This window comes from Spirillospora sp. NPDC127506 (assembly GCF_040302145.1).
In the GTDB taxonomy this organism is placed as follows: Bacteria; Actinomycetota; Actinomycetes; order Streptosporangiales; family Streptosporangiaceae; genus Spirillospora.
In genome coordinates this window covers 1-57671 of sequence record NZ_JBEORG010000018.1, presented here as the reverse complement: position 1 = coordinate 57671, position 57671 = coordinate 1, and the positions used below count along the sequence as shown (strand labels likewise).

General features: G+C 71.0%; 44 protein-coding genes, 1 tRNA gene and 1 pseudogene (1 of these 46 running past the window's edge). 28 read left to right on the top strand and 18 right to left on the bottom strand.

The window, feature by feature from the left end; genetic code table 11:
• Positions 1–756, bottom strand: the 5' end (the start) of a protein-coding gene (locus tag ABTW95_RS18620; protein ID WP_500226900.1) for a transglycosylase domain-containing protein. 1836 nt of this gene lie to the left of the window's left edge; the window shows 756 of its 2592 coding nt (coding positions 1–756); the start codon lies at positions 754–756; its stop codon lies beyond the left edge, outside the window.
• A gap of 287 nt (positions 757–1043) precedes the next feature.
• On the bottom strand, positions 1044–3572 hold the full coding sequence (locus ABTW95_RS18615; protein WP_500226899.1) for a transglycosylase domain-containing protein: 2529 nt from the start codon (positions 3570–3572) through the stop codon (positions 1044–1046).
• Positions 3573–5036: 1464 nt separating this feature from the next.
• Here ABTW95_RS18615 and ABTW95_RS18610 point away from each other — a divergent pair.
• The 4 genes from ABTW95_RS18610 to ABTW95_RS18595 all read left to right on the top strand — a co-directional run bounded on the left by ABTW95_RS18610 (position 5037) and on the right by ABTW95_RS18595 (position 10077).
• Positions 5037–5660 (top strand): PadR family transcriptional regulator, encoded by a 624-nt coding sequence (locus ABTW95_RS18610; RefSeq protein ID WP_500226898.1) that lies wholly within the window; start codon positions 5037–5039, stop codon positions 5658–5660.
• 68 nt (positions 5661–5728) lie between these two features.
• Positions 5729–6808 carry an inositol-3-phosphate synthase gene (locus ABTW95_RS18605; protein WP_396451643.1) on the top strand — a complete coding sequence of 360 codons (1080 nt, stop codon included), beginning with the start codon at positions 5729–5731 and terminating at the stop codon, positions 6806–6808.
• Between the two features lie 187 nt (positions 6809–6995).
• Entirely contained in the window at positions 6996–8771 is a 1776-nt protein-coding gene (locus ABTW95_RS18600) for an ABC transporter substrate-binding protein (RefSeq protein WP_500226897.1), read from the top strand.
• Between the two features lie 19 nt (positions 8772–8790).
• Positions 8791–10077: an MFS transporter gene (locus ABTW95_RS18595; RefSeq protein ID WP_500226896.1), complete on the top strand. Its 1287-nt coding sequence runs from the start codon at positions 8791–8793 to the stop codon at positions 10075–10077.
• 15 nt (positions 10078–10092) lie between these two features.
• Here ABTW95_RS18595 and bioA read toward each other — a convergent pair whose 3' ends face one another.
• Positions 10093–11382 (bottom strand): adenosylmethionine--8-amino-7-oxononanoate transaminase, encoded by a 1290-nt coding sequence (bioA, locus tag ABTW95_RS18590; protein ID WP_500226895.1) that lies wholly within the window; start codon positions 11380–11382, stop codon positions 10093–10095.
• Positions 11383–11696: 314 nt separating this feature from the next.
• Positions 11697–13136 (bottom strand): annotated as a pseudogene (locus tag ABTW95_RS18585) (CCA tRNA nucleotidyltransferase); the annotation flags it as partial.
• Between the two features lie 378 nt (positions 13137–13514).
• Between ABTW95_RS18585 and ABTW95_RS18580 the strand changes: the two are divergent.
• The 6 genes from ABTW95_RS18580 (at position 13515) to ABTW95_RS18555 (ending at position 21830) form a co-directional block, all read left to right on the top strand.
• Entirely contained in the window at positions 13515–14063 is a 549-nt protein-coding gene (locus ABTW95_RS18580; RefSeq protein ID WP_500226894.1) for an aminoacyl-tRNA deacylase, read from the top strand.
• Between the two features lie 116 nt (positions 14064–14179).
• A complete protein-coding gene (locus ABTW95_RS18575) occupies positions 14180–16732 on the top strand; it encodes a DUF6049 family protein (protein ID WP_500226893.1) in 2553 nt (850 codons plus the stop codon).
• 22 nt (positions 16733–16754) lie between these two features.
• Complete coding sequence (gene murJ / locus ABTW95_RS18570; RefSeq protein ID WP_500226892.1) at positions 16755–18464, top strand: murein biosynthesis integral membrane protein MurJ; 1710 nt, start codon at positions 16755–16757, stop codon at positions 18462–18464.
• Between the two features lie 211 nt (positions 18465–18675).
• Complete coding sequence (locus tag ABTW95_RS18565) at positions 18676–20274, top strand: protein kinase family protein (protein WP_500226891.1); 1599 nt, start codon at positions 18676–18678, stop codon at positions 20272–20274.
• 168 nt (positions 20275–20442) lie between these two features.
• Positions 20443–21066, top strand: coding sequence for an RNA polymerase sigma factor SigM (gene sigM / locus ABTW95_RS18560; protein ID WP_396452468.1), 624 nt, complete (start codon positions 20443–20445; stop codon positions 21064–21066).
• Positions 21063–21830, top strand: a complete 768-nt coding sequence (locus ABTW95_RS18555; protein ID WP_396452470.1) for an anti-sigma factor family protein — start codon at positions 21063–21065, stop codon at positions 21828–21830. Before sigM ends, ABTW95_RS18555 begins: the two co-directional genes overlap by 4 nt.
• 455 nt (positions 21831–22285) lie before the next feature.
• On the opposite strand, the gene ABTW95_RS18550 is transcribed toward ABTW95_RS18555, so the two are convergent.
• Entirely contained in the window at positions 22286–22858 is a 573-nt protein-coding gene (locus ABTW95_RS18550) for a dienelactone hydrolase family protein (RefSeq protein ID WP_396452471.1), read from the bottom strand.
• 140 nt (positions 22859–22998) lie between these two features.
• Here ABTW95_RS18550 and trxB point away from each other — a divergent pair, with 140 nt between their 5' ends.
• Positions 22999–23952 carry a thioredoxin-disulfide reductase gene (gene trxB / locus ABTW95_RS18545; RefSeq protein ID WP_396452473.1) on the top strand — a complete coding sequence of 318 codons (954 nt, stop codon included), beginning with the start codon at positions 22999–23001 and terminating at the stop codon, positions 23950–23952.
• A 378-nt stretch (positions 23953–24330) separates the two neighbouring features.
• Positions 24331–24645 carry a thioredoxin gene (gene trxA, locus ABTW95_RS18540; protein ID WP_396452475.1) on the top strand — a complete coding sequence of 105 codons (315 nt, stop codon included), beginning with the start codon at positions 24331–24333 and terminating at the stop codon, positions 24643–24645.
• Positions 24646–24736: 91 nt separating this feature from the next.
• Here the strand turns inward: trxA and ABTW95_RS18535 are convergent, their stop codons facing one another.
• A complete protein-coding gene (locus ABTW95_RS18535; RefSeq protein WP_131943541.1) occupies positions 24737–25354 on the bottom strand; it encodes a GNAT family N-acetyltransferase in 618 nt (205 codons plus the stop codon).
• A gap of 261 nt (positions 25355–25615) precedes the next feature.
• Between ABTW95_RS18535 and ABTW95_RS18530 the strand changes: the two genes are divergently transcribed.
• Entirely contained in the window at positions 25616–26848 is a 1233-nt protein-coding gene (locus ABTW95_RS18530) for an aminotransferase-like domain-containing protein (protein WP_396455019.1), read from the top strand.
• Positions 26849–26922: 74 nt separating this feature from the next.
• Positions 26923–27864, top strand: a complete 942-nt coding sequence (locus ABTW95_RS18525) for a D-alanine--D-alanine ligase family protein (RefSeq protein WP_500226890.1) — start codon at positions 26923–26925, stop codon at positions 27862–27864.
• Positions 27865–28816: 952 nt separating this feature from the next.
• Here the strand turns inward: ABTW95_RS18525 and ABTW95_RS18520 are convergent.
• From ABTW95_RS18520 to rsmG, 4 genes are all read right to left on the bottom strand, one after another.
• Positions 28817–29554, bottom strand: coding sequence for a maleylpyruvate isomerase family mycothiol-dependent enzyme (locus ABTW95_RS18520; protein WP_396455018.1), 738 nt, complete (start codon positions 29552–29554; stop codon positions 28817–28819).
• Positions 29555–31075: 1521 nt separating this feature from the next.
• Positions 31076–32065: a ParB/RepB/Spo0J family partition protein gene (locus ABTW95_RS18515; RefSeq protein WP_396450262.1), complete on the bottom strand. Its 990-nt coding sequence runs from the start codon at positions 32063–32065 to the stop codon at positions 31076–31078.
• Positions 32062–32940, bottom strand: a complete 879-nt coding sequence (locus ABTW95_RS18510; RefSeq protein ID WP_396454564.1) for a ParA family protein — start codon at positions 32938–32940, stop codon at positions 32062–32064. The genes ABTW95_RS18515 and ABTW95_RS18510 overlap by 4 nt, the downstream gene beginning before the upstream one ends.
• Before the next feature lie 275 nt (positions 32941–33215).
• On the bottom strand, positions 33216–33932 hold the full coding sequence (rsmG, locus tag ABTW95_RS18505) for a 16S rRNA (guanine(527)-N(7))-methyltransferase RsmG (protein ID WP_500226889.1): 717 nt from the start codon (positions 33930–33932) through the stop codon (positions 33216–33218).
• 146 nt (positions 33933–34078) lie between these two features.
• On the opposite strand from rsmG, the gene ABTW95_RS18500 reads away from it, so the two are divergent.
• On the top strand, positions 34079–34543 hold the full coding sequence (locus ABTW95_RS18500) for a DUF6458 family protein (RefSeq protein WP_396450258.1): 465 nt from the start codon (positions 34079–34081) through the stop codon (positions 34541–34543).
• Between the two features lie 401 nt (positions 34544–34944).
• Here the strand turns inward: ABTW95_RS18500 and ABTW95_RS18495 are convergent, their stop codons facing one another.
• From ABTW95_RS18495 to rpmH, 5 genes are read right to left on the bottom strand one after another with little or no spacing between them, the layout of a single operon-like run.
• A complete protein-coding gene (locus ABTW95_RS18495; protein WP_089327667.1) occupies positions 34945–35430 on the bottom strand; it encodes a Jag family protein in 486 nt (161 codons plus the stop codon).
• Between the two features lie 37 nt (positions 35431–35467).
• Positions 35468–36511 carry a membrane protein insertase YidC gene (gene yidC, locus ABTW95_RS18490; RefSeq protein WP_500226888.1) on the bottom strand — a complete coding sequence of 348 codons (1044 nt, stop codon included), beginning with the start codon at positions 36509–36511 and terminating at the stop codon, positions 35468–35470.
• Entirely contained in the window at positions 36504–37022 is a 519-nt protein-coding gene (yidD, locus tag ABTW95_RS18485) for a membrane protein insertion efficiency factor YidD (RefSeq protein WP_500226887.1), read from the bottom strand. The genes yidC and yidD overlap by 8 nt, the downstream gene beginning before the upstream one ends.
• Positions 37019–37387: a ribonuclease P protein component gene (rnpA, locus tag ABTW95_RS18480; RefSeq protein ID WP_396450255.1), complete on the bottom strand. Its 369-nt coding sequence runs from the start codon at positions 37385–37387 to the stop codon at positions 37019–37021. Before rnpA ends, yidD begins: the two co-directional genes overlap by 4 nt.
• A gap of 11 nt (positions 37388–37398) precedes the next feature.
• A complete protein-coding gene (gene rpmH / locus ABTW95_RS18475) occupies positions 37399–37536 on the bottom strand; it encodes a 50S ribosomal protein L34 (RefSeq protein ID WP_396450253.1) in 138 nt (45 codons plus the stop codon).
• Between the two features lie 629 nt (positions 37537–38165).
• On the opposite strand from rpmH, the gene dnaA reads away from it, so the two are divergent.
• The 9 genes from dnaA to ABTW95_RS18430 all read left to right on the top strand — a co-directional run bounded on the left by dnaA (position 38166) and on the right by ABTW95_RS18430 (position 50990).
• Positions 38166–40175 carry a chromosomal replication initiator protein DnaA gene (dnaA, locus tag ABTW95_RS18470; RefSeq protein ID WP_500226886.1) on the top strand — a complete coding sequence of 670 codons (2010 nt, stop codon included), beginning with the start codon at positions 38166–38168 and terminating at the stop codon, positions 40173–40175.
• A 664-nt stretch (positions 40176–40839) separates the two neighbouring features.
• Positions 40840–41982: a DNA polymerase III subunit beta gene (gene dnaN, locus ABTW95_RS18465; protein WP_396450250.1), complete on the top strand. Its 1143-nt coding sequence runs from the start codon at positions 40840–40842 to the stop codon at positions 41980–41982.
• Between the two features lie 106 nt (positions 41983–42088).
• A complete protein-coding gene (gene gnd / locus ABTW95_RS18460) occupies positions 42089–43009 on the top strand; it encodes a phosphogluconate dehydrogenase (NAD(+)-dependent, decarboxylating) (protein WP_396450248.1) in 921 nt (306 codons plus the stop codon).
• Positions 43010–43134: 125 nt separating this feature from the next.
• Positions 43135–44259, top strand: a complete 1125-nt coding sequence (recF, locus tag ABTW95_RS18455) for a DNA replication/repair protein RecF (protein WP_396450246.1) — start codon at positions 43135–43137, stop codon at positions 44257–44259.
• 84 nt (positions 44260–44343) lie between these two features.
• Positions 44344–44919 (top strand): DciA family protein, encoded by a 576-nt coding sequence (locus ABTW95_RS18450; RefSeq protein WP_396454561.1) that lies wholly within the window; start codon positions 44344–44346, stop codon positions 44917–44919.
• 360 nt (positions 44920–45279) lie between these two features.
• Positions 45280–47217 carry a DNA topoisomerase (ATP-hydrolyzing) subunit B gene (gene gyrB, locus ABTW95_RS18445; protein WP_396450242.1) on the top strand — a complete coding sequence of 646 codons (1938 nt, stop codon included), beginning with the start codon at positions 45280–45282 and terminating at the stop codon, positions 47215–47217.
• Between the two features lie 121 nt (positions 47218–47338).
• The gene (gene gyrA, locus ABTW95_RS18440) at positions 47339–49843 is read left to right on the top strand and encodes a DNA gyrase subunit A (protein WP_396450240.1); all 2505 of its coding nucleotides are present in this window, start codon (positions 47339–47341) and stop codon (positions 49841–49843) included.
• A 45-nt stretch (positions 49844–49888) separates the two neighbouring features.
• Positions 49889–50824 carry a DUF3566 domain-containing protein gene (locus ABTW95_RS18435; RefSeq protein ID WP_396450238.1) on the top strand — a complete coding sequence of 312 codons (936 nt, stop codon included), beginning with the start codon at positions 49889–49891 and terminating at the stop codon, positions 50822–50824.
• Between the two features lie 92 nt (positions 50825–50916).
• Positions 50917–50990, top strand: a tRNA-Ile gene (locus ABTW95_RS18430).
• An 841-nt stretch (positions 50991–51831) separates the two neighbouring features.
• Here ABTW95_RS18430 and ABTW95_RS18425 read toward each other — a convergent pair.
• Positions 51832–52692: a dioxygenase family protein gene (locus tag ABTW95_RS18425; protein ID WP_500226885.1), complete on the bottom strand. Its 861-nt coding sequence runs from the start codon at positions 52690–52692 to the stop codon at positions 51832–51834.
• A gap of 138 nt (positions 52693–52830) precedes the next feature.
• Between ABTW95_RS18425 and ABTW95_RS18420 the strand changes: the two genes are divergently transcribed.
• A complete protein-coding gene (locus ABTW95_RS18420; RefSeq protein WP_500226884.1) occupies positions 52831–53019 on the top strand; it encodes a DUF8817 family protein in 189 nt (62 codons plus the stop codon).
• A 466-nt stretch (positions 53020–53485) separates the two neighbouring features.
• Here ABTW95_RS18420 and ABTW95_RS18415 read toward each other — a convergent pair whose 3' ends face one another.
• Complete coding sequence (locus tag ABTW95_RS18415; protein ID WP_396450235.1) at positions 53486–53836, bottom strand: VOC family protein; 351 nt, start codon at positions 53834–53836, stop codon at positions 53486–53488.
• 280 nt (positions 53837–54116) lie between these two features.
• Here ABTW95_RS18415 and ABTW95_RS18410 point away from each other — a divergent pair, with 280 nt between their 5' ends.
• The 3 genes from ABTW95_RS18410 (at position 54117) to ABTW95_RS18400 (ending at position 56486) form a co-directional block, all read left to right on the top strand.
• Positions 54117–54350: a hypothetical protein gene (locus ABTW95_RS18410; RefSeq protein WP_396450233.1), complete on the top strand. Its 234-nt coding sequence runs from the start codon at positions 54117–54119 to the stop codon at positions 54348–54350.
• Positions 54307–55239, top strand: a complete 933-nt coding sequence (locus ABTW95_RS18405; protein ID WP_396450232.1) for a helix-turn-helix transcriptional regulator — start codon at positions 54307–54309, stop codon at positions 55237–55239. Before ABTW95_RS18410 ends, ABTW95_RS18405 begins: the two co-directional genes overlap by 44 nt.
• A gap of 308 nt (positions 55240–55547) precedes the next feature.
• Positions 55548–56486: a DMT family transporter gene (locus ABTW95_RS18400; protein WP_500226883.1), complete on the top strand. Its 939-nt coding sequence runs from the start codon at positions 55548–55550 to the stop codon at positions 56484–56486.
• A gap of 237 nt (positions 56487–56723) precedes the next feature.
• Here the strand turns inward: ABTW95_RS18400 and ABTW95_RS18395 are convergent, their stop codons facing one another.
• Complete coding sequence (locus tag ABTW95_RS18395; RefSeq protein ID WP_500226882.1) at positions 56724–57530, bottom strand: hypothetical protein; 807 nt, start codon at positions 57528–57530, stop codon at positions 56724–56726.
• Positions 57531–57671 lie beyond the last annotated feature (141 nt).

Sequence of the window (57671 nt, the reverse complement as noted above, 5' to 3'; positions counted from 1 at the left end):
GTAGTTGCGGGCCAGCTGCTGGGTGATCGTCGAGGCGCCGGCGACGTCGCCGCCGGTCGCGGCCCGGTAGATCGCGCCCGCGATGCCGGTCGGCGAGATGCCCGGCTCGGTCCAGAAGTTGCGGTCCTCGGCGGCGAGCACCGCGTCCTGCACGAACTTCGGCACCTTGTCGAGCGCGATGTCCTCGCGGTGGGTGCCGACGCGGGCGAGCGTCGTCTTGCCGTCCGCGTAGGTGATCACCGATTCCTGGCGCAGCGCGTCCTGCTGCTTCTTGGTCGGCAGCGGGGTGTTGGCGTAGGCCACGACGACGAGGACGGCCATGCCGAGGATCATCACGCTGACGATCGCGACCGAGACCTTCCAGGACGGGATGTAGCGCCGCCAGCCGGTCTTCTGGTTCGGGTCGTCGGCGCGCCTCTCGCGCCGCCTGCGGCCCTCGTCGCCCCAGAAGCCGTCGTCGCCCCCGCCGCCCGAGCCGCCGGGGCCGCGCCCGCCGGGACCCCCGGGACCGCCGGGGCCTCCCGGACCGCCCGGACCGCCGGGACGGCCGCCCGGGGCGCGGCGCGGCGGAGGTCCGCCCGGCCCCGACCGCGAGGCCGCGGGCGTTCCGCGGCGCCGCCCGCCGCCGGGGGCGCCCATCCGCGCGGGCCCGCCGGCCCGTCCGCCCGCCCTGCCCGCGCTCCGGCCGCCGGGCCGCGGCGCCCTGCCCGGCGTCGGCGAGCCGGACGGCCCGCCGCGCTGCCCCCCGGACGGCATGCCCGCGGAACCGGGGCGGGGGGAGCCCCGGCGGCCAGCACTCTCTCCGTTGTCCGGTCCGTATCGGCTTGGGTTACTCACGCGGCCTCATCAACTGGGGGACGGCTGTGCGTCGTCCGAGCGTACTGTGCCCCTGATGCGGAGGAGGCCGATGAGCCGGCGCCGCCCGCCCGCGGGCCGGACGGGAGGGCCCGCTCGGGGCCGCTGGCGTGCGGCAATTCGCGGACATGCTTCATGTCACACCCCCAACTTTCAGAGGACGGTTCGGGTGACGGTGGTCCACCGGTTCACTCCGGTGGCCTGGCCAGGGGAAGGAGCGGCACCAGACTCCGCGTCTGGACGCTGCGGCCGCCCTTCCGGTTGCGGCAGGCCGGGTCGCCCTGGTGGATCTGGCACCACCACCGGGGCGGCGGGTTGCTCGGCGGCTTGTTCGGGTCGCAGTTGCCGTCCGAGAACGGCGACTGGCACGGCGGGAGGTTCCCGTTGCCGTTCCCGGGGCCGCCGTCGTCCTGGCAGCGCGGGTCCTGCCGGCCGATCGGCAGCCTGCACCACGGCGGCCGGTGGTCGTCCTTCTTCTTGGGCGGCTTCGCCCACCGCTGCACGATCCCGCCCCATGCGGGCGGCGGGAACGGCTTCGCCTCCACGCCCTGCAGCGCGTGCGACATGTAGGACCGCCAGATGCGGGCGGGGATCGTGCCGCCCTCGACCGTGCCGATCCCCGGCAGGACCACCGACTTCTTCTTGCCGTCCGGGCCGTTCGCGTCGTTGAAGATGGTCACCGCCGTCGACACCTGCGGGACGTAGCCGACGAACCACGACGAGACGTTCCGGTCGGTGGTACCGGTCTTGCCGGCGGCCTGGCGCCCGTCCGGCAGCGCCGCGGCCGTGGCGGTACCGGCCTTGATGACCTGCTGCATCGCGTAGGTGGCGTCCGCCGCGACCTTCGGGCCGAACACCCGGTGCGTCTCGACCTTCGGCTTCAGCCGGACCCTCTTGTTGTCGCTGTACCTGACCACCCGGATCACGTGCGGCTGGTGGTAGACGCCGCCGCTGGCGAACACCGCGTAGCCCGCGGCCTGCTCGATCGGGCGGATGTTGTTGACGCCCAGCGCCAGGTTCAGGCAGCACTTGTGCGGTTCGAGCAGGTCGGACGCGATGCCCGCGTCCTCCTCGGTCTTGATGACCTCCTCGATGCCGACCTTGCCCATCAGCTGGATGAACGCGGTGTTCACCGAGTCCTGCGTGGCGGTGATCAGGTTGATCGCCGGGCCCACGTCATGGCTGTTCGGGACGATCGTGGCCCGCGGGTCGTCCTTCGACGTCACGCTGCCGTCCGGCGCGATCGGCGTCTTCGACCGCCCCTCGACCGTGCTCTTCAGGCTGTAGTTCTGCTTCAGCGCCGTCGCCAGCACGTACGGCTTCATCGCCGAACCGGCCTGCGCCGAGCCCTGCCACACGTTGTTGAACGACTGGTCCAGGTAGTCGGGCCCGCCGTAGAACGCCACGACCTCGCCGTTCGCGGTGTTCACCGACACCAGCCCGACGCGGATCTTCTTCTTCGCGAGCTTCTTCGGGTTCACCTGCGGGACGGTCTTCTCGGCCGCCCGCTTGGCCATCGCCATCCGCTTGCGGTCGAACGTCGTGTAGACGCGCAGGCCCTCGGTCGTCAGCTCCTTGCGGTCGAGGCCCTGCCGGCGCAGCTCCTCCATCGCGCGCGTCAGCATGTAGCCGCGCTGGCCGCCGTACAGCTGCTTGTCGCTGCCCGGCTTGCTGATCTTGGGCAGCCGCTTCATGTACTTGGCGGCGTCGGCCTCGCTCATCTTGCCCATCGAGACCATGCCCTTGAGCGTGTACTGGTAGCGCGCGGTCACCCACGCGCGGTTGTCCTTGTCGCCCGGGTCCCGGTTGGGGTTCTGGATGATGCCGCCGAGGACGGCCGCCTGGTCGGGCTTCAGCTCCCACACGTCCTTGCCGAAGTACTCGCGGGACGCCGCCTGGATGCCGTAGGTGTCGCGGCCGAAGTAGATCGTGTTCAGGTAGAGCTTGAGGATCTCGTCCTTGGTGTACTTGTCCTCCAGCTTCAAGGAGATGAACAGCTCCTTGAACTTCCGGCTCACCGTCCGGTTGTTGGGGTCGGAGTAGTAGTTCTTCGCGAGCTGCTGCGTGATCGTGGAACCGCCGCCCGACCCGCCGGTCAGGTTGTCCCACACCGCCCGCGTCGTGCCCTTGATCGAGAACCCGGGGTCGGTGCGGAAGCTGCGGTTCTCCGCCGCGAGCACCGCGTCCTGGACGAACGGCGGGACCTGCTTCAGCTCGACGCTCTGCCGCTTCTTGCCGATCCGGCCGATCTCGGTGCCGTCGGTGTAGTAGAAGATCGACGCCTGGTCCTCGACGCCCGCGACCGTCGGCTCGGCGGGCGTCGGCGTGTTCGCGTAGGCGACCCAGATCAGCGTGACGAACGCCGCGATGCCGAGACCGCAGACGCCGGCCACCACCTTCCAGGACGGGATGAAGCGCCGCCATCCCGTCTCCCGGGACCGCAGGTGCCCGAGCATCCCCTTCTTCTTGGGCGGCATCCCCGGGCCGCCGGGACCACCGGGACCGCCCGGCCCACCCGGCCCACCCGGGCCGCCGGGGCCGCGCGGTCGTCCGGGACCGCCCGGACCGGACCGGTTCGCCACCCGCGTCCCCTTGCTGCGGAACGTGGAGGTCAGCTTCGCCCCGAGCTCCTGCCCGGCCTTGCCCAGCTCCTGGAGCTTGTCGCGGACACCGGGCTTCGGCGCCGCCCGGAAACCGGCGGCACCCGCGGCACCCATGCCCGCCGCCGCACCCATGCCCGCCGCCGCACCCATGCCCGCCGCCGCGCCCATTCCGGGGCCACCCATTCCGGGGCCACCCATTCCGGGGCCACCCATGCCGGGTGCGCCCATACCGGGGGCGCCGGGGCCGTTCAGCGCGGGCGGCCCACCGGGGGCCCCGCCCATACCGGACGCACTGGGCACGCCGCCGGGAGGAGGCCCGGCTCCAGGCTCGCCGTTGCCGCCGAAGCCCCCCGGCCTCGCGCCACCGGGAGCACCCGGCGTCCCCTGCCCGGCGGCACCGGGAGAGCCGCCCGGCATGCCCGGACCGCCGGGCCCGCTCCGAGCGCCGGGCCCGCCCGGTATGGCAGGACCGACCGAAGTCGACGCCGCGGACCCCGGCACGGCATGCCCGCCGGCACCCGGACTCCCGGCACCGCCGGCGCCGCCGAAAGCGCCCGGACCACCGGGCGCCCCCTGCCCCGCACCGCCGGCCGGGCCGCCCGGCATGCCAGGCGCCGTCTGCCCCGCGGAGGGGGCTGGGCCGCCCGGCGTGCCCTGTCCGGCGGCCGGGATCGGGCCGTTCGGCGCGGGCGACGCGCCCGGCCGGCCGAGCGGCGCGCCCGGCGAGGCTGGCTCGGGGGCGGCGTGGCGTCCGGCCCGGGGCGGCTGGGGCGCCGGCGGGACCGCGGGAGTCGGGGCGGTCGGGGCCGCGCCTCCCGGGCTTCCCGGGCTTCCTGCGCCGCCGGGGCCGCCCGGGGCGGCATGGCCGCCCATGAAACCGGCGTCCGATGTCCCCTGGACGTCAGGGTTCTGTGGCTCCCCGGGCATGCCGAAGGCATCCGGGCGTCCGGTGCCGCCGGCTCGGGGGGTCTGCTGCCCGCCCGGCCGCTGCGACCCGGGTTCCGGTCGGGGCTGGCTTGGATTACTCACGCGACCTCATCAACAGGGGACAACGGTTGCTGCCAGGGGCCGAGAGGCGGCCTCCGGCCCTTGTTGCGACTCGTGCGCCGTCCGAAGAGTACTGTGCGGGCTGGTGAGCGGGGGGAGCGTGTGCACGTCGAAGGCCCGTCCCGGCTGGTCAGCGTCCCGCCCATGAGAACGGCCGGGTGGTTCCTCCTTCGTCGTCCGCCGTCCGGGGCCCTGCTCCCCGGGATGGAGGACGCTCGACATGACCGGGTGGTTCCACGCGCAACTTTGGCACACTTCGGCCACATACACCCTGGATTCGCCGTATTCGGTGTCCTACCTCGGCGATGATCCTTTGCGCGCGAGCGAAGATCGTCCGGACGCGGGACGGGACGGGCGGCGGCGGTCATGCCGTCCAGTACGCTCCTCGGCCCGCCGGGGCTCGATCCGGACGTTCCGGACGGCCCACTTGCCAGACCGGGACCGCGTACGTATCTTGTCGATGTATCGAGTGAATGTATCGACTCGATACATCGGATCGAGACATCGGCTTCTGCGGAAGAGGGAACCGGGATGGCGGCCAGGAAGGGCGCGGGCGTGCTGGAGCTCGCCGTGCTCGGCCTGCTGCACGAGGCCCCGATGCACGGCTACGAGCTGCGCAAGCGGCTCAACGCGCTGCTGGGCATGTTCCGGGCGTTCTCCTACGGGTCCCTCTACCCGTGCCTGAAGCAGCTCCTCGCGGACGGGATGATCACCGAGGACCGCTCCGCCGAGGAGAACACGCCGCTGGCACTGCAGAGCCGCCGGTCGAAGATCGTTTACAAGCTCACCGCCGACGGCAAGGAGCGACTCCAGCAGCTCCTCACCGAGGCCGGCCCGGCGGCGTGGGAGGACGAGGGGTTCGGCGTGCACTTCGCCTTCTTCTCGCACACCCGCGCCGACGTCCGGCTGCGGATCCTCGAAGGCCGGCGCAGCCGACTGGAGGAGCGGCTGGAGAGCGTCCGGGCCGCGCTCGCCCGGACCCGCGAGCGGGTCGACTCCTACACCCTGGAGCTGCAGAACCACGGGCTGGAGTCGGTCGAACGCGAGGTCAGGTGGCTCAACGAGCTCATCGGGCGGGAGCGGGCCGAGCAGGAACAGCAAGCACAGTCAGCTAAGCGAATTGACCAGGACATGCCTCGGGACGAGGGCCGCTGAGCGGCGGCCCGGCGCCCTCGGGGGCGGGTGAAACACCACATGTTCCGCAAGAGAGAAGGAGCAACCGGATGGGTTCGGTGCGCGTAGCCATCGTGGGTGTGGGCAACTGCGCCTCTTCACTCGTCCAAGGTGTCGAGTTCTACAAGGACGCGGCCCCCGACACGAGGGTCCCCGGCCTGATGCACGTCCAGTTCGGCGATTACCACGTGGGCGATGTGGAGTTCGTCGCGGCGTTCGACGTGGACGCCAAGAAGGTCGGGATGGACCTGTCCGAGGCCATCCACGCCAGCGAGAACAACACCATCAAGTTCGCCGACGTCCCGCCGCTCGGCGTGACGGTGCAGCGCGGCCACACCCTCGACGGCCTGGGCGAGTACTACCTGGACATGGTCGAGGAGTCCGACGCCGAGCCGGTGGACGTGGTGCAGACGCTGAAGGACGCCGAGGTCGACGTCCTGGTGTCGTACCTGCCGGTGGGCTCGGAGGAGGCCGACCGCTTCTACGCCCAGTGCGCCATCGACGCCAAGGTCGCGTTCGTGAACGCGCTGCCGGTGTTCATCGCCAGCGACCCCGAGTGGGCGCAGAAGTTCACCGACGCGGGCGTCCCGATCGTCGGCGACGACATCAAGTCGCAGGTCGGCGCGACCATCACGCACCGCGTCATGGCCCGCCTGTTCGAGGACCGCGGGGTCGAGCTGCTGCGCACGTACCAGCTCAACTTCGGCGGCAACATGGACTTCATGAACATGCTGGAGCGCAAGCGCCTCCAGTCGAAGAAGATCTCCAAGACGCAGTCGGTCACCTCGCAGATCCCGCACGAGATGGCGAAGGCGGACGTGCACATCGGCCCGTCCGACCACGTGCCGTGGCTGGACGACCGCAAGTGGGCCTACGTCCGGCTGGAGGGCAAGTCGTTCGGCGACACGCCGCTCAACCTGGAGTACAAGCTGGAGGTCTGGGACTCCCCGAACTCCGCCGGCGTGATCATCGACGCCGTCCGCGCGGCGAAGATCGCCAAGGACCGCGGCATCGGCGGCCCGATCCTGTCGGCGTCCTCCTACTTCATGAAGTCCCCGCCGGAGCAGTACAACGACGACCAGGCGCACGACGCGGTGGAGAAGTTCATCCGCGGCGAGGTCGACCGCTGAGCCCGAACGCTCGCTGAGAGTCTGATCACAAACTCTCCAAAGGACGCCCTGACAGTGGACATCCGCTGTCAGGGCGTCCTTACTTCTGGAGAGAAAACGGTGATGTACCGGCCCTTTGTCACTCTGTGGCCCTACTGTGACACCGCCGGTGACTGCGCGCCAAGGTCTGAGTGTTCGAGGTGAGAACGTGACGGCACGCGAGATGTTCAAGGTGACGGTGGGGCTGACGGGGCTGCTGGTCGGCCTCGCCGGATGCGCTGGGGGAGGTGACGACGCCTCCGCGGGGCAGGGCCGCGACGGGGGGACGCTGCAGATCATCGGGTCGTCCGACGTCGAGCACCTCGACCCGGCGTCGGTGGCCAGCGTCGGGGCGTACGGGCTCGTCCGCACGTTCGCCAGGACGCTGTTCGGGACGCGCGCGTCCAACGACTTCCAGGAGACGGTGCCCGTCCGGCCGGACGTGGCGGAGCGCATCCCGACCCGCGAGAACGGCGGCGTCGGCAAGGACCGCCGCACGTACACGGTGCGGCTGCGCGACGGCGTCCAGTGGAACACGAAGCCGCCCCGCCCGGTGACGGCGCACGACTTCGTCCGGGGGTTCGAGCGGCTGTGCAACCCGGCGTCGCCGTCCGCCGGCAAGCAGTACTTCATCTCCACGCTCAAGGGCATGGACGAGTTCTGCCGCGGCTACGCCGCCGTCGACGGCAAGGACCCGGCGGCCATGGCCGCCTACCAGCGCGACCACGGGTTCGAGGGCGTCCAGGCCAAGGACGACCGCACGCTCGTGTTCAAGCTGCGGCGTCCCGCCGGCGACTTCCTCAACCTGCTGACGCTGCCGTACACGGCCGCCGCGCCCAAGGAATACGACGCCTACGTTCCGGACGGCCCGGAACTCCGGCAGCACACGATTTCGGACGGGCCGTACCAGATCACCGAGTACCGGCCCGGCATGTCGTACGTGCTCGCGCACAACCCGGCGTGGCGGGCCGGCGCCGACCCGCTGCGCGAGCGGCACGTCGCCGAAATCCGCATCACCCTCGGGCAGGACTCGCCGGAGGCCGTCCAGCAGCAGATCGAGCAGGGCACCGCCGACCTCGCCTGGGACCAGCCCGTCCCGACGTCGGCGATCCCCCGGCTCCGCGACGACCCGCGCTTCGCGATCAGGGAGACGCCGAACAACAGCCCGTACCTGGTGTTCAACACGCGCAGCCCGAACAACGGCGGCGCGCTCGGCGAGCGCCAGGTCAGGCAGGCGCTGGAGTACGCGATCGACCGCAGCGCGCTGATCAAGATCGTCGGCGGGCCGTCGGTGGCGCGGCCGCTGCACACCGTGATCCCGCCCGGCAACTCCGGCTACGCGCCCCTCGACCACTACCCCACGCCCGGCGAGACGGGCGACCCCGCCAAATGCCGCGAACTGCTCAGCCAGGCCGGGAGCGGCAAGCTCACGCTGAAGTTCCCCTACCGGACGAACAGCGTCCACAAGCTCATCGCCCAGTCGATCGCGGACAACCTCGACGCCTGCGGGGTCGAGACGGAGCTCATCGCCGACTCCAGCGGCTCCTTCTACGCCGGCACCCTCGGCACGCCCGCGCGCGCCGAGGCCGGCGACTGGGACATCGCCGCCCCCGGCTGGGTGCCCGACTGGTACGGCAACAACGGCCGCTCGATCATCCAGCCGCTGTTCGACGGCCGCACCTACGGCCAGAACTCCACCAACTACGGCGGCTACGACAACCCGCAGGTGAACGCCCTGATCGACGCGGCCCTCACCGCCCCCGACGCCGAGCACGCCGCCGGCTACTGGCAGCAGGCCGACCAGAAGATCATGGAGGACGCGGCCATCGTCCCGCTCCTCGACCGCGCCCAGACGCTCTTCCACTCGTCCCGCGTCCACGGCGCCCTCTACCTCCCGACCACCGCCGGCTACGACTACACGCGCCTCTGGCTGAGCGGCGGCTGACAGCACGTATGGTGAGCGCGTGAAAACGGGACAGTTGCGGGGGATTCTGCGCGGGCGGGATTTCCGGCGGCTGTACGGGACGCGGCTCGCCTCCCAGCTCAGCGACGGCGTGTTCCAGGTCGCGCTGGCCGGCTACGTGTTCTTCTCGCCGGAGCGGCAGGCGACGGCGGGCAAGGCCGCCGCCGCGTTCGCGGTGACGCTGCTGCCGTACTCGGTGCTCGGCCCGTTCGCCGGGGTGTTCATCGACCGGTGGCGGCGCCGGCAGATCCTCGTGTGGACACCGGTGCTGCGCGCCGCGCTGGTGCTGCTCGTCGCGGGCCTCGTGGCCGCCGGGCAGGACGGCGCGGGCTTCTTCCTCGGCGTCCTCGTCGTGCTGGGCGTCAACCGGTTCTTCCTCGCGGCGCTGTCGGCGGCGCTGCCCCACGTGGTGCGGCGCGGCGAACTGGTGACGGCGAACGCGTTCACGGTCACGTCCGGGACGGTCATCGCGTTCGCCGGCGGCGGCGCCGGCTACCTGCTGCGCCTGGTGTTCGGCGCGGGGCACGAGGGGACGGCGCTGATCCTGGTGTCGGCGGCGGCGCTGTACCTGCTCGCGGGCCTGGTCGCGACGACGCTGCCGAAGGGGCTGCTCGGGCCGGACGCGCCGGACACGTCCCGCGTCCGCGACACGCTCGGCGGCGTCGTGTCCGGCCTCGCGGACGGCGCGCGCCATCTCGCGCACCGGCCGCAGGCGGCGCTGGCGCTCGGCGCGATCTCCTTCCACCGGTTCCTGTACGGCGTCGTCCTGATCATGACTCTGCTGCTGTGCCGCAACCACTTCGCGGACGACCCCGACCGCGGCCTGGAGACGTTCGCGCTCATGCTCGGGGTGTCCGGCGCCGGCTACTTCGCGGCGGCGCTGATCACCCCCGCGGTGGTGCGGCGGATCAGCAAGCAGGCGTGGACGGCGTGGCTGCTCGCCGCGGCGGCACTGGGCCTGCTCCTCTTCGGGACGCCGTTCGCGGAGCGTCCCTGGGCGGTCGGCGCCTTCCTGCTGGGCGTCGTGTCGCAGGGCGTGAAGCTGTGCGTCGACACGACGCTCCAGGAGGTCGTCGACGACGCCTACCGGGGGCGGGTGTTCGCCGTCTACGACATGCTGTTCAACGCGACGTTCGCCGCCGCCGCGGCGGCCGCCGCGACATGGCTCCCCTCCGACGGCCGCGCCGCCCCGACGCTCCTCGTCGTCGTCGCCGCCTACGCCGCCGGCGCGGCCGCCTACCGGACGGCCGCCTCCCGCCTGCGCCGCCCCGCGCCCGCCCTCCGCTGACCGAGCGGCGCCGGGTCAGAGGGACTCGGCGGCGGCGTGCAGCGCGGCGGCGATGTGGAGGACCTCGTCCTCCGTGCAGACGTACGGGGGCATCGTGTAGATCAGCTTGCCGAAGGGGCGCAGCCAGACGCCGTGCGCCATCGCGATCTCCTGCACGGACGCCACGTCCACCGGTTCGCGCGCCTCGACGACGCCGATCGCGCCGAGGACGCGGACGTCCGCCACCCCGGGGAGCTCAGCGGCGCCGTCCAGTTCGCTGGTGAGGACCGCCTCGATGGTGTCGACCTCGTCCCGCCAGTCGCGCGACAGCAGCAGGTCGATGGAGGCGGACGCGACGGCCGCGGCCAGCGGGTTCGCCATGTAGGTGGGGCCGTGCATCAGTACGTCCGCCTCGCCCGAGGCGATGCCCTCGGCGACGCGGTCGGTGCACATGGTGGCGGCCATCGTCATGTATCCGCCGGTCAGCGCCTTGCCGAGGCACATGATGTCGGGCGCGATCTCAGCGTGGTCGCAGCCCCACAGCTCGCCCGTCCGGCCGAACCCGGTGGCGATCTCGTCCAGGATCAGCAGCAGGCCGTGCTCGTCGGCGATGTCGCGGAGCGCGGCCAGGTACTCGGGCGCGTAGAAGCGCATGCCGCCGGCGCCCTGCACGACCGGCTCGACGATGATCCCGGCCAGCTCGCCCGCGTGCTCGGCGGCGAGCCGGGACAGCTCGGCCAGGTAGGTCTCGTCGGGCTCCGCGGTGTACCCCAGCGGGGGCGGCGGCGCGAACACGTGCTTCGCGAGGACGTCGGTGAACAGGTGGTGCATGCCGTTCACCGGGTCGCAGACCGCCATGCCGCCGAACGTGTCGCCGTGGTACCCGCCGCGGACGGTCAGCAGCCGGTGCCGCTCGGGACGCCCCCGCGACCGCCAGTACTGCAGCGCCATCTTGATCGCGACCTCGACCGCCACGGACCCGGAGTCGGCGAAGAACACCTTCGTCAGCGGCTCCGGCGTGATCTCGACGAGGCGCTCCGCGAGCCGCACGGCCGGCGGGTGCGTGAGCCCGCCGAACATCACGTGCGCCATCTTCCCGAGCTGCCCGGTGACCGCCGCGTTCAGCTTCGGGTGGTTGTAGCCGTGCACGGCCGCCCACCACGACGACATCCCGTCGATCAGCTCGGTGCCGTCCGCGAGCGTCAGCCGCACGCCGTCCGCCGACACGACCGGCAGCACGGGCGCGGAGGCGGGCATCGGCGCGTACGGATGCCAGATGTGCTCCCGGTCGAACGCGAGCATCCGCTCGGCCTCGCGGGGACTCATCCGCCCCAACTGAAGCGGAATCACGCCTCACCGCTCCCGGCGCCCACCCCGCCGGCCCCGCCACCGGCCGCCTTGCGGTCTGCGGCCGCCTCCTCGCCGGACGGCTCAGGCTCCGCCGCCGCACCACCGGCCGCCTTACCTCCGGCTGCTTTGCCTCCAGCCGCCTCGCGGTCTGCGGCTGCGTCCTCACCGGACGGCTCGCCTCCGCCGGCCTCGCCTCCGCCGGCCTCGCCACCGGACGGCTCAGGCTCCGCCGCCGCGTCCTTGGCGGCTGCCCGGCCTCCGCCGGCTTCGTCTTCGGCGGGGGTGGGGAGGATGCCTTCGGCGGCGGCCCAGGCGCGGAGTTCGGCGGCGGCCGCGTCCTTGCCGATCAGGCCGCGGTCCAGGCGGAGGTCCAGGAGGAACTTGTAGGCCCTGCCGACGAGCGGGCCGGGCTTGATGCCGAGGATCTCCTGGATCTCGTTGCCGTCGATCTCCGGGCGGATCGCCGCGAGCTCCTCCTCCTCTGCCAGCCGCTCGATGCGCCGCTCCAGGTCGTCGTAGGTGCGGCGGAGCCGCTCGGCCTTGCGCCGGTTGCGGGTCGTGCAGTCGGCGCGGGTCAGCTTGTGCAGCCGGGAGAGCAGCGGGCCGGCGTCGCGGACGTACCGGCGGACGGCCGAGTCCGTCCACTCGCCGGTGCCGTAGCCGTGGAACCGCAGGTGCAGCTCGACGAGGCGGGACACGTCGTTGACGACGTCCTTCGGGTAGCGCAGCGCGGTCAGCCGCTTGCGGGCCATCTTCGCGCCGACGACCTCGTGGTGGTGGAACGACACCCGCCCGCCGTCCTCGAACCGGCGCGTCTTCGGCTTGCCGATGTCGTGCAGCAGCGCCGCGAGCCGCAGCACGAGGTCGGGGCCCTCTTCCTCCTGCGCGATGGCCTGCTCCAGGACGATCAGCGAGTGCTCGTAGACGTCCTTGTGCCGGTGGTGCTCGTCGATCTCCAGCCGCAGCTTCGGCAGCTCCGGCAGGACGTGCCCGGCGAGGCCCGTCTCCACGAGCAGCGCCAGGCCCTGCCGCGGGTACATGCCGCAGATCAGCTTGGACAGCTCGTCCCGGACCCGCTCGGCGGAGACGATCTCGATGCGGGGCGCCATGTCCTTCATCGCGCGGACGACGTCGGGCGCGACGGTGAAGCCGAGCTGCGAGGCGAACCGGGCGGCGCGCAGCATCCGCAGCGGGTCGTCGCCGAAGGAGTCCTCGGGCTTGCCGGGGGTCCGCAGGACCTTGCGCCGCAGGTCGGTCAGGCCGCCGAACGGGTCGACGAACTCGTGGCCGGGCAGCCGCGCCGCCATCGCATTCACCGCGAAGTCGCGGCGGCGGAGGTCCTCGACGAGGGACGTCCCGTAGGAGACGTCGGGCTTGCGGGACTTCGGGTCGTACGACTCGCTGCGGTAGGTGGTGATCTCCAGCTCGACGCCGTCCTTGCGGAGGCCGACGGTGCCGAACTCGATCCCGATCGTCCAGTGCGCGTCCGCCCAGTCGCGGACGATCTCCAGGGTCTGCTCGGGCCGCGCGTCGGTGGTCAGGTCGACGTCCTTGGTGGGGCGCCGCAGCAGCGCGTCCCGGACGGGTCCGCCGACCAGCGCCAGCTCGTGACCGGCCGCCGCGAACAGGGCGCCGAGTTCGTCGGCGACGGGGGCGATCCCGCGCAGCAGCTCGGCGATCGCGGTGCGCTGCGAGGACTCCGGGGTCACGTTCTGGTTGGGCACGGCCATCGAGCGTATTTCCTTGATTGACGGGCTGACAAAGGACTTTCCGATGATCGCGGGCCCCCGCCCGGGAGCCTTTGCGGGGCCGGAGCCGGACGGGCCCCTTCACATGGCGCGATCTCCGGGTTACGTTCTGGACACCCCGATGACGCCAGCGCGACCGCCGGTGAGCCTCCCGCACGACAACGGTAGCGGGATCCAGAGGGCCCCGGTCCGCCGCACGTGCGGCTGAGGCGCATCGCGAGGGTTTACGTGACGTATGACACGAGTTAGGCCACTCGTTCCGGGTATGTGGGGATATCCCGCGCAGAGTGCGAAGCACGGGGACACAGCGAAACCAGTTCCGGGGGTGAGCGGGGAGACCCCCGCGGGATGGAGCCTGACATGAAGGACGCTCTCGCCATCCACCGCGCACTGCTCGAATGGGAGACCGTGCACGAGATCGTGCGGCTGCCCGTCGCGATGGCCCACGCCGACGAACTCCCGAAGGCGCTCGGACTCCCGGCGGAACGGTGCCTGGTGACGCGCGTCTACTCCTGCGACGACGCCCGGCGCGGCCGCCGCTTCCTGACCGGCGTGATCGTCCCGGCGGGCGAGCGGCCGGCGATGGAGGCGGTCCGGCGCACCGTCGGCGCCCGCACCGTCCGCCCGGCGCACCCGGACGTCGTGAACGCCGCCACCGAGTACGCGGCGGGCCTCGTCTGCCCGCTGCTGCTGCCCGACACGATGCCGCTGCTGATCGACCACCGCCTGGCGGACGGCCTGCACGGCGACGACGTCGTCTACACCGCGACCGGGGAGGCGTCCACCGCCCTCGGGATCAGGGGCGGGTCCCTGTACGCGCTGTGCCACGCCAAGCCCGTCGACCCCGTGCCCCCGGCGCCCATCCCGGCCCCCGCCGGCACCCCGGAGGGCAGCCGCTCCCGCGCCTGACCGCGCACCGCGTCCCCCGCCCCGGCGCTCGGGCACTCGCAAGGGGTGCGACGGACTACCATCGACGCCGTGGTGCGGGAAATGTTCGCCCGCCGTCCCGAGGCGGCCGGTAAGGCGTGAGGACGGTCAAACGCGCGGTGGCGCTGGCCGCTCTGCTGCCCTGCATGGCGATGGCGGCGCCCACGACGCTGGCGCCGCCCGCCCTCGCGCGGCGCGCCCCCGGCTCGGTGCCCGCGTCCGCGCAGGCGCAGGCGAAGGCGCAGGTCGCCATGGCGCTCACCCGGGTGGACCCCAAGAGCGCCGGCCCCAAGTCGCGGATCGAGATCTCGGGGCTCGCCATGAACCGCACCGGCCACCAGCTTCCCGGCCTCCACCTGCGGCTGCGCTACAGCGCGCAGCCCGTCAACAGCCGCAGCCAGCTCGACCAGCTCGCCGCCGGCCCGCCGAACGCGCTGCCGAACGTCGGCGAGGAGAAGCAGATCCCGGGGGCGTCCGCGCCCGGCGTGAAGCAGAGCTGGACGTTCCGCACCACGGTCGAGAAGCTGGGGCTGCGCGCCCCGCCCGGCACGCCCGGCGTCTACCCGGTCGGCGTCGAGGTGCTGAACTCGGCGCGGCAGGTCGTCGGCGGCGTCACCACGTTCCTCACGTTCATGCCGAAGGAACGGCACTTCAAGCCGGTCGCCGTCGGCTGGGTCTGGCCGCTGGCCGACCGGATGCACCGCACCAACGACCGGACGTTCCTCGACGACGACCTCGCCGCGTCCGTCGCGCCCGGCGGGCGGCTCAGCCGGCTGGTCGACGCGGCGTCCGCGACCGACACGCCCATCACCTGGGGGATCGACCCCGCGCTACTGGACGACGTGCAGCGCATGGCGTCCGGCGACTACACGGTACGGGGCCCCGGCGACAAGAAGAGCGTCCGGAAGAAGAAGAGCGAGGCCGCGGCGGCCTGGCTGACCAAGCTGCGCGACGCCTCGAAGAAGGACCCGTACTTCACCCTCCCCTACGCCGACCCCGACGTCGTGGCGCTCGTCCGCCGCAAGACGCCCCGCGACATCGGCGTCGCGTTCGACGAGCGCAACACCGGCGTCGCGACGCGGGTCCTCGGACGCGCCGCCGACGCGCACGTCGCCTGGCCGCCGTCCGGCGCCGCCGGGCCCGGCACGGTCGACCAGCTCGCCCAGCACGCGCTGAAGGACGGCGGCGCGTTCCTGATGAGCAGCTCGCAGTTCCAGAACCCGGCGACCGGCGCGCTGCCGAACGCGACGACGACGCTCCCGACGCACCACGGCGACAAGAAGACGCTCCTGTACGACGAGAAGCTCAACCAGATCGTCAGCGAGGGGTCGCGGTCGGCGTCCGGCGGGCTGCTGACCGAGCAGCGGTTCCTGGCCGAGACGGCGATGATCGCCGCGGAGGCGCCGAACCGGCCGCGCACCGTCGTCCTCGCCCCGGACCGGCACTGGAACCCCGCCGACGGGGTCGCGAAGAACCTGCTGAAGTACACCAAGGGCGCGGGCTGGCTGCGCGAGGTGCCGCTCGGCAAGATCGAGTCGGCCGCGCCGCAGGGCCGCGTCTTCAACGGCTACTCCGACGACTACCAGCAGTACGAGCTCGGCGACGCGCACCTCGCCCAGGTGCAGGCGATCTCCCGGCAGGCCAGGGCGTTCCAGGCGGTGATGACCGGCCCGGCGAAGATCTCCTACGAGCGGGCGGTGCTGCGCATGGAGTCGGCGGCGTGGCGGACGTCGCCGCGCCGGGCCAGGGCGGCCCGCAAGCAGCTGGAGGACGAGCTGACCGGGGACATGCACCTCGTCCGCATCGTCACCACCAAGAGCAAACGCGTGCTGATGGGCGGCAGCTCCGGCCGGCTGCCGGTGCTCGTGGAGAACATGCTGCCCGGCCAGTCGGTCAAGGTCCGGCTCGTCGCCACGTCCGAGAACAGCGCGAAGCTGCGGCTCGGCGGGCTGGAGCCGGAGGACGCGATCATCGAGCTGCGGCCCGGGGAGCGGGCGCAGCGCTGGATCCCCGCGCAGGCGGCCGGCAACGGCAACTTCCACGTCCAGCTCCAGTTGCAGATCCCCGGCTCGGGCGGCCGGACGTACGGGGACGGCGAGTCGATCACCGTGACCGTGACCGGCTACGGGCGTCTCGCACTCCTCATCACCGGCGGCGGACTTGCCGTACTCTTCGTGGGCGTCGGAGTGCGGGCCATCAGAGCGAGGCGCCGCCGGAAAGCGGAGGCAGCCGGTGACGGGTCGACCGGAATGGAATCGGCGGGAGCAGGGGGACAGGGGAGCGGGCTCCCCGGCCCCGGGTTCCCAGGGGCAGGGATACCCGCCGCCGAGTTCCCAGGGGTACCCGGGGCAGGGCGACCCGCAGGGCCGGGGATACCCGCCGGGCCCGCCTCCGCAGGGGCCTCCGCCGCCGGGCCGGCCCCCGCAGGGGCCCCCGCCGGGCCCGCCGCGCCAGGGTCCGCCCCCGCCGCCCCCGCAGGGTCCGCAGGGCCCGCAGGGTCCGCCTCCGCAGGGCCCGCCGCCCCGGAGACCGCAGGCGCCTCCGCCCCAGGGGCCGCCGCCGACCGCCCCGAACCCGGCGGGATACCCGAGTCCGCCGCCGACGGGCAGGCCGCGCGGCGCGGCGAACACCGCCGCCGAGACGGCGATTGACATCCCCGTCCCCGGCGGACCCGTGCCCGGAGGCGGCGCGCCCGTCGCCGAGACGGTCGTCGACGTCCCCGCCCCCGCGCCCGGCGACGGCGAGGGCGGCAAGGGCTCCGGCGGCATCCTCCGCTCCGGCGCGATCATGGCGGTGGGCACCCTCGCGTCCCGCGTCACCGGCTTCCTGCGCACCGCGGTCATCGTCGCGGCGCTCGGCACCGGCCTGCTCGCCAACGCCTACAACACCGCCAACACGATCCCCAACCAGATCTACGACCTGCTGCTCGGCGGCATCCTGACCAGTGTCGTCGTCCCGCTGCTGGTGCGGGCGAAGCAGCGCGACCGGACCTACGGCGAGCAGTACGAGCAGCGCGTGTTCACCCTCGCGGTGATCGGCCTCGGCGTCCTCACCGTCGTCGCGGTGCTGTGCGCGCCGCTGTTCATCGACGTCCTCGCGGGCAGCTACACCGGTGACCAGCGCAAGGTCGCCATCCTGTTCGCGCAGTTCTTCCTGCCGCAGCTGTTCTTCTACGGCGTCGGCGCGTTCGCCGGCGCGATCCTGAACACGCGCGGCAGCTTCGGCGCGCCGATGTGGGCGCCGGTGCTGAACAACATCGTGGTGATCGCCGTCGGCGGCGCGTTCCTCGCGATCACCACGGGCCGCGTCGACCCGTCCAGCATCACCGACGCCCAGCTCATGCTGCTGTCCGTCGGCACCACCGGCGGCATCGTCCTGCAGACGGTGGCGCTGTGGCCGTCGCTGCGCCGCGTCGGGTTCCGCTGGCGGCCCCGGCTGGACTTCAAGCGCGGCGAGATCGGCGAGGTCGGCCGGATGGCCGGCTGGACGCTGCTGTACGTCGTCGCCACCCAGACCGCGCTCGCCGTCGTCACCGCGCTCGCCAACGCCGCCGGGAACCGCGCCGTCGACGAGGGCCTCGGCGAGGGCTACGGCTACACCCCGTACTTCAACGCCTACCAGCTCTTCCAGCTGCCCTACGCGATCGTCGGCGTCTCGGTGATCACCGCGCTGCTGCCGCGGATGAGCCGGTTCGCCGCCGAGGGCAAGACCGCGGACGTGCGCGCCGCGTTCTCCAGCGGGCTGCGGCTCTCCTCGGTGATCATCATGCCCGCGGCGGCCCTGATGCTCGTGCTCGGCCCGGAGATCACCACCGTGCTGTTCGCGCACGGCAACACCTCCCACGACGACGCGCTGGTCATCGCGCGGGTCATGCAGATGTTCGCGATCGCGCTCGTGCCGTTCTCGATCTACCAGCTCATGCTGCGCGTCTTCTACTCCCACGGCGACACGAGGACGCCCGCGCTGATCGGCGTCGTCGTCACCGTGTCCAACATCGCGATGGCGTTCACCGCCTACAACGTCCTCGGCGTCAAGTGGATCGTGGTCGGCATCGCCGGCGGGTTCGCGATCACCAACCTGGTCGGCACCCTCGCCTGCTGGCTCGTGCTGCGCCGCAAGCTCGGCGGGATCGACGGCCGGCGCATCGTCGGCGGCCACCTGAAGCTCCTCGTCGCGGTCTGGCCGCTGATCGGGTTCGCCTACGCCGCGCACACCGTCGCGGACGCCGCCGGGGACACCTCCACGCTGCTCCCCGCGCTGGTCACCCTGGTCGTCGGCTCGGCGGGCGGCGGGCTGCTGTACGTGGTCTTCGCCAAGCTGATGCGGGTGGAGGAGATCCAGACGGCGATCGCCACGTTCGCGCGGCGGCTGCCCGGCCGCTGATCACCGGCCCGCCCGGCTCACCGTGACGCCGCTCGCATCGCAAAGTAAAAAGGACGCGCGGCGATAAGGCGGCCACTCACGCGAGTAAGCACTACCATGTGGGGGACTACGGCTTGCGGGGCGACACCCTGGGGAACGCAAAGAGGAGGGTCGGAGGCGTAAGCTGCCACGCCACGAACATGGGATCTGACCACCTGTGCAGGACGTTGCCGTGAGCACGTCAGTCATCGAGCCCGGTACGCGTCTCGCCGGCCGCTACCGCCTCGAAGAGCGCATCAGCGATTCCGGCGGATCGTCGCTCTGGAAGGCCATCGACGAGATCCTCGCGCGGGCGGTCGCCGTCCGCACCTTCGATCCCGAGTTCCCCCGGATCGCCGAGGCCGTCACCTCCGCCCGGTCCGCCAGCAGGCTGACCGACCCCCGCTGCACCCAGGTGTTCGACGCCGACGACTCCGGCGAAAGCGCCTACGTCGTCAGCGAATGGGTGGCCGGCGAGACCCTCGAGGGCATGCTCGCCAAGGCCCCGCTGGAGCCGGGCCGCGCCGCGACGCTGCTGTACGAGGCGGCCGAGGCGATCGCCGCCGCGCACTCCGCCGGGCTGTCGCACCTCTGCCTCACCCCCCGCGACCTCGTCTGGACGACCGGCGGCACCGTCAAGATCCTCGGCATCGCCACCGACGCCGTGCTGAACGACCGGCAGGCCGACGACCCCGCCGCCGAGGACGTCCGCGGCCTCGGCCGGATGCTGTACGCGGCGCTCACCGCGCACTGGCCCGGCGACGAGGACGCCTCCGACCTGCCCGCCGCGCCCGCGTCCGACGGGGTCCCGCACGCGCCCCGCCAGGTGCAGGCCGGCATCTCGCACGCGGTCGACGCGATCGTCTGCCGCTGCCTCGGCATCGGCGCGGCCGAGCCGCTCGCGTCCCCCGCCGACCTGGCCAGGGCGCTGCGCGGCGTCCCGCGCACCCCGCTGCCGCTGTTCGCCGGGCTGGGGCACGCCTCGCCGCCGTCCCCCCGCCCCGCCGCGCCCGCCCAGCCCCGGCAGGCCGCTCCGCCTCCCGCGCCGCCGCAGCCGCAGCCGCGGCGGCGGCCCGCGCCCGAGCAGCCGGCGCCGTCGCACGTCCCGCCGCCGCGCGCCCGGCACGGCGCGCCTCCCCCGCCGTCCACGTCGACCCGCACCGCGCCGGCGCAGGGCGCACCGAAGCGTCCCGCGAACCGGGCGCTGATCGGCGTCGCCGCGGCCGCGCTGACCGTCATCGTCGGCATCGGCGCCTGGGCGCTCACCGGCAACGGCGGCGGCGAGCCCAAGGACGGCGGCGTCACCGACAAGTCCAAGACCAGCGCGCCGCCCCAGCCGACCGTCGTGAAGCTCCAGGCTGCCGGCGCGACCGCCGTCCAGGACTCCAAGCCCGACCACCAGGACACCTCGATCTCCAAGGACGTCGGCTCCGTCATCGACGGCAAGCCGAGCGGCCGCTGGGAGACCCAGCGGTACGCCGACTCCGGCTTCGGCAACTACTCCAAGGGCCTCGGCGTCCTGCTCGACATGGGCAAGCCCGTCACCGTGGCCAGCGTCAAGATCTACTCGCCGGTGACCGGCGGGATGCTGCAGGTCCGGGTCGGGGACTCGCAATCCCCCGGCGATCTGAAGCGCGTCGGCCAGCAGCCCGCCAACGGAGGCGAGCTGACCATCACCGCCTCACCGCGGGCCACGGGGCAGTACGTCCTCGTCTGGTTCACCTCGCTGCCCTCGTCGCCCCTCCCCAAGGGCAGGCTCGGCGAGGTCACGGTCTACGGCACAACCGGCTGACCTTCGTCCACAGGGTGGACAAGGGCTGTGACGTGGAGTTGCTCTTGTCTGTATCGTGCCTGTGAGCAGAATGTCCCCTCGCCCCCAGGAACCTGTGGTGCAATCCCCAGCAGCCGGTCGTGGACGTCCGGCGCCGAACGGGCGTCCCGAACGAGAAAGCGGTCGCTCATGACGTCGGTGAGCATGCATCGCGTCGGCGAGGTGCCCGACAAGGAACTCCTCGCCCGCCACGCCCAGGGGGACCCGCACGCGTTCGCCGAACTGGTCCACCGGCACCGCGACCGCATGTGGGCGGTCGCGCTGCGCACCCTCGGCGACCCGGAGGAGGCGGCCGACGCGCTGCAGGACGCGTGTCTTTCGGCGTTCCGCGCGGCCGGGCGGTTCCGCGGGGACGCCGCCGTCACCACCTGGCTGCACCGCATCGTGGTGAACGCGTGCCTCGACCGCATCAGGCGCAAGTCCGTCCGGCCGGCGACGCCGATGGGCGACGACGCGACCTTCGACGCCGTCGCGCCGAAGATGCCCGACCCGACGGACGCGCACGGCGTCTCCCTCGACGTCCGCACCGCGCTGGAGCAGCTTCCGTTCGAGCAGCGCGCCGCCCTCGTCCTCGTCGACATGATGGGCTACTCCGTCGACGACGCCGCGCGGGTCATGGAGGTCCCCGCGGGCACGATCAAGAGCCGCTGCGCGCGTGGACGCGCCCGGCTCGCGCCGCTTCTCACCCACCACCGGAACCGACGGGATCGCAAAAACGTCGGAGGTGTGGAAGGAGGTGGCATGCCCAAGTGAACCCCGCACACTACGACTACGACGTCCTGGCCGACTTGGCCGAGGGACTGCTCGAAGACGACGAAGCCGCCTCCGTCAACGCGCACCTGGATACCTGCGCCGAATGCCGTGAGCTGTCCGCCGACCTTGCGGACGTCTCCCGGATCCTGGCGGAGGCACCCGTACCGTCCATGCCCGCCGAGCTGGCCGAGCGCATCGACACCGCCATCGCCGCGGAGTCGATGCACAAAGCCACCGTGGTGAGCATGGAGCAGCGGCGCGGAAGGCGGCATTGGCGGATTCTGTCGGCCGCGGCGGCGGCGGTCATCGTCGTCGGCGGCGGCGCGACGGTCGGCACGATGGCATTGGACGGCGTGAACGGCGACCACGGACAGGCCTCGGCTCCCGCACAGGATAATCCCGACCAATCCGGTTCGGAAAAGGGGATGGGGCCGAACGCCGCGCCGGCCGCGGCTTTCACGGTCGCCCGCAGCGGCACCGACTACCGCGCCGGCACCCTCGGCTCCCAGGTGGACCGGCTGCTCGCCGACGGGCAGAAGCTGCGGGCCGCGTCCGGCCCGCCGTCCGCGCAGCTCAGGGGATGCGTCAACGGCGTCACCCGCGGCCGGACGCCCGCCCTCGTCGACGCGGCGAAGTACGAGGGGACCGCCGCGACCGTCATCGCCGTCCCCGGCGACCACTCCGGCAAGTGGAACATCTGGGTCGTGGGAACCGACTGCTCCGCGCAGAACCAGCACGTCCTGAAGACGCTGAAGAACGCCTGACGCGAGCCCCGCCGTTCTCGGGCCCACCCCCGAGAACGGCCCCACCAAGCCCCAAGCCGAGCACCATGGCCTCCGCAGGTCACACGCCGACGGCCACCAGCACGCCCGGCCATCCAGCGCATTGAACAAGCGGCCACCCGAATGCCGCTCTCCGGTGAACCTGCCCCGCCGGCAGCCCGACCCCGCCGGCCTGATCAGTGAAGTGCCGGACGGGAACCGGGGTGGCGACCTATGGCCAGCCGGCGGGTCGCGCCGCCCGCCTGCGCCATCACCGCACTCAACGCCTTGCGGCATGGTCGTGCGGTCTCACAGGCGACCGGGGACGGGGCGATCGTTCAAGCGCGGCAGATGAAGTGCCGGACGGGGCGGCGATCCAAGGCCGGTCGGCGGGTCGCGCCGCCCGCACGCGCGCGCCGCCCTCGCGCCCTCGGCATGGCACGTCGTGGCGCGTGGTGCTAGAGCGAGTCGAGGAAGGCCAGGGCGGTCGTCCAGGCGCTTTCGGCGGACTCGGCGTCGTAGTCGGGGAGGTCCGGGTCGGTGAAGAGGTGGCCGGCGCCCCGGTAGCGGTAGACCTCCACGTCCGCGCCCGCCTTGCGCATCTGCAGGTACCAGGTGTTCAGCCAGTCGACGGGCTCCCAGGTGTCGGGGTCGGCGACGTGCAGTTGCACCGGGACCTCGGTGGTCGCGCCCTCCGCGATGTCGGACGTGCCGTGCATCAGCAGCAGGCCGCCGGCCTTCTCGTCCGCGAAGGCGAGGTTCTGCGCGATGGAACCGCCGAGGGAGAAACCCGCATAGACGAGGCCGCCGTCACCGATGAGGGGCGCGGCCGCCCGGACGGCGCGGCGCAGCAGCTCGTCCCGGCCGATCTCCTCCTTGATCTCGATGCCGGCCTCGGGGTCGTCGACGACCCGCCCGTCGTACAGGTCGGGGACGTGGACCTCGTGTCCCGCCGCGCGGAGCCGGTCCGCCGCCTGGTGCACCGCTGGACGCAGCCCGTACATCGAGTGGAGAAGCAGAATGCGTGCCATGCACCACACCCTAGAGGGGATGCACGCTGGTGGACGGCTGGCCGGGGTGTCCTGGGAATCCCCGGGCCCTAGGATCGGTTGACGCGAGTGGCAGGCCGGGTCGTGCGGCACCGACGGCCAACGAGGAGAGGCGCAGAACAGTGAGCGACGTCCGTAACGTGATCATCATCGGGTCCGGCCCCGCGGGCTACACGGCCGCCATCTACGCGGCTCGCGGCGACCTGAAGCCGCTGGTGTTCGAGGGGTCGGTGACGGCCGGCGGTGCGCTGATGAACACCACCGACGTGGAGAACTTCCCCGGCTTCCCCGACGGGATCATGGGTCCGGACCTGATGGACAACCTGCGCAAGCAGGCCGAACGCTTCGGCGCCGAACTGATCACCGACGACGTCACCGAGGTCGACCTGACCGTCGACCCCAAGGTCGTCAAGGTCGGGGACGAGACGTACCTGGCCAAGGCCGTGATCGTGGCGACCGGGTCGGGCTACCGCGAGCTGGGCCTGCCGGACGAGAAGCGGCTGTCGGGCCGCGGCGTGTCGTGGTGCGCGACGTGTGACGGGTTCTTCTTCCGCGAGCAGGACATCGCCGTGGTCGGCGGCGGCGACACCGCGATGGAGGAGGCGATCTTCCTGACCAAGTTCGCCCGGTCGGTGACGGTGATCCACCGGCGGGACGAGCTGCGCGCGTCCAAGATCATGCAGGATCGGGCCTTCTCCAACGACAAGATCCGGTTCCTGTGGGACAGCGAGGTCACGGCCATCCACGGCGACGACCGCGTCACCGGGGTGACCGTCCGCAACACCAAGACCGGCGCGGAGTCGCAGCTGGAGGTCACCGGGCTGTTCATCGCGATCGGCCACGACCCGCGCAGCGAGCTGTTCGCCGGGCAGCTGGAGACCGACACCGACGGCTACCTGCTGGTGGACGCTCCGACGACGCGCACGAAGATCCCCGGGGTGTTCGCGTGCGGTGACGTGGTGGACCACATCTACCGGCAGGCGGTCACGGCGGCGGGCAGCGGCTGCGCGGCCGCCATCGACGCCGAACGCTGGCTCCAGGACCAGGGTGCCGCCGAAACCGTCCCCCAGGCCTGAACCACCGCCGCCCAGTCGGCACGGTCGCCCCGCCGGCGGGCTCGCGCGACCGACCGTCCAGATCGTCCAGCAGACTCGGCGAGGAACCCTCAACGCGGCCGGACGTGAACGTCAGGGCCTCCCGATCGGCGACCACGACCGACCAGCCGCCCGCCACCTCGGGCGACGGCAGACGGACCGCGTAGTCGGCGAACCGCTCCATCGGTAACGCAGACCTACCAGCCGGCAGGTTGCGACCAGCGGAGAGGCCGATGGGGCGGCCGCCCCATCGGCGCGGCGGGCGAGCGGTCGGCGGATGGACGGGCCGGGCGGCCACGACACCGGCGGCCGACGCCGGCGAAGGGCCTGCGCCGGCCGCGTGAGAGCAGAAGGAGAACCATGAAAGCCGTGACGGACGCCGACTTCGCCACCGAGGTGCTCGAGAACGACAAGCCCGTTCTCGTCGACTTCTGGGCCGAATGGTGCGGCCCGTGCCGGATGGTGGCGCCGATCCTGGAAGAGATCTCCAAGGAGCACGGCGACAAGATCGACATCGTGAAGATGAACATCGACGAGAACCCGCGGGTGCCGCAGGAGTACGGCATCATGCGGATCCCGACGATGAACCTCTACAAGGGCGGCGAGGTCGTCAAGCAGATCATGGGCGCCAAGCCGAAGGCCGCCCTGCTGCGGGATCTCGCCGACTACATCTGAGCCGCCTCCCGTCTCCCGCGGCGAGCGCGAAAGGTGTGGCCCGCACCCCGGCCGGGGTGCGGGCCACACGCGTCAAAGCCCTCAGATCCCCTCAGACCGGCCGTAGCGCCCCTTCCGGGGTCATGGAGCCCAGCAGCCGTTCCAAGGCCACCTCGACGTCCTCACGCCATGACAGCGCCGACTTCAGCTCCAGCCGCAGCCGCGGATACCGGTGATGCGGCCGGACGGTCTTGAACCCGACCGACAGCAGATAGTCGGCGGGCACCATGCACCCGCCCTCCTCGCCCTTCAGGTCGCCGAACGCCTCGATCGCCTTCACCGCGCGCCGGGTCAGGTCCTTGGCGACGCCCTGGACGAGCATCCGGCCGAGCCCGCCGCCCGCGAACTCCGGGAGGATGTGCGCGGTCATCAGCAGCACCGCGTCCGCGCTGACCGGGCTCGTCGGGAAGGCCACCGAGCGCGGCACGTACAGCGGCGGCGCGTACATCACGAAACCCGCCGGGACGTTGTCCACGTACGCGATCTTGCCGCAGCTGCCCCACTCCAGCAGCGTGGAGGAGATCCACGCCTCCTTCTCCAGGCCCGAGTCGCCGCTCTCCAGCGCGCGGTCCCGGCTGACCGGGTCCAGCTCCCAGAAAACGCAGCCGCGGCAGCGGTGCGGCAGATCATCGAGATTGTCCAGCGTGATGTTGACGAGACGACGCGACACCGGGTCGGCACCCCCTGTTGCGATCCTCGCCCGCCGGGCCTGGACCCTTGGCGGCGGAACTTCCCGGCAACCAACCGGGACCCGCGGGCATCGTATCGGACAGGAGTTTCCCCGACCGGGCGGCGCGCCACACCCGGAGCGTTCCGGCGCAGCGGCCATGCCGTAGTTTGCAGGGAAGCCATAACGCCTCGGAGGTGCCTCGTGGAACAGCATTCGCGTACGGACGTCTACGCCGATCGCTACGCCGCCCGCGCCGCCGGCATGGTGCCGTCCGAGATCCGCGCGCTGTTCGCGATGGTGGCCCGCCCGGAGATCGTCTCGCTCGCGGGCGGCGCGCCGTACGTGTCGGCCCTTCCGCTCGACGCCGTCGGAGAGATGATCGGCGACCTCGTCGCGGGCAAGGGCGCCGAGGTGCTGCAGTACGGGTCCGCGCAGGGGGACGAGCTGCTCCGCGAGCACATCTGCGAGGTCATGTCCCTCGAAGGCGTCCAGGCGTCCCCGGACGACGTGGTCGTCACCGTCGGCGCGCAGCAGGCGCTCGACCTCATCACCAAGATCTTCGTGAACCCGGGCGACGTCGTCCTCGCGGAGGCCCCGTCCTACGTCGGCGCGCTCGGCACGTTCGCGTCCTACCAGGCCGACGTCGTCCACGTGCCGCTGGACGAGGGCGGGCTCATTCCGTCCGCGCTGCGCGAGACGCTCTCGTCGCTCCGCGCGCAGGGGCGCACCGTCAAGTTCCTGTACACGGTGCCGACGTTCCAGAACCCGGCGGGCGTCACGCTCACCACGGCGCGGCGCGCCCAGATCCTGGAGATCTGCGCCGAATACGACGTGCTGATCGTCGAGGACAACCCGTACGGGCTCCTCGGCTTCGACGGCGAGCCCATGCGCGCCCTGCGCGCGGACGACTCCGAGCGCGTCCTCTACCTCGGCTCGTTCTCCAAGACGATCGCGTCCGGGCTCCGCGTAGGGTGGGTGCTGGCGCCGCACGCGGTGCGGGCGAAGCTCGTCCTGGCCGCCGAGTCCGCGATCCTGTGCCCGTCGAACTTCTCCCAGCTCGCCGTCCGCGAGTACCTCGCCACGCAGCCGTGGCGGGAGCAGATCAAGAGCTTCCGCGAGCTGTACCGGGCACGCCGTGACGCGATGCTGGAGTCCCTCGACCAGCTGATGCCGGACGGTTGCACGTGGACGCGGCCCGCGGGCGGCTTCTTCGTCTGGCTGACGCTCCCCGAGGGGCTCGACTCCAAGGCGATGGCCCCGCGCGCGATCGCCGAACGGGTCGCCTACGTCCCGGGGACGGGCTTCTACGCGGACGGCACCGGCCACCGGCACATGCGGCTGTCGTACTGCTTCCCCGAGCCGCACCGGATCCGGGAGGGCGTCCGGCGGCTCGCGACGGTGGTCGAGAAGGAGATCCGGCTCCGCGACATGTTCGGCGGGTCGGTCGGCGGCGGCTCCACCGGCGTCCAGGCTCCCGGCCCGGACGTCGTCTGAAGGTTTCACGTGAAACGCGCGACCGCCGCCGTCGGCCGGCGGTCGCACACGACACCAGCAAGAGGGGCAGTGCGGTGGAACTCGGGCATGTCGTCGTCCTCGCCGGGGGGTTGTCGTACGAGCGCGAGGTGTCGCTCCGGTCCGGCCGACGCGTCACGGACGCGCTGCGCGCCCGCGACATCCCGGTCGAACTGCGCGACGCCGACGCGACGCTCCTGGACTCGCTGACGGACGACCCGCCGGACATCGTCTTCCCCGTCCTGCACGGCGCCACCGGCGAGGACGGCTCGATCCGCGACGTCCTCGAACTCATCGGCGTGCCCTATCTCGGCGCCCGTCCGGACGCCTGTCGTGTCGCGTGGGACAAGCCGACCGCCAAGTCCGTCGTCCGCCGCGCCGGCCTCCGCACCCCCGAGTCGGTCGCCCTCCCGAAGGAGGTCTTCCACGACCTGGGCGCCGCATCCGTCCTCGACCGCATCGTCGGCGCCCTCGGCCTCCCCCTCTTCGTGAAGCCGACCCGTGGCGGCTCGGCCCTCGGCGCCTCCGTCGTCCGCGAGCCGTCCGAACTGTCCGCCGCCATGGTCGCCTGCTTCGCCTACGGCGACGCGGCCCTCATCGAGCGCTACATCGCCGGCACGGAGGTCTCCGTCAGCGTCATCGAGCAGGACGGCACCCCCACCGCCCTCCCCGCCGTCGAGATCGTCGCTCCCGGCGCCCTCTACGACTACACGGCCCGGTACGACGCGGGCGACACCGAGTTCATCACTCCGGCGCGCCTGGCTCCCGATGCCGCGACCCGTGCCACCTCCGCCGCCGTCACCGCCCACCGCGCCCTCGGGCTCCGCGACATCTCCCGGACCGACCTCATCGTCTCCCCTGAAGGCGAGGTCTACTTCCTGGAAGTCAACGTCGCCCCCGGCATGACGGAGACCAGCCTTCTCCCCCGGGCCATCAGCGTCGCCGGCCTGGACCTAGGCGAAGTCTGCGAGTCCCTACTCCTGGCCCGCCTAGCCTGACACCCCCCGCGCAAGGTCGTCCTTCACGCAGACCGAGCCCTCGTCTCACCTCAGGACAATCTCTCCGCCGAACGTGGGCCGAGGACGTCCATCAGTCCAGCGCCCCACCAGGGCACCGCCCGGAGCCCGTTTCACGTGAAACACGCCTCCCACCCTTAGCGTCAAGGGCGAACGATCAACCTCACCAGGCGGACGTTTCACATAAACCCAGCCCTGTAGCCGTGCTCCAGGAGCCAGCGCAGGGGTCGCCCTTCAACTCGTGGATTCCGCATCCAGCAGATCCAGGCCGCCCACGTCCACCCACGCGGATGGCCAGACGCCCCATCCTGGAGCACCTGCGGCATGTCCCAGTGGTAGAGGGTGGCGCGAGGCCCGGCACGGAGCGTGCGGTGTCCGGAGGACTCAGGGCGCGAGCCACGGGCGCAGGCGCGCTCTCTCAACTCTTTCCGGGCGCGCATCGTGAGCCGTGGACCCGCCGCGCGTCCCTCCCCGAGGAGGATCCGCAGCCAGCCGAGACACCGATTCGCACATGCTTACCCAGGCGGCTGAGCGCGGGGGCGTCGATGTGGAGGCCCAGGGCATGGAAACCGCCGCAACGAGGAGCCGACCGCCGGGAGATCGCCGGCGAGCTTGACGGCCGACACGCCATCGGCAGCGCGTCCTCCTTTGACAGCCCCAGCGTCGCGGATCGGCGGAACGGCGCGCCCACGGGTGGACGCGCCGCCAAGTCACGGGCCTGCTCCACCGAGCGGCAGACGGGGATGCGCCGGCTCGACGTCTAGGGCGGACCGCGATCCTCGGAGTCCCCGTTTCACGTGAAACAGCCTCCGCGCTCCGCTCTCGGGCTGAGCGATGCACCTTGGCCAGACGGGTGTTTCACGTGAAACCGCCACGCACTCATGTACCGAGAGCCGGAGACCATCTCTGCGATGTCTGGCGAGAGGGCTTGTTCTCAACTATCGGGCTGCCGTGCCGCAGTGCCCGGGTCGTTGGGGGCGGTGGCTGTGGGCGGTGCCGCCTTGTTCTTAGATCGGCCGATCAGAACGTTCACGCCCTCTCCCGAGAGGTACGGGAGCGCTGCCGCATCACGTCCAGAGATGAGGAGGACGATGGCCTTGAGCGGGCCGGAGATGGAGGGACCGTCACCACGCGACCACGATGCATCCGTGGCCGATACGCGGAGACCGCGCAGCCGCTTCTTGGCGCCGAAGCCGAAAGGCGGGGGGATCTGCCAGATGCGGTCGGCTGCAACCAGGGCCGGACGCTCCGGCATGGCGAAGTCGCGTCCGAGCGGTAGGAAGATGTCCTGAGCATGGACGAGGATGTCCAGCAATGGCTCCGTGGTCGTGGTGCCGGGAGCAAGTCGCCGTGAATCCGCGACCCGACGCACAATGCTGATCAGCTCGCCGTTCGGAAGGGCGGCACGGTCGATCGCCGTCTCGCGGATGAGCCTGTGGAAGCTCCCGCGCGCTCGTGCCAGCTCGCGCACTGCTGTCCCCAAGGTGATCTCCGGCGCGAGACCGACATGGGCGACGACGTCACGCACACGCCATCCCTCGCACAGCGAGGGCCGCTCCCACTCGTCCGGACTGAGGCTTGTGAGGGCCTCCGCGACGGCCAGACGCTGTTCCCTGATGTGCCGCCACATCTCTTCGCGATCCAACCGGACCTCCCTGAAGGTCGAATTCATGGGAGCCCTTCCGCCGGAACATATTGGGCGCCATGTCCCCACGTCCACTGCCCGGGAGATGGACCGCCGCCGCACAAGACGCTGGGAAGCGTCCGTCGCGCTCGATGAGCCTGGGTCGTCGTGGCCCCCGCTCTCGACGATGCTTCGGTCCGCCGCCGGCTCCAGGGGATCCGCCCTCTGGATCTGCCCGCGAGTTCGTTCGGTGATGCGACCTTGAGGGCGCAACCCCGGTATGGAGGACGAGGCCGTGCGGTCTGGAGATGAGTCTTGGCCAGCGAGTGTTTCACGTGAAACCACCACGCGATGATGGGCGTGAGCTCCTGCTTGTGCTGTGTGCCGAGCTTTCTGCGCCCGCGCTGAGACCGTGTGGCCGCCCGGGTGCCATGTGCATACGCCTGCGCGCTTCCCAGGGGTCCTGTTGATGTGTCCTCGGCTCGCCGGCTGCCACCCCTGGGCAGGACCAGCCAGCAACACTCCGCGAGCCCGCGCTCTGCACCGGCGCTAGACGGGGCACGCCCGGCAGACTCACGCCCGACCAGATGCACATTCGGCAGCCGGGCCCGCCCAACCGGCGCTCGTAGACCAGCGCTCGACAAACCTGCTTGCGCGCCGCCAGGCGTGCCGATGCCGGCGGCTGTGATCCGCTCACCGCCGGGACTCGCCGTCTCGCGAGCGAGCATCGCTTTGAGCGTCCATCCGCGGGCACGCCCCTTACCGCGCCGCCTGCGACCCCCACCGGGCAAGACGGTGATTGACCGTGCCGCCCTTCCGAGCGTCGAGCTGATCAACATCGGGCGTCGGGTTGCGGAATCAAACCGGACTAGTTCCCGGCACCCCCAACCACGGAACCGCTCCTGGGCATCCTCGTCCACGTTCGAACGCCACCCGCGCTTGTCTTCTCCCGAGGGCGTGCCGGTGCCGGCGGCGTGCCTTCCGCTAGTCAGTCGGCCCCCCACCAGAGAGAGCGCATCGCTAAAGGCGCCCGTTCGCGCGAACGTCTCTCGCCCGCGCCGCCCGCGTCCCCTCCGGCGGCTCGAACGCCATCCCTACCTCCTGCCGAGGCATGCCGGTGCCCACGGCATGCCTTCCACCAGCCCGTCATACTCGCCCGCTCACTAGAGCGAGCGCGAATGGCTAAGGGCGCGTCTTCGTGCGGACGTCCCTCGCCGCGCCGCCCGCGTCTCCGCTAGCGCCTGCGTCCCCCGCCTTCTCCGTGGGCGTGTTCGTGCTGGCGGCGTGCAATCGGTGGGTCGGTCTTGGATCCGCCCGCCGCCTCGCGGGAGAACGAGCATCGCGTTGAGCGTGCCCCACCGCGAGGCGTCTCGGCGGAAGGACCCGTCTGGACATCGATCGGCTCGGCTTTCTTGGGGACTCCGCTTTGGCGGTCTCGGAACACCGTCGGCGCTCGTCTCTCTACGCGGTGCGCTCACGGCGGCGGGGATGTTTCACGGGAAACATGGGGGAGCAGGACGCAAAGAAGCGCCCCGGAGCCGAGGCTTCCGGGGCGCTTCATGGGCGGTATCAGACGTCGCCCACGCCGTCGTCATCCGGGGCCATCGACTTGATGATGCGGTCGAGGTCTTCGAGTGTGGCGAACTCGACCACGATCTTGCCCTTGTTGCGGCCCATGTCCACGCGGACCTTCGTCTCGTACCGATCGGAGAGGCGGTCGGCGAGCTCCTTCAGGCCGGGCGCGATCGGCTTCTTCCGGCGGCCCTGCCGTGGCGCCTTCGGCTCGTCCTCCACCTCGCGGAGGGCGATCATCTCCTCCAGCGCGCGGACGGAGAGGCCCTCCTGGACGATCCGCTGCGCCAGGTGTTCCTGAGCCTCGACGCTGTCGAGGGAAAGCAGGGCACGGGCGTGGCCGGCGGACAGCACTCCGGCGGCCACCCGGCGCTGCACGGCAGGCGGCAGGTTCAGCAGCCGGAGCGTGTTGGTGATGTGCGGACGCGACCGGCCGATACGTCCGGCGAGTTGCTCGTGGGTGGCGCCGAAGTCCTGCAGCAGCTGCTGGTATGCGGCGGCCTCCTCCAGCGGATTGAGCTGCTGGCGGTGCAGGTTCTCCATGAGCGCGTCACGGAGCAGATCGTTGTCGCCGGTGTCGCGGACGATCGCCGGGATGACGTCCAGACCGGCCATCTTGGACGCCCGCCACCGGCGCTCGCCCATGATGAGCTCGTAATCGTGCTCGTCCGACGCGGCCTTGCGGACGACGATCGGCTGCAGCAGTCCGACGATGCTGATCGACTCGGCCAGCTCCTGCAGTGCCTGCTCGTCGAAGTGCTCGCGCGGCTGGCGCGGGTTGACCGTGATGGACCCGACGGGCAGCTCCGCGAAGTGGGCGCCGGCGACCGGTTCGAGAGCCGGGCCGGGGGCGGCGGCCCCGTTCGCGACAGGGCCGCCCGGAAACCCGGGCTCGTTCGAACTGCCGGATCCGTCCGACGTCGGGGGCGGAGCGGTGGGGATGAGGGCACCGAGCCCCTTGCCCAGACCGCGTCGCTGCTGGCTCACTGGACAGCTCCTCCGTGGGCCATCTCCGAGGCGGCCTCGCTGTAGGCGAGCGCGCCGCTCGATCCGGGGTCGTAGGTCATGACGGACTGCCCGTAGCTCGGGGCCTCCGAAACCCGCACGCTGCGGGGGATCACCGTGTTGAGGACGACGTTTCCGAAGTGGTTCCGGACGTCCTCGGCGACCTGCGCGGCGAGGCGCGTCCGGGCGTCGTACATCGTGAGCAGGATCGTCGACACCTTCAGCTTCGGGTTCAGGTGGGCCTTGACGAGATCCACGGTGCGGATCAGCTGGCCGAGCCCCTCCAGCGCGTAGTACTCGCACTGGATCGGGATGAGCAGTTCGTCCCCGCCCACGAGCGCGTTCACCGTGAGCAGGCCGAGGGACGGCGGGCAGTCGATCAGCACATAGTCGAACTTTTCGGTCTCGTAGGCGTCGAGTGCCCGCCGAAGCCGTGACTCGCGGGCCACCTTGGAGACGAGTTCGATCTCGGCGCCCGCCAGGTTGAGCGTCGCGGGCGCGCAGTACAGGTTGGGGATCTCCGGCGCCTTGACGACGATGTCGGCCAGCGCCATGTCCTCGATCAGCACGTCGTAGATCGACGGGACCTCCGCGTGGTGCTCGACGCCGAGCGCGGTGGACGCGTTGCCCTGCGGGTCGAGGTCGACCACGAGCACCTGCGCCCCGTGCATGGCGAGGGACGCGGCGAGGTTCACCGAACTGGTGGTCTTGCCCACGCCGCCCTTCTGGTTGGCGATGGTGATCACGCGGCATCGGTCCGGCCGCGGCCACTCCCGTTCCCTGCGGCCGGACATGGCCTTGAGCGCGGTCACCGCTGTTTCATGTGAAACCTTGGCGTCCTTGAGCGCCTCGCGCACGAGTTCTGACTCCCCCTGATTCGGTCCCTTGCGCGGCCCCGGCGGATGTGCGCCGGCGTTCGTCGGAACATATCCGACGTTCTCCGCGGTCCCGGACGTCGTTGTACTCCACATCGCGTGCCCGGAGGGTGGGGTCTCCGGGCCTGGGACTCCCTGCGTCCCACCGGTGGACGGCGCCTGCATCCCCTCGTCCGCACCGGATCCGCCCAGGCCGGACGGCTGCTCGTCGGGGGTTTCGTCGGCGCGGTCAGGCCGGCCCAGTCCTGGTCCCGTGCTCATGAAGACCTCTTCCTCGACCCTTTTGCACGCCGGGGGGCGCGCTGTCGTCGCCCGACAACCTCTCCTCGGCCGGCGACCACACGGACGAGTGTTGTCGGCGGGTCGACCATACCGCGACCGACTTGCAGCAGTTCCGTCGAGCGCGCCCCGAGCCGCTTCAGCACGGGCGCCGCCTCGTCCAGCTCAGCCTTGGCCCGTTCCCCCTTGAGCGCGAGGAGTTCCCCGCCCGGGCGCAGCAGCGGAAGGGCCCATTTCGCAAGGCGTTCGAGGGGCGCGACGGCGCGCGCCGTGGCCACTTCCACCGAGAACTCCTTGGCTACTTCCTCCGCCCGGGCCCGGCGCACCTCGACGTTCTTCAGCTCGAGCATCTGGACGCACTCGTCCAGGAAAGTGGTGCGGCGCAGCAGCGGCTCCAGCAGGGTGATCCGCAGGTCGGGCCGGACGATCGCGAGGACGATGCCGGGCAGCCCGGCACCGGAGCCGATGTCCACCACGTGCGCGTCCGGCGGGACGGCCTCGGACACCACCGCACAGTTGATCAGGTGGCGTTCCCAGAGCCGGTCGACCTCGCGCGGCCCGATGAGCCCGCGTTCGACCCCGGCGTCCGCGAGGAACGCCGCATAACGCTCCGCGACCGGCAGCGCGTCCCCGAATACCTCACGTGCACTCCCCACCAGACGAATCGTTCCACATGACGGGGCGGCCTCGTACATCTGAAACGTCCCTGTGGATGAGTTCGGGCGGCTGGACGGGCAGACCTTGCGCTATGGCAAGAAACACATGACCCCTCGGCATATTCGAGACTCGCCGGGTAGGGGTGCGGTGTCGCCCGACCGTCCCCCCGGAAGGAGCTCCGACAATGGGAATCGGAGTCAGTCTCGCATTCATCGCCGTGGGCGCGATCCTCGCGTTCGCCCTGCGCGTCGACCTCAGTGGCGTCGACATCCACCTGGTCGGCTGGATCCTGATTCTGGTGGGGCTGGTCAGCATGGGCTTCACCCTCAAATACACGCGGCCGCGGCGTGCCGCCGGCCGAGTCGTCGGCGTCGACCCCGCGTACGGCGACGAGCCCGGCACCATCGTCCGCGAAGAGCACATCATCGAGGACCCCGCCCCCATGGGGCGTCCGGCCCAGCGAGTCGAACGGGTGATCGAACATCCGGCGGACGAAGGCGTCACGCACGGCCACGTCGCGCAGGACCCGGCGTTCGCCCAGGACCCCGCGCACGCTCAGGACCCGGCGGAGGAGAACCGTCCGTCCGTCGTGGACTCAGGCGATCGCATCCCGCAACGCCGCAGGTGGAGGCGCACCGCTCGTCGATAACACGGACTCGGGTACCTGCTCGGTGTGCCAGGGCGGCGGTGCACACCGAGCTCCAGGGGCCCCGCGCCGGCCAGGGCGCGGGGCCCTTCCCGTGGTGACCGGTTATCCACAGTTCACCGTTCTCCGTCCCTGCGCCTGCGGGTGCTTGACCATGGAGGTAAGCGGTCCGCCCCCGGGCGGGTGGGGCCTGCTCTTCTAACCCGAAGCCCCGCACACCCGGGACCCCTGCATACCTTGACCCCGCACGCCAAGGGCTTCGCGCGCATAAATTTCGCGCGCATAAAGCGGCCCCGGTGCCGCGTGGATGCGCGGGCACCGGGGCCGCTCGAAAGTTCGCCGGCCGACCCGACACGGGCCGGCCTAAAGCCCGGCCGACCGCCTGAAAGCGGTGGAGCCGGGGGTCAGGCGGGGTAGACGACGACGTACCGGTCGGGCTCCTCGCCCTCGGACTCGCTGCGCAGGCCCGCCGCGGCCACCGCGTCGTGGACGATCTTGCGCTCGAACGGGGTCATCGGGGCGAGCGGCTTCGGCTCGCCGGCCTGCTTGACCTCGTCCGCGACGTCCGTCCCGAGCTTGGTGAGCTCGGCGCGGCGGCGCTCCCGGTAGCCGCCGATGTCGAGCATGAGGCGGGTGCGGTTGCCGGTCTGCCGGTGGACGGCCAGCCGGGTCAGCTCCTGCAGCGCCTCCAGGACCTCGCCGCGCTTGCCGACCAGCTCGTCCAGGGACGCACCGACGACGGCGACGATCGCGCGCTCGCCCTCGACGTCCATGTCGATGTCGCCGTCGTAGTCACCGATGTCCAGCAGGCCCTCGATGTAGTCGGCGGCGATCTCGCCTTCCTGTTCGAGCGCTTGGACGTCGACCTCGGTGGTGTCGGTCTGGCTCAACGGGGTCTCCTTCTCCGGCACGTGCTCGGGGTTCAAACTAGCGCTTCTGGGTGCCGCTGCGCTTGCTGCGCGGCTTACGGGTCGGCTGGTTGCGCACGACCTTCGGCTTGGCCTCCGGCTCGGGCGCCGGCTCCGGCTCCTTCTTCAGCCTCGCCTTGGCCCTCGCGCCGGACGGGCTCTGGCCGTTCTTGGATGCGGCCGCCCTGGCGCCCGCCTTCGAACCGGCCGTCTTCGACCCCGTCGACTTCGAAGACTTCGACCCGGCCGTCTTGGCGCCGCCGGCCTTCGCGGTGGTGGTCGTCGCGGCCTCGCCGTCGGTGCCGGGCGGCGGGTACTTCTTGTAGATGTAGTGCTGCTGCGCCAGCGTCCAGCTGTTGGACGTCACCCAGTACATCAGCACGCCCAGCGGGAAGCCGAGGCCGAACAGGCCGAACAGCGGCGCGAAGAAGACCATCATCTTCTGCGCCTGCATCATCGGGTTCGAGTCGTCGGTGACCGGCTGCCGCTTCATGCTGGCCCGGACGGTGAAGAACGTCGTGCAGGAGCTGATCACCACGGCGATGCCGGTGACGATGATCGCGGTCCAGCTCTTGGGGTCGGCGCCCCACGCGTTCAGGAACGTGTCGGGGATGTGGGCGCCGAAGATGTTGGCGTTCTGCGCGCTCGCGACCAGGTCGGAGGAGACGGCGAAGACGCTCTGCCCCCGCTTGGCGTCCGAGATCCGCTTCAGCGTCTGGAACAGCCCGATGAAGATCGGCATCTGCACCAGGAGCGGCAGGCAGCCCGACAGCGGGTTGGCGCCGTTCTCCTGGTAGAGCTTCATGACCTCCTGGTTGAGGCGCTGCTTGTCGTTCTTGTACTTCTTCCGCAGCGCCTGAACCTTCGGGTTCAGTTCCTGCATCTTCCGCGAAGCGTGGATCTGCTTCACGAAGAGCGGGACGAGGATGAGCCGCAGCAGGACGGTGAGCAGGATGATCGAACCGCCCCACGCCCATCCGCTGTCCTTGGGGACGACCGTGCTGAGCCCCGTGTGGATCCACACGATGAGCTGAGAGACGATCTCGTACAACCAATCAAGCACCGGGCAGCTCCTTGGGCTCTGCTAGGGCGTGGCCGCTCTCCTCGCGGCCGGAGTTCGAGGGGGCCGCCGCGGTTCGCCGGGGAGGGGTCGTCCCCTCGGAATCCCCGGAGAAGACGGACGTTCCCTGTGAGAACGAATCACCGGTCTCTACGGATTCCCCAGAGGCGACCTTTTCCGCCGTTCCGGCCGGTGCGGCCGATTCGGCCGCTCCCGCCGGTCCGGTTCTTCCGGCCGTCCTCTTCGGCGGCACCGGGTCGTGACCCCCGGGGTTGAACGGATGGCACCGCCCGATCCGGCGGGCCGTGAGCCATGTGCCCCGCAGCGCCCCGTGCACCTGGAGCGCCTCCAGGCCGTACGCACTGCAGGTGGGATGGAATCGGCACTGCTGCCCGAGCAGGGGACTCAAGAAGCGGCGGTAGGCGCGGACGAGAAGGATCAGCACGGCCGCGACGGGACCCGGACGGCCCGTCTCGTGCTGTGCGGGGGACGCGGTCCCCTGCCGACTCCTCATCTTCGCCCCTTGGACGCGGGCCGCAGCAGCCGGTCGAGCGCCGACTCCAGATCCGCGGCCAGTTCGTCTGGACGCGCCGCTCCCGCGCGGGGGTTGGCGCGCACTACGAGCAGGCTACCCGCTGGGAGCCGGTCGAGGTGCGGGCGCATCAGGTGGCGGAGGCGGCGCCGCACGGTGTTGCGGACGACGGCGTTGCCGACGGTGCGCGCCACGATGAACCCCACCAGCGGCGGGGCGTCCGCCGCGGGCGCCTCGTCCCGCCGCAGCAGATGCACCACGACAGTCGGCCGTCCGGCGCGGCGACCGCGCCGGACGGCCAGCGTGAAGTCGTCCCGCCGCCGCATCCGGTTGCCGGACGGCAGCACAGGTCAGGTGGTCAGACCGCGATGCGGGCGCGGCCCTTGCTGCGCCGGCTCGCCAGGATCGCGCGGCCGGCGCGCGTGCGCATCCGCAGCCGGAAGCCGTGCTTCTTGTGGCGACGACGGTTGTTCGGCTGGAAAGTACGCTTGCTCACTTGAGGCTCCAGTGCTGCGGTCGTTCGGTAACGGTCGTGAGTCTCGATGCGTCGAGGGCCGCGTCCGGTCCCCCGCAGCGGGGGCCCACCCGGACTCGCCTGGAGGGGCTGCCGGCGGGCACGCGGCATCTCCGTCGATGCGACTCGACCTCAGCACGTTACGGGCTCCCCGGCCACGCGGTCAAACGGAGCGCCCCTCCGCGCCCGCCCGGGCGGGGATCTCGCGCCGCCCCGCGCACCGGTCGCGCGGTGCTGTGGAAGGGGGTGAGGTTCATGTTGCGGGTGGGGGCGGCACCGGTTAAGGTCGTCTGGGCGAGCCGACGCTCCTTCGATGAACTCGACGATCTGATGTCGGTCTTCTGCCTCTCGAGCCCCCGTTCCAGAACCACCCCGTACCGGCCGCGCGAAAGCCGGACCATTCCCGACCCCGCATTCCAGAGACCCGTCCCACGGGTTTTACACAGGTGCCGCATGCCTATGCACAGCATGTGGACAACTCTGTGGACAACTCGTGAGAGAGTAAGGCTTCCGCGTCGCGGTCGTGCCCTGAGAGGCGTGTCGTGTCCCGTGGGAGAGCCGGGTAGTCAGGTACTCCGTACGGCGGAGTCGGTGGGAGGGGGACCTTGCGCATGGACGGTCAGGATCTCGGATCGGTCTGGGCCCGCACCCTCACGGCACTGTCCGAGAGCGATCTGTCTCCGAGCTATCGCGCATGGCTGCCGATGGTCCGCCCGCTGGCGCTCGTCGAGGGGACGGCGCTGCTGGCCGCGCCCAACGAGTTCGCCAAGGACGCGCTGGAGACGCGCCTCCGGAACCTCATCACGCAGGCCCTTTCCCGCGAGCTGGGCAGGGAGATCCGCGTCGCGGTGACCGTCCAGCCGGAGCCGCCGGCGGCGTCCTCCGGCGGCCCCGCGACCGGCCCCGGCTCCCGCTCCGGTGAGCCGCTTTCCGCACCGGTTCCCGGGCCCGGCGCGCATGACTCACCTTCTTCCTACGGCGAGTCCTACGGGGAACGGCCGCAGGACGACCGCGACAGGGACCGCCCCTACAACAACGGCGACTCGTCGTATGGCGAGTCTTATGGGGAGAGGTCCGAGCGCCCTTACCCGGAGCAGCCGTACAACGACCAGTCCTACGGGGACCAGGGGTACCGGCCGCAGTCGGGAGTTACCCACAGCCCCGGTCCGCCCGGAGGTTATCCACAGGCTGCGGATGACGACCGCGGAACGTATCCCCCCGCCCCGCGTCCTCCCTCCTACGGGACGGGGCCAGGGGGACGAGGCCCGTACGAAGGCCGCCCCTTCCCCGGCCATGGGGGCCAGGAAGGCTTCGGCGGCGAGGCCGCGCCGGGACGCCCGCCGCACTCCCACCTGAACGACCGCACGCTGGGCCCGCTCCGCGGCCGCGCGGAGCAGCAGGGCCACGAACCCCAGCACGGCGGCGGGAGCGAGCCGCCGCTCGGGCACGCGGACGACTACCAGTCCGCGGAGTTCACGGGCGGCGAGCAGCAGTACCGCGGCGAGGAGCCCTACCGGGGCGAGTTCCGCGACGACGACGGCTCCGGAGCCCCCGCCTCCGCGCCGGGGGCCGGCGCGTCCGAGCACGCCAGGCTGAACCCCAAGTACACGTTCGAGACGTTCGTCATCGGCTCGTCCAACCGGTTCGCGCACGCCGCGGCCGTCGCGGTCGCCGAGCAGCCCGCCAAGGCGTACAACCCGCTGTTCGTCTACGGCGACTCCGGCCTCGGCAAGACGCACCTGCTCCACGCGATCGGGCATTACGCGCAGAGCCTCTTCAACGGGGCCCGTGTGCGCTATGTGAGTTCCGAAGAGTTCACGAACGACTTCATCAACTCGATTCGCGACGGAAAGGCGGACGGGTTCCGCCGCCGGTACCGGGACGTCGACATCCTCCTCGTCGACGACATCCAGTTCCTTGAGGGCAAGGAGCAGACGCAGGAGGAGTTCTTCCACACCTTCAACACGCTCCACAACGCCAGCAAGCAGATCGTGATCTCCAGCGACCGTCCGCCGAAGGAGCTGGTCACCCTGGAGGACCGGCTCCGCAACCGGTTCGAGTGGGGCCTGACGACCGACGTCCAGCCGCCGGAGCTGGAGACGCGCATCGCGATCCTGCAGAAGAAGGCCCGCCAGGAGGGCCTCGCCGCGCCGCCGGACGTGCTGGAGTTCATCGCGTCGCAGATCGCGACGAACATCCGGGAGCTGGAGGGCGCGCTGATCCGGGTGACGGCGTTCGCGAGCCTGAACCGGCAGTCGGTCGACATGAAGCTCGCGGAGATCGTCCTCAAGGACCTGATCCCCAACGACTCCGGCCCCGAGATCACCGCCGCGATGATCATGGCGCAGACGGTCGAGTACTTCGGGACGACGATCGAGGACCTGTGCGGGCCGTCCCGCTCCCGGATGCTCGTCACCGCCCGGCAGATCGCGATGTACCTGTGCCGCGAGCTGACCGAGCTGTCCCTCCCCAAGATCGGGCAGCAGTTCGGGGGACGCGACCACACCACCGTGATGCACGCCGAGCGCAAGATCCGGTCGCTGATGGCCGAGCGCCGCGCCATCTACAACCAGGTCACCGAGCTGACCGGGCGCATCAAGCACCAGGCCCGCAAGCGCTGACGCCCCGCGTCGTACACACTGTGGACAGCTCCGTGGCACCCCTGTGGACGAGGCTCCGCCCGGCCGTCCACACCCTGTCGAAGGCAAAGAGCCGACAAAATGCGCGCTTCCCCAGAGAACCGAAGCGGCTACTCACAGGTTGTGGAAAACCCTGGGGATTTTCGTGGATAACCCGGTGGGCAACCGCTGGAAAAGCTGAGGATGAAGAGTGGACGGATGTGGACCGGCTGTGCGCCCCGCGCCGCCGCTCTGGGGAAAACCGGTGGACGACCTGGGGACGCCTTGGGGACGGGCCTGTGGGCGGGCCCCGCGATCACGCGTCCTCTGTACACAGGCCGCCGAACCCGGTGCCATACCCGTGGAGAACTCGTGGAAAACCGGGGGATGACATGAGGATGACGTGTGGGGACGGTTTCGCCGTCCCCAGGCGCCCTCGCGCCGTCCACCGCCCGTGCACAGCCCCAGTGGACAGAGAAACGGGGTCTGACCTGCGAAAACTTGCTCTGTCCACACTATCCACGGCCCCTATTACTTGTACTGCACTACTTCTCTACTCAAGAAAAGATCCATCTCAAGTCAGGGCCTGGGGACAACGTGCCGCGAGCTCCCCGGCCCGGCAGAGATCACCTCACCCTTGTCCGACACCTGCAGGAGGCTGGTCCCGTTGAAGTTCCGCATCGACAGAGACGCCTTGGCCGACGCCGTCGCGTGGACCGCGCGCACACTCCCCGTCCGTCCCCCGGTGCCCGTCCTCGCGGGCATGCACCTCGTCGCCGGGGGCGAGGGCAACGACGACCGGCTGAAGCTGTCCGCGTTCGATTACGAGGTCTCCGCCCAGGTGTCCACGGAGATCGATGTGGAGGAGGCTGGGACGGCCCTCGTCTCCGGGCGCCTCCTCGCCGAGATCTCGCGCAGCCTCCCTCCCCACCCTGTGGAAGTCACGACGGACGGCGCGAAGGTGATGCTCCGCTGCGGCAGCGCGAAGTTCACACTCCTCACCATGCCTGTGGAGGACTACCCCACGCTGCCGGAGATGCCGCCGGCCGCCGGGTCGGTCGGCAGCGACGAGTTCGCCGCCGCCGTCTCCCAGGTCGCGATCGCCGCCGGCAAGGACGACACGATCCCGATGCTGACCGGCGTCCGGGTGGAGATCGAGGGCGAGACGGTCACGCTGGCGTCCACCGACCGGTACCGCCTGGCCGTCCGGGAGCTGCACTGGAAGCCGGAGCGCCCCGATTTCTCCGCCGTCGCGCTCGTCCCGGCGCGGACGCTCGCCGACACCGCCAAGTCGCTGACCGCGGGCGCCGAGGTGTCGATCGCGCTCGGCGGGACGGGCGGCACCGGCGAAGGCATGATCGGTTTCGCGGGCGGCGGCCGCCGCACCACGTCCCGCCTGCTGGACGGCGACTTCGTCAAGTACCGGTCGCTGCTGCCGAGCGAGTACGCGGGCCTCGCCGAGGTCCAGACCGCGCCGTTCATCGAGGCGGTCAAGCGCGTCTCGCTGGTCGCGGAGCGGAACACGCCCGTCCGGCTGTCGTTCAGCCAGGGCGAGGTCGTCCTGGAGGCGGGCACCGGGGACGAGGCCCAGGCCGTGGAGGCCCTGGAGGCGTCCCTGGAGGGCGAGGACATCGACATCGCGTTCAACCCCGCGTTCCTCCTGGACGGGCTGTCGGCGATCGGCTCGGACGTGGCGCGGCTGTCGTTCACGACGCCGACGAAGCCGGCCGTCCTCACCGGGAAGCCGCCGCAGGACGGGGAGAACCCGAACTACCGTTACCTGATCATGCCCGTCCGGCTGTCCGGATGAGTACCGTGCCCTGGGGCATGCCCCGGGGCATGCAGGGGACCACCGCGGGGGAGCCGCCTTCGCGGCGCGCGATTACGACCAGTTGTGCACAGGGGAGTGAGCTTTCATGGAGCTTGGGATCATCGGCCTGGGCAAGATGGGCGGCAACATGGCCGAGCGGCTGCGCCGCGGCGGCCACACTGTCGTCGGCTATGACCGCGATCCGCAGGTCAGCGACGTCGGGTCGGTGGAGGAGCTGGTCGAGCGGCTGTCCGCGCCGCGCGCCGTGTGGGTGATGGTGCCCGCCGGGGAGCCCACCGCGGAGACCATCCACAAGCTGGGGGAGGTCCTGCAGTCCGGCGACCTCGTCGTGGACGGCGGCAATTCACACTATGTGGACGACCTGAAGCACGGCGAGGAGCTCGCGGCCAAGGGCATCGGGTTCATCGACTGCGGTGTGAGCGGCGGCGTGTGGGGCCTGGAGAACGGCTACGCGCTCATGGTCGGCGGCGACGACGACAACGTGAAGCGGCTGATGCCGATTTTCGAGACGCTGAAGCCGGAGGGGGAGTTCGGCTTCGTCCACGCGGGCAAGGTCGGCGCGGGCCACTACGTGAAGATGGTCCACAACGGCATCGAGTACGCGATGATGCAGGCGTTCGGCGAGGGCTTCGAGCTGATCCAGGCGTGCGACCTGGTGACGCGGGTGCCGGAGACGTTCCTCAGCTGGCAGGAGGGCACGGTCATCCGGTCGTGGCTGCTCGACCTGCTGAACCGCGCGCTCGCCGAGGACCCCGAGCTGGACGACCTGCGCGGCTACGCCAACGACTCGGGCGAGGGGCGGTGGACAGTGCAGGCCGCCGTCCAGTACGCCGTGCCGCTGCCCGCGATCAGCGCCTCGCTGTTCGCGCGGTTCGCGTCCCGGCAGGAGGACTCCCCCGCGATGCGCGTCGTCGCCGCGCTCCGCAAGCAGTTCGGCGGCCACGCGGTGGCGGCCGCCGGCGACGGCGACTCCCCCGGCGCCGACGTCACCCCTCCCAAGGTCTGACCGGGTCGCCCGCATCCGCGGCCGGCGAGCCGCGCCGCAGCCGGCCGCCGGGCCGCGCCTGCCGGGCCGCGCCTGCCGGGCTGTGCGGCTCGATCGGGCCCGGTGAGGCTCTACGCTCGTGTCTCGTGCACGTCGCCCACCTTTCGCTGCAGGACTTCCGGTCGTACCCGGCCGCCGAGGTCGCGCTCGAGCCCGGGGTCACGGCGTTCGTGGGCCCGAACGGGCAGGGCAAGACGAACCTGGTCGAGGCGATCGGGTACGTGGCCTCGCACAGCAGCCACCGGGCGGCCACGGACGCGCCGCTCGTCCGGCACGGGGCGCCGCGTGCGATCGTCCGGGCGGGCGTGGTGAAGGACGACCGCAAGGCGCTGATCGAGCTTGAGATCAACCCCGGCAAGGCGAACCGGGCGCGGCTCAACCGGTCCCCCGTCCCCAGGCCGCGCGAGATCCTGGGGATGCTGCGGACGGTGCTGTTCGCCCCGGAGGACCTCGCGCTCGTGAAGGGCGACCCGGGGGAGCGGCGCCGCTTCATGGACGAGCTGCTCACCGCGCGGGCGCCGCGGTTCGCCGGGGTGCGGTCCGACTATGAGCGCGTCCTCAAGCAGCGCAACGCCCTGTTGAAGTCGGCGGCCGCGCACAGGCGCTCCCCCGGCGCCGAGGTGCTCGCGACCCTGGACGTGTGGGATTCGCACCTGGCGCGTACCGGGTCGGAGCTCCTGGCGGCGCGGCTGCGACTGGTCGACGCCCTGCGTCCTCTCGTGGCGCGCGCGTATGCGGCCCTTGCGCCGAACAGCGGTGCCGCCGACCTCGTCTACAAGAGCTCGCTGGGGGACGTGGAGTTGTCCACAGACCGTGGACGACTGGCCGAGCAGCTCATGGCCGCGGTGGGTGAGAACCGCAAGCAGGAACTGGAGCGGGGTGTGAGCCTCGTCGGCCCTCACAGGGACGAGCTCGTCCTGCGCCTGGGGGAGCTTCCGGCGCGCGGCTACGCGAGCCACGGCGAGTCGTGGTCGTTCGCCCTGGGGCTGCGGCTGGCGGCCTACGACCTGCTCCGCGCGGACGGGGACGACCCCGTCCTCATCCTGGACGACGTGTTCGCCGAGCTGGACACGGGCCGCCGCAGCCGGCTCGCCGACATGGTGGCGCCGGCCGAGCAGGTCCTCATCACGGCCGCCGTCCCCGCGGACGTGCCCGCCGAACTGACAGGGGGCTCGTATACCGTCTCCGACGGCAAGGTCGTCCGGGACTGACCCATGGAAAGCCGGCCATCCGGCCCGAGCGGCGCGTGGTTCGGTCCGGGAGACCCCGCGAGCGGAACCGGAAGGGGCGAGCGCGTGAGTGATGATCCACAGGATGTGCATGACCTCTCCTCCGAGTCCCCCGAGTCCCCCGAGAACGGATCCGCAGGCGCCGCGGCCGGGGCTCCGGACCCCGCGCCTCCGGCCAAGTCGGGGATCGAGCTGGCCCGCGAGGCCCTCGCCCAGGCGAAGGCCGACGCGCTGAAGCGCGGCACCCTCCCCGGCCAGAACGGCAGGCGCAAGGGCACCGGACGCGTCGTCCGGGTCCGGGAGCCGGGGCGGGGCGGCGACCCCAAGCTGTTCGGCGCGGCGATCCGCGACCTGCTGGCGTCCCGCGGCTGGGAGCAGCGGGCGGCCGTCGGCGGCGTGTTCGGCAACTGGGCGGGCATCGTCGGCGCCGAGCTCGCCGAGCACACCCGCCCGGAGCGCTTCGAGGACGGCGTGCTGACCGTCGCCGCCGACTCCACGACGTGGGCGACGCAGCTGCGCCTGCTGTCGTCCACTCTCGTCCGGCGGCTGAACGAGGAGCTCGGGCACGGCACCGTCCGCCGGGTGAAGGTCGTGGGCCCGTCGTCCGGCCCCCGCCGCACGGGCGCGTGGCGGGTACGTTGAGCCCGCAGCGGCCTCGGCGCGCCGTGGGACGCCTGCGGCGGGTGGGAACATCTGTTCGCCGGACGGGCCGCCCGATTCAGCGGCCAGCGCCACGTAGGCCAGAGAACCCCCCTGGACCTATGGGGGGATGTGGCTCCGCTCCCGATCGGCCGCCACACGCGCACACAGCGCTCGTGAGTGCCACTTTTCGCCGCGCTACCCGGTAGAATGTAGGTGGTTCAGGATGCTGCGCCGCCGTGGGGCGCCCGGGCTCTGACCAAGGCGAACAGAGCGTGACCGGGTGCCCCCATGTGTGTTACGGGGCACATCGCGCCTCCCTCGGGTGCGGAGCGGCAGACATCCCCGGCAGGAGGATCTCTTTTGGCGTACGACGCTAGTTCGATCACTGTCCTTGAAGGGCTTGAGGCGGTCCGCAAGCGCCCCGGCATGTACATCGGCTCGACGGGCGAGCGCGGCCTGCACCACCTCGTCTACGAGATCGTGGACAACGGGGTCGACGAGGCCCTGGCCGGCCACGCCGACAACATCGTGGTGACGCTGCTGGCCGACGGCGGTGTGAGCGTGGACGACAACGGCCGCGGCATCCCCGTCGGCGAGCACCCTGTGGAGAAACGTCCGGCCATTGAGCTGGTGTTCACCACGCTGCACGCGGGCGGCAAGTTCGACGGCAAGTCCTATGCGGTCTCGGGCGGTCTGCACGGTGTCGGCTCGTCCGTGGTGAACGCGCTGTCCACCCGGCTGGAGGCCGAGGTCCGCCGCAACGGGCACGTGTGGCGCCAGTCGTACACGTGGCGCGGCCCCGAGGCGGAGCTCCAGAAGGGCGAGGAGACCGACGAGACCGGCACCCTCATCAGGTTCTGGCCGGACCCGGAGATCTTCGAGACCACCGAGTGGAACTTCGAGACCCTCTCCCGCCGCATGCAGGAGATGGCGTTCCTCAACCGCGGCCTCGCCATCACCCTGCGGGACGAGCGCCCCGACCACTCCAACGGCGAGCCGCACGTCGTCCGGTACCACTACGAGGGCGGCATCGAGGACTTCGTCCGCTACATCAACGCGCGCAAGGACGCCGTCCACGAGTCGGTGGTGTACTTCTCCGACGACACCGAGGGCATGTCGGTCGAGATCGCCATGCAGTGGAACTCGTCGTACGCCGAGTCCGTCCACACCTTCGCCAACACGATCAACACGGCGGAGGGCGGCACCCACGAGGAGGGCTTCCGGGCGGCGCTGACCGCGATCGTCAACCGGTACGCCCGCGACAAGGGCCTGCTGCGGGAGAAGGACGACAACCTGACCGGCGAGGACGTCCGCGAGGGCCTCACCGCGATCATCTCCATCAAGCTGGCCGACCCGCAGTTCGAGGGGCAGACCAAGACCAAGCTCGGCAACACCGAGGCCAAGTCGTTCGTGCAGCGGGCCTGCAACGTCTACCTGCGCGACTGGTTCGAGGAGAACCCGGGCGAGGCCAAGGAGATCATCAACAAGGCGTCGCAGGCGGCGCGCGCGCGGGTTGCGGCGCGGCAGGCGCGCGACCTGACCCGCCGCAAGAGCCTGCTGGAGTCGACGTCGCTGCCCGGCAAGCTGTCGGACTGCCAGTCCACCGACCCGGCGAAGTCCGAGCTGTACATCGTCGAGGGCGACTCGGCGGGCGGCTCCGCGAAGGGCGGCCGCAACCCGCACTTCCAGGCGATCCTCCCGATCCGCGGCAAGATCCTTAACGTGGAGAAGGCCAGGATCGACAAGATCCTGAAGAACAACGAGGTGCAGGCGATCATCACGGCGCTCGGCACCGGCGTGCACGACGAGTTCGACATCAGCAAGCTCCGCTACCACAAGATCATCCTGATGTCGGACGCCGACGTCGACGGCCACCACATCAACACGCTGCTGATGACGCTGCTGTTCCGGTTCATGAAGCCGCTGATCGAGGCCGGGCACGTCTACCTGTCGCAGCCCCCGCTCTACAAGATCAAGTGGGACGCGCGGGGCTCCGACGCCGACTACGCCTTCTCCGACGCCGAGCGCGACGCGATCATCGAGGCCGGGATCGCCGCCGGCAAGCGCGACCCCCGCCCCCGAGACCAGGTGCAGCGCTTCAAGGGCCTCGGCGAGATGAACGCCAACGAGCTGTGGGACACCACCATGGACCCCGACAACCGCGTCCTGCTGCAGGTCCAGCTGGACGACGCCGCCCAGGCGGACGAGCTGTTCAGCGTGCTCATGGGCGAGGAGGTCGAGCCCCGCAGGGAGTTCATCCAGCGCAACGCCAAGGACGTGCGCTTCCTCGACATCTGATGTGCGCGCCAGGCGGGGCTCCCGCCCGCCACGGCTCCCGCGGCTCCCGCAGGCCGGGCTCCCCCAGGCAGGCGCACATCCCACCCGCTGAGCTTCCCATCGAGCAGAAGAGGTCTTCAGAGTGACGGACGTGACCACAGAGGGCGGCCACCCCGGCGAACGGATCGAGCCGGTCGACATCCAGGTCGAGATGCAGAAGAGCTACCTCGACTACGCGATGTCGGTCATCGTCGCGCGCGCGCTGCCCGAGGTGCGCGACGGGCTCAAGCCCGTCCACCGCCGGGTCCTGTACGCGATGTACGACGGCGGCTACCGGCCCGACCGGGGCTACTTCAAGTGCGCCCGCGTCGTCGGCGACGTCATGGGGAACTACCACCCGCACGGCGACTCCGCCATCTACGACGCGCTCGTCCGGCTCGCGCAGCCCTGGTCGATGCGGTACCCGCTGGTCGACGGCAACGGCAACTTCGGCTCGCGCGGCAACGACCCCGCCGCGGCGATGCGGTACACCGAGTGCCGCATGGCGCCCCTCGCGATGGAGCTGCTGCGCGACATCGACAAGGAGACCGTCGACTTCTCCCCCAACTACGACGGCCGCTCCCAGGAGCCGGACGTCCTGCCGTCCCGGTACCCGAACCTGCTGGTCAACGGGTCCGCCGGCATCGCGGTGGGGATGGCGACGAACATCCCGCCGCACAACCTGCGCGAGGTCGCCGACGGCGTCCGCTGGTACCTGGAGAACTACGGCGCGTCCGACGACGAGCTGCTCGAAGCGCTCATCGAGCGGATCAAGGGCCCGGACTTCCCGACCGCCGGCCTCATCGTCGGCCGCAAGGGCATCGAGGAGGCGTACCGCACCGGCCGCGGCTCCATCACCATGCGGGCCGTCGTCGACGTCGAGGAGATCCAGGGCCGCACCTGCCTCGTCGTCACCGAACTCCCCTACCAGGTCAACCCGGACAACCTCGCGCTGAAGATCGCCGACCTGGTGAAGGACGGCAAGCTCGACGGCATCGCCGACGTCCGCGACGAGACGTCCGGCCGGACGGGGCAGCGCCTCGTCATCGTGCTGAAGCGCGACGCCGTCGCCAAGGTCGTCCTGAACAACCTGTACAAGCACACCCAGCTGCAGGAGACGTTCGGCGCGAACATGCTCGCGCTGGTCGACGGCGTGCCGCGCACCCTGCGCATCGACCAGTTCGTCCGGCACTGGGTCGCGCACCAGGTCGAAGTCATCGTCCGCCGCACCCGGTTCCTGCTCCGCAAGGCCGAGGAGCGCGCCCACATCCTGCGCGCCCTGCTGAAGGCCCTCGACCGGATCGACGAGGTCATCGCCCTCATCCGGCGCTCCCCGTCCGCCCAGGAGGCGCAGCAGGGCCTGATGGGGCTGCTGGAGATCGACGAGATCCAGGCGCAGGCCATCCTCGACATGCAGCTGCGCAAGCTCGCCGCCCTGGAGCGCCAGCAGATCACCGACGAGTACGACAAGCTCATGGCGGAGATCGCCGACTACAACGACATCCTCGCCTCGCCCGACCGGCAGCGGCAGATCGTCGGCGACGAGCTCGCCCCCATCGTCGAGAAGTACGGCGACGAGCGCCGCACCGAGATCGTGCCGTTCGACGGGGACGTCTCCTACGAGGACCTCATCGCCGAAGAGGACGTCGTCGTCACCATCACCCGCGGCGGCTACGCCAAGCGCACCCGCACCGACCAGTACCGGGCGCAGCGGCGCGGCGGCAAGGGCGTGCGCGGCGCGCAGCTGAAGCAGGACGACATCGTCGACCAGTTCTTCGTCACCTCGACGCACAACTGGATCCTGTTCTTCACCAACAAGGGCCGCGTCTACCGGGCCAAGGCGTACGAGCTGCCGGACGCCGGCCGCGACTCGCGCGGGCAGCACGTCGCGAACCTGCTGGCCTTCCAGCCGGACGAGCGCATCGCCCAGGTGATGGACCTCCGCGACTACGACGTCGCCCCCTACCTCGTCATCGGGACGAAGAAGGGCCGCGTCAAGAAGACCGCGCTGCGCGACTTCGACTCGCCCCGCACCGGCGGCATCATCGCCATCAACCTCGTCGAGGGCGACGAGGTGATCGCCGCCCGGCTCGTCTCCGCCGAGGACCGGCTGCTGATGGTCTCCACCGGCGCCCAGGCGATCAAGTTCCGCGCCGACGACGAGTCGCTGCGGCCGATGGGGCGCGCCACGTCCGGCGTCATCGGCATGCGCTTCGACGAGGACCAGGAGGTCCTCAACATGCTCGTCGTCCACAACGGGTCCGACGACGTCCTGGTGGCCACCCGGGGCGGCTACGCCAAGCGCACTCCCGTGGACCAATACCCTCTCCAGGGTCGTGGGGGTAAGGGCGTCCTCACCGCTAAGATCGTTGAATCGCGCGGGATGTTGGTAGGGGCGCTGATAGTCGGCCCCGACGACGAGGTGTTCGCGATGACGTCGAACGGTGGCGTGATCCGCACCACCGCCGCGGAGATCAAGCAGTCCGGCAGGCAGACCATGGGCGTCCGCCTGATGAACCTCGCGGACGGGGACAGCGTCGTGGCGATCGCGAGGAACGTAGAGTCCATCGAGGACTCGGACGACGGCGAAGGGGGCGACGGTGAGTGACGTATTCTGCATCGTCACCGAGCCGCTAGGCCAGGAGGACGACACGTGAGCACCGAGCCCGGCAAGAACAAGGGCGGTCCGCCCGGCGCGGCCGGTCAGGGGAAGGGCGGCGCCGCCAAGAAGCCCGGCGCCGAGCCCGAGCCGTCCAAGACCGGGACGAAGCCGTCCAAGACCGTCGCCGCCGCGTCCGCCAAGCCCGGGCGGGACGAGACGACGGTCGACCTCGACACGCCGGACGGCGACGGGAAGCCGGGCTCGCCGAGCGCCGACACCACCCGCATCGACCTGGCCAAGATCGAGGAGGAGAAGCCGGCGAAGGACGCCGGCACCCCCGAGATCGCCCCGGTCAAGGACCCGGCCGACGACCCGCCCTCCGCGTCCCCCGGCTCGGCGGGCTGGGCCAAACCCGCCGAGCCGTCCGGTTCGGTCTCTGCAGGACGTACGGAGAGCGCCGGCAAGCCGTTCAACGCGTCCCCCGGCAACTCCTCCAAGCCCACGTCATCGGGCGGCACCCGCCGCGGCTTCGCCGGCACCGTCCTGAAGGACCGCCCGTCGTCCACCGCCGTCGCCCCGGCGAACTCGGCCAAACCCGCGAACACCAAACCGGCCCGCAAGGCCCAGCTCCAGCTCGCCAGGCTCGAGCCGTGGTCGGTGATGAAGTTCAGCTTCGTCATGTCGCTGGTCTGCTTCGTCATCCTCCTCGTCGCCGTCATCGTCCTGTACGTGATCCTCGCGGGCCTCGGCGTGTTCGACGCCATCAGCGACACGATCAACAGCCTCACCCGCGAACAGGGCGAAACCACCGGCAGCGTCGACGCCGGCAACTGGTTCTCCTTCTTCCGCGTCTTCGGCTACACCGTCCTCGTGGGCGCCCTGAACGTCATGCTCATCACCGCCCTGTCCACGGTCGGCTCCGTCATCTACAACCTCGCCGCCGACCTGGTCGGCGGCGTCGAGGTCACCCTCAAGGAGGCCGAGTAGCCCCGCCCCGCCGCCGCCCGGCAACCGATTTCCGGTTGTCCGCCCAGATGGGGTAACCTCTCGTTGCGCCGCCAGGGGCGGCGGCACACTCCGGGCCTATAGCTCAGTCGGTTAGAGCGCATCCCTGATAAGGATGAGGCCGGTGGTTCAAGTCCACCTAGGCCCACTTCGGAGTTGGGAGTGACGTGCTCGGAGCCCTGGGGGGCTCCTCGCCGTCACTCCTTCGTCATTTCTGCCTGGGGGGCGACCCCCAGACCCCCGATGTGGGGGCTCCGCCCCCACGCCCCCTCCCGGCTCAGCTCTTCGCGTTTCGTCCTGTTTGTGCGGGGTTGTTGCCTCTGGCGACTTTTTCCGCCTGCCTTTCGGAGTGTGGCCGGAGGTTCCCGACCGCTGGGGGGTTGCGCCTCCCCGCCCCCTCGCGGCTGAGCTTTCAGGGTTCCGTCCTGTCTGTGCGGGGTTGCTGCCTCCGGCGACTTTTCCCGCTTGCCCTTCGGTGCGCTGGCCGGAGGTCCCCAATCGCTGTGGGGTTGCGCCCCTACGTCCCCTCGCGGCTGAGCTTTCGGGGTTCCGTCTTGCCTGTGCGGGGTTGCTGCCCTCGGCGTCCTTTCCGCCGCTTCTTCAGCACGCCGACTGAGGCCCGAACCCCTGTGGGGCTCCGCCCCTACATCTCCTCCCGGGGCCTGCTGCGATTCCTATGATGGCGTCCATGAGGGCGGTGCCGATCGCGTGGTCGGACTACTTGTATCCGCTTCCGTAGTGGCCCCACGGCGTGCCTATGACCAATCCGGCCGGCGTTCTCCGAAACGACCGCATGGGACCTCGGCATCCCGGGGTGGATCTCGGTGAAGGTGCGGGTCGGAGTCTGATGGAGTAGTGATCCGTCGTCGGTGATGGTCGGGAGCAGTTATCCATAAGGTGGGAGTGTTTCTCCACAGGTTGTGGATAACTGTGCCGCGGTTTCGTTTCTGGTTCGGGTGGCCGGGGGAGTCGGAGGGCGTTGGTGCAGGCTACGCCGGCTGTCTGGGGAGGGTCAGGTCGAACTCGGCGTGCCGGAAAGGGGTTTCAACGCCGTTGAGTGCGGCGGCCGCCTCATCGTGGGACTCGGCGAAGTCGACGATGAGGCTGTGCTTGACCGCGAAGACGGCGTCCGAGTCAAGGTAAGGGCTGTCGGCCACGAAGATGTGGGTGGTCAGGGGCACGTGGCCGTCCGCCCGGACGATGAAGTGAATGTGCGCGGGACGGTAGGGATGCCGCCGGGTGGCCTTGAGAAGCTGCCCGACCGGGCCGTCCGTGGGGATCGGGTAATGGCTGGGGACGACTGTGCGGAAACGGAAGCGTCCCTCATCGTCGGTGCGGAACAGTCCACGGCCGTTGCCGGGTGGCTGTGAATCCGGCCGTTGGACGTCGTAGAAGCCGTTTTCATCGCACTGCCATACGTCGACTTCAGCATTGGGCAGTGGTGTTCCGTCTGTGCTCAAGACTCGGCCCGATACCACGCATGGTTCGGCTTCGCCCACCAGGTCGATGCTGTCGCCCAGCTCCCGCGGTGGCGACTCGACCATGTGGAAGGGGCCCAGGACGGTGCTCTCCGTCCCGCCTTCCTGCTCGTTGAGGGTTTCCACGAGCATTGAGACGCCGAGGACGTCCGACAGCAGGACGAACTCCTGCCGTGTGTCAGTGCATGCCTGGCCCACCGCGGTGAGAAACTCGATCCCGCGTTCCCACTCCTCGACGGACGGCCTGGCATCGCGGACGAACGCGTGCAGGTGGCGGGTGAGCGTGTTCAGCAGTTCCCGGAGGCGTGCGTCCGGAGTCTCGCTGAAACTGTTCTGAACGGCCTCTGTGGCGGTGTGCTCGGTGAAGTCCACGATGCCTCCCGACCTTGTTGTCCACAGTCTGTGGAAAACCCTCGCGGCCAGTGCCTGGGTATGGGTGCTACTCCATCCTCTACCTCTGCGGCTTCGGGCGGGCAGATGACGCTCTAACCCTGGCGCGGCGACGTCGAGTTGCATCTCTTCGGGTGGCGAAAGCATCTCACCGCGAGCGTCGATGACCTGTACGGCGGACTCAAGCGGGCGCTCGGGCGGGGTTCCCACGCGGGGCTGCCCAGGATCAGTGCCCTTCAGGACACGCCGTACGGTGTCCGGCAGTTCCTCCTCAGCGATCCGGATGGCCTCCAGCCGCGCCCACCTTGAGGCGATGCCGGCGTAGGGCCGGTGGCCGGTTGGGGACGTGGCTGGGGATTGCCGGTGGGCGGCGTTGTCCACTGCCCGGCTTCGGTTGTGGAGGAGATTCGCCCACAGGCTGTGAATGCGGTGTGGGCGAGAGGCGTCCCAGGGTGCTCTTAGCCCAGGTCATCGGCTTTTCCGCGACGTGGACAACGAGGCGGGACGGCTGGGGGTGACCTGGGGAAGAATGGTGGACGCCGAACCGGCTGGTCGTACCCAGGGTGTGCACAGAAGTTATCCACAGGGTGTGGATTCTGTGGACGGCGGCCGGGGCGCGTGGATGATGGAGAGGACGGTGCCCAGCGGGGCGCCCCGAAGCGTGGAAAACCCGGCTGTTCTGGGGATCCGCCTGTGGACGCGACCTCCGGATCGCGTGTCACCAGGGACGAGGAGGTGTGCGTCATGGTTGTCCACAAGCTGTGGATGACGGGCTCTACAGGTCAGTGGCCCGCGGGTGCCGGGGCTGGTAGATCGGCAGCTCGGCGCCGCTCGGCAGCCTGATCGCCGCGAGCAGTCCCCAGCCCTGATCGCTGACCTGTGCGTCGACCTGGACGCCCTTGCGGGCGAGGTCGTCCAGGGTGGCGCGGATGTCGTCGCACATCAGGTAGAACTCGTGGCGGGGCTCCTCGTCGGTGGGGTGCGCCGCCACCTCCGCCGGCGGCAGCTTGAAGATCAGCCATCCGTGACCGGCGTCGACGTCGGGCAGGCCGAGCACGTCCCGCAGGAACGCGCGGTCCGCTTCGGCGTCGCGGCTGTAGAGGATCACGTGTGCACCGTTGATCATGACCGTTCCCTTCGTTTCCACCGGTCCCTACCCCTTATCGGCCGCCCGTCGGCCGTGTCGGGGATGAGGTTGGAGGTGTTCTCCGTTAGCTCGTACATGACTGGCGTGATCCGGCTTCGCGCCGCCCAGGCCGCCGGCGTGCCGCACCCGGCGGGAAGCGGGTGCGCCGGCGTACGGTGGACTGCGGCCGGTGCCGAACGGTCCCGGGGCGTCGCGCGGCGCATCGTGGAACCCCCTCTGACCTGCGAACACCAGTTCGAATACATGCTACGCTCCCGGCATGGGGCAGTTGCTGAACGAGCCGGTCCGAACGGAGCACGACCCGGCGGGACGGCTCACCGCGTACGAGTGGCGGGGGACGCGCTACGCGGTGGACGAGGTGCTGAAGACCTACGGGACGGCCCGCGAGGGCAGGGTCTACCGGGTCCGCGTCACCGGCGCCGAGGGCGTGGCCGTCGCGGAGCTGGGCCGTGACGAGGACCGCTGGCGGCTCCGGCACGTCTTCTCGGCCTGACCTCCTCCTCGGGCGCGGCGGCGCGCCGTCCGCCGACCAGACCCTCTGGACCCGCGTCGCCGGGATCCAGGGCGCGCCGCTCGACCTGCTGACGGCCAGGATCGGCCGCCGCCACTACGCGCCGCACACCCACGACGAGTACGCCATCGGGGTGACGGTCGACGGCCTGGAGACGATGCGCTACCGGGGCGAGAAGATCTACTCGGCGGCCGGCAGCCTCGTCGTGGTCGAGCCGGGGGAGGCGCACACGGGCGGTCCGGCGCGCCCGGACGGGTTCGCCTACCTGTGCGTCTACCCGGGCGCCGAACTGCTGGGCGCCGCGACGACCGCGGAGCCCGGCCCCGTCCCGGCCGAACCACACTTCCGCGACCCGATCATCGACGACGTCCGGCTCGGCCAGGAGCTGCGGCTGGCCCACCGTGCCCTGCGGCTCGGCGAAGACCCGCTGGAGGGCGAGTCCCGGCTGCTCGGAGTGCTGGGCGCGCTCGTCCGGCGGCACGCGGTCCACGCGCCGAAAGCGGTGCCGGAACACCGGCGATCCGACTCCAGGGGCATCGCGCGGCAGGTCGCGACCCGCCTCTCGGACGAGATGGCCGCCCCGCCGACGCTCGCCGAAATGGCCGCCGACCTGGACCTCTCCCGCTACCAGCTGCTGCGCGCGTTCCGCGACGCGGTGGGCATGCCGCCGTACGCGTGGCTCGCCCAGCACCGGGTGACGCGGGCCCGGGCGCTGCTGGAGACCGGGCACCGTCCGGCGGAGGCGGCGACGCTCGTGGGGTTCGCCGACCAGGCGCACCTCACCCGCTGGTTCCGCCGCGTGGTCGGCGTCACGCCCGGCGCGTACCGCAACAGCGTTCAAGACAGCGCGGCCCGCCGACAGGCATCCTGAGAACGTCCGCCCCGATGGGGCCGGCCGAAAGTGCTGGTCACGCCGAGTGGCCCGGCACCGATCGCCGTCGGGACCAGATGCCGCGGCGCAGGGATCCGCTGCGCGGCGGGATCATCCCGGCGGCGGTCGCGACCGGGTCCGGGCACGCCGCACAGGTTCCGCCGCCGCGGCGAGGTCCGCCCGGCGCTGATCAGCGGCTCGGATACCGCTGTGCGGGGGTCGCTGCCGCGAAGTCGCGGCAGTGTCCGGTGCCGTGGCCGGGGCCGAAGGCGCCCGGTGGGGCGGGCGGAACGGGAACGGAGGTCGTGTTGAGTCGCCGTGGCTGGATTCTGTTCGCGCTGATGAGCGTGCTGTGGGGCATCCCCTACCTGATGATCAAAGTGGCGGTCGAGAGCGTCTCGGTGCCGATGGTGGTGTTCGCGCGGACCGCGCTCGGCGCCCTCATCCTGCTGCCGCTGGTGCTGCGGTCCGGGCAGCTGGACGCGGTGCGCCGGCACTGGCGCCCGCTGCTGCTGTTCACCGCGGTCGAGATCCTCGGCCCGTGGGCGCTGCTGTCCGACGCCGAGAACCGGCTGACCAGCTCCATGACCGGGCTGCTGATCGCGGCCGTCCCCATCGTCGGGGTGGTGCTGGCCCGGCTCACCGGCGACGGGGAGCGGCTCGGACCGGTGCGCTGGGCGGGGCTGCTCGTCGGGCTGGCCGGCGTCGGCGTCCTCGCCGGGCCGCACCTCGGCGGCGGCAGCGCGCGGGCGATCGGCGAGGTCATGCTCGTCGCGCTCGGATACGCGATCGCCCCGATGATCGCCACGCGGCGCCTCCAGGGCCTGCCCAGCCTGCACATGGCCGCGTTCGCGCTCGCCATCGCGGCGCTGATCTACACCGGTCCCGCGATCGCCACCTGGCCGGACGAGATGCCGAGCGGGCGCGTGCTGGCCGCGCTCATCGGCCTCGGCCTGATCTGCACGGCGCTGGCGTTCATCGTGTTCTTCGAGCTGATCCGGGAAGTCGGCACGTCCCGCGGCATGGTGTTCACGTACGTGAACCCGGCCGTGGCGGTCGCCGCCGGGGTCGTGTTCCTCAACGAGCCCCTCACCGGGACGATCATCGCGTCGTTCGTGCTGATCCTGCTCGGGTCCGTCCTCGCCACGGCGCACCGCTCCCCGTCACCCGAGGCGCCCGCTGCGCCCGCGCCCGGCGATGACAAGGCGGACGCTGCGAAGACCGCCCCGGAGCCGGCGTCCGGGTGAGGGACGGCGGGGTCGTCGGCCGGCGCGCGCGACGACCAGCCGCCCCGAAGGGCGGAGGCCGCAAGACGACGCCGGCCGCGATACCGCGGCCGGCGTTCGCCGTCCCTACGGGTCCGGCGGACCGAGCAGCCTGATCGGGCGAAGCGTCGCGGTCGTGCGAGGTCGTCGAAGCGGGCAGCCTGGGCCTGCGGGACAGCGCGGCCGTGTCGCAGGCGCCCGCCGTCCGTCCTGCGCGGCTCAGCGGAGCGTGACGATGAAGCGCTGGGGCTTGCCGATGTTGCCGGACGGGTCGGTGGCTCGGTACTCGATGGTGTGGCGGCCCTTGCCGAGCTTGCCGTAGGTGAGGCCGTCGATGACGGTGCCGTCCGCGGTGAACAGCCAGGGGGCGGACGAGTCGGTCGGCCAGCCGAAGTAGTTGAACCAGCCGTCGCCGTCCACGCGGAACTCCGAGACGACCACACCGGGACGGTCGTCGGTCCCGGTCAGCCGCATGGTGAACGGGCCGTCGAACACGAACTCGGACGTGTGCCCCGCCCGGACCCGGCTCGCTGCGGCCTTGGACAGGGCGTACGCCACTGTCGGACGTTCGGCGTCGACCGTCCACACACGGCTGTTGGAACCGACCCTCGCGACCAGCGTGTGCGTACCTGCGGACAAGCGGAACCGTCCGAGATCGATGTCCCGGCCACCGCCGCGAACACGGCGCCCATCGAGCTCCCAGTGCACCTTGGGCGCGAACCCTGCCGGGTGGGTCGTCTCCACGTACACGGCGGATTCGGCACCAACCGGCTTGTCGGTCGGCGTAGAGGAGCTGAAGTCGACCGGCATGGTCGCCGATGGGGTCTTCAAGCTGGTGTCCACACTCCACCTGCGAACCTGAATGAGCGCGGGCGACGTCCTGATCGCCGGGTCTCGGACGAAGTCGGTGGGGTCTGTGACCGTCACCTTGACCGTGTGCGTGCCCTTCTTGAGGTGCAGCCCGGCGAGGTCGAGGTTGGAACCCTTTCCGGCGGTCTTCCCGTCGACCGTCCACGCAATGGACAACCGGTGACTAGGCAGTGTTTAGAAAGTGGTGTTGGCCAGGGCTTGAAGCCAGATGTTGATGGCAGCGACCTGGACAGTGGCTTGGTAGCGGACGGCGAGCTTGTCGTAGCGAGTGGCCACGGCCCGGTGCTGCTTGAGCAG

Coding starts and splice junctions, on each gene's coding strand:
- ABTW95_RS18615 (WP_500226899.1), bottom strand. CDS start 3,572: ATGGGTGCCGCGGGTGCCGCCGGTTTCCGGGCGGCGCCGAAGCCCGGT.
- ABTW95_RS18610 (WP_500226898.1), top strand. CDS start 5,037: ATGGCGGCCAGGAAGGGCGCGGGCGTGCTGGAGCTCGCCGTGCTCGGC.
- ABTW95_RS18605 (WP_396451643.1), top strand. CDS start 5,729: ATGGGTTCGGTGCGCGTAGCCATCGTGGGTGTGGGCAACTGCGCCTCT.
- bioA (WP_500226895.1), bottom strand. CDS start 11,382: ATGAGTCCCCGCGAGGCCGAGCGGATGCTCGCGTTCGACCGGGAGCAC.
- ABTW95_RS18580 (WP_500226894.1), top strand. CDS start 13,515: ATGAAGGACGCTCTCGCCATCCACCGCGCACTGCTCGAATGGGAGACC.
- sigM (WP_396452468.1), top strand. CDS start 20,443: ATGACGTCGGTGAGCATGCATCGCGTCGGCGAGGTGCCCGACAAGGAA.
- ABTW95_RS18550 (WP_396452471.1), bottom strand. CDS start 22,858: ATGGCACGCATTCTGCTTCTCCACTCGATGTACGGGCTGCGTCCAGCG.
- trxA (WP_396452475.1), top strand. CDS start 24,331: ATGAAAGCCGTGACGGACGCCGACTTCGCCACCGAGGTGCTCGAGAAC.
- ABTW95_RS18530 (WP_396455019.1), top strand. CDS start 25,616: ATGGTGCCGTCCGAGATCCGCGCGCTGTTCGCGATGGTGGCCCGCCCG.
- ABTW95_RS18520 (WP_396455018.1), bottom strand. CDS start 29,554: ATGAATTCGACCTTCAGGGAGGTCCGGTTGGATCGCGAAGAGATGTGG.
- rsmG (WP_500226889.1), bottom strand. CDS start 33,932: ATGTACGAGGCCGCCCCGTCATGTGGAACGATTCGTCTGGTGGGGAGT.
- ABTW95_RS18500 (WP_396450258.1), top strand. CDS start 34,079: ATGGGAATCGGAGTCAGTCTCGCATTCATCGCCGTGGGCGCGATCCTC.
- yidD (WP_500226887.1), bottom strand. CDS start 37,022: ATGAGGAGTCGGCAGGGGACCGCGTCCCCCGCACAGCACGAGACGGGC.
- dnaA (WP_500226886.1), top strand. CDS start 38,166: ATGGACGGTCAGGATCTCGGATCGGTCTGGGCCCGCACCCTCACGGCA.
- gnd (WP_396450248.1), top strand. CDS start 42,089: ATGGAGCTTGGGATCATCGGCCTGGGCAAGATGGGCGGCAACATGGCC.
- ABTW95_RS18415 (WP_396450235.1), bottom strand. CDS start 53,836: ATGATCAACGGTGCACACGTGATCCTCTACAGCCGCGACGCCGAAGCG.
- ABTW95_RS18410 (WP_396450233.1), top strand. CDS start 54,117: ATGGGGCAGTTGCTGAACGAGCCGGTCCGAACGGAGCACGACCCGGCG.